The sequence below is a fragment of the Actinobaculum suis genome (genome assembly GCF_900102025.1).
Classification (GTDB): Bacteria; Actinomycetota; Actinomycetes; order Actinomycetales; family Actinomycetaceae; genus Actinobaculum; species Actinobaculum suis.
The window spans coordinates 115,344-158,819 of sequence record NZ_FNAU01000004.1; the positions used below are offsets into that span (position 1 = coordinate 115,344).

Annotated in this window: 35 protein-coding genes and 1 tRNA gene (1 of these 36 cut by a window edge); 16 read left to right on the plus strand and 20 right to left on the minus strand. The window is 58.2% G+C overall.

Translation table 11 applies throughout. The features are described from left to right. Positions 1-1,009 carry the 3' portion of a transcription-repair coupling factor gene (gene mfd, locus BLT47_RS03485; RefSeq protein ID WP_074661643.1) on the plus strand. Its footprint begins 2,720 nt before the window's first position, so the window shows 1,009 of its 3,729 coding nt (coding positions 2,721-3,729); its start codon lies beyond the left edge, outside the window; it ends in the stop codon at positions 1,007-1,009. Positions 1,010-1,039: 30 nt separating this feature from the next. Here mfd and BLT47_RS03490 read toward each other — a convergent pair whose 3' ends face one another. From BLT47_RS03490 to BLT47_RS03510, 5 genes are all read right to left on the minus strand, one after another. After that, positions 1,040-1,771 carry an amino acid ABC transporter ATP-binding protein gene (locus BLT47_RS03490; RefSeq protein WP_074661646.1) on the minus strand — a complete coding sequence of 244 codons (732 nt, stop codon included), beginning with the start codon at positions 1,769-1,771 and terminating at the stop codon, positions 1,040-1,042. Then, entirely contained in the window at positions 1,764-2,438 is a 675-nt protein-coding gene (locus tag BLT47_RS03495) for an amino acid ABC transporter permease (RefSeq protein ID WP_074661650.1), read from the minus strand. The genes BLT47_RS03490 and BLT47_RS03495 overlap by 8 nt, the downstream gene beginning before the upstream one ends. Positions 2,439-2,656: 218 nt before the next feature. Further along, positions 2,657-3,478 (minus strand): transporter substrate-binding domain-containing protein, encoded by an 822-nt coding sequence (locus BLT47_RS03500; RefSeq protein ID WP_049618982.1) that lies wholly within the window; start codon positions 3,476-3,478, stop codon positions 2,657-2,659. A gap of 167 nt (positions 3,479-3,645) precedes the next feature. Next, positions 3,646-4,515, minus strand: coding sequence for a transporter substrate-binding domain-containing protein (locus BLT47_RS03505; protein WP_074661655.1), 870 nt, complete (start codon positions 4,513-4,515; stop codon positions 3,646-3,648). Between the two features lie 125 nt (positions 4,516-4,640). After that, entirely contained in the window at positions 4,641-5,918 is a 1,278-nt protein-coding gene (locus tag BLT47_RS03510; RefSeq protein ID WP_083330032.1) for a trans-sulfuration enzyme family protein, read from the minus strand. A 1,149-nt stretch (positions 5,919-7,067) separates the two neighbouring features. On the opposite strand from BLT47_RS03510, the gene eno reads away from it, so the two are divergent. The 5 genes from eno (at position 7,068) to BLT47_RS03535 (ending at position 13,140) form a co-directional block, all read left to right on the plus strand. After that, complete coding sequence (gene eno, locus BLT47_RS03515; protein ID WP_049618981.1) at positions 7,068-8,348, plus strand: phosphopyruvate hydratase; 1,281 nt, start codon at positions 7,068-7,070, stop codon at positions 8,346-8,348. A gap of 304 nt (positions 8,349-8,652) precedes the next feature. Further along, a complete protein-coding gene (locus BLT47_RS03520) occupies positions 8,653-10,080 on the plus strand; it encodes an MFS transporter (protein ID WP_143021756.1) in 1,428 nt (475 codons plus the stop codon). A 410-nt stretch (positions 10,081-10,490) separates the two neighbouring features. Continuing rightward, entirely contained in the window at positions 10,491-11,450 is a 960-nt protein-coding gene (locus tag BLT47_RS08915; protein WP_256332511.1) for an FtsB family cell division protein, read from the plus strand. Between the two features lie 156 nt (positions 11,451-11,606). Then, entirely contained in the window at positions 11,607-12,161 is a 555-nt protein-coding gene (locus tag BLT47_RS03530; protein ID WP_082159936.1) for a DUF501 domain-containing protein, read from the plus strand. Positions 12,162-12,168: 7 nt separating this feature from the next. Then, positions 12,169-13,140 (plus strand): Ppx/GppA phosphatase family protein, encoded by a 972-nt coding sequence (locus BLT47_RS03535; protein ID WP_320753515.1) that lies wholly within the window; start codon positions 12,169-12,171, stop codon positions 13,138-13,140. Between the two features lie 528 nt (positions 13,141-13,668). On the opposite strand, the gene nhaA is transcribed toward BLT47_RS03535, so the two are convergent. After that, positions 13,669-15,009 (minus strand): Na+/H+ antiporter NhaA, encoded by a 1,341-nt coding sequence (gene nhaA, locus BLT47_RS03540; RefSeq protein ID WP_083330033.1) that lies wholly within the window; start codon positions 15,007-15,009, stop codon positions 13,669-13,671. Between the two features lie 381 nt (positions 15,010-15,390). Between nhaA and BLT47_RS03545 the strand changes: the two genes are divergently transcribed. After that, positions 15,391-15,467 (plus strand) — tRNA-Leu (locus BLT47_RS03545). A gap of 132 nt (positions 15,468-15,599) precedes the next feature. On the opposite strand, the gene BLT47_RS03550 is transcribed toward BLT47_RS03545, so the two are convergent. Together BLT47_RS03550 and BLT47_RS03555 are read right to left on the minus strand one after the other, a co-directional pair. Continuing rightward, positions 15,600-16,517, minus strand: coding sequence for an ABC transporter permease (locus tag BLT47_RS03550; protein WP_074661665.1), 918 nt, complete (start codon positions 16,515-16,517; stop codon positions 15,600-15,602). After that, positions 16,514-17,560, minus strand: coding sequence for an ABC transporter ATP-binding protein (locus BLT47_RS03555; protein WP_049618977.1), 1,047 nt, complete (start codon positions 17,558-17,560; stop codon positions 16,514-16,516). The genes BLT47_RS03550 and BLT47_RS03555 overlap by 4 nt, the downstream gene beginning before the upstream one ends. Positions 17,561-17,883: 323 nt before the next feature. Between BLT47_RS03555 and BLT47_RS03560 the strand changes: the two genes are divergently transcribed. Further along, entirely contained in the window at positions 17,884-18,771 is an 888-nt protein-coding gene (locus tag BLT47_RS03560; RefSeq protein ID WP_049618976.1) for a Bax inhibitor-1/YccA family protein, read from the plus strand. A 248-nt stretch (positions 18,772-19,019) separates the two neighbouring features. Here BLT47_RS03560 and BLT47_RS03565 read toward each other — a convergent pair whose 3' ends face one another. The 3 genes from BLT47_RS03565 to BLT47_RS03575 all read right to left on the minus strand — a co-directional run bounded on the left by BLT47_RS03565 (position 19,020) and on the right by BLT47_RS03575 (position 20,747). Continuing rightward, positions 19,020-19,427 carry an FKBP-type peptidyl-prolyl cis-trans isomerase gene (locus BLT47_RS03565; protein WP_065415552.1) on the minus strand — a complete coding sequence of 136 codons (408 nt, stop codon included), beginning with the start codon at positions 19,425-19,427 and terminating at the stop codon, positions 19,020-19,022. Positions 19,428-19,569: 142 nt separating this feature from the next. After that, on the minus strand, positions 19,570-20,256 hold the full coding sequence (gene msrA, locus BLT47_RS03570; RefSeq protein WP_074661668.1) for a peptide-methionine (S)-S-oxide reductase MsrA: 687 nt from the start codon (positions 20,254-20,256) through the stop codon (positions 19,570-19,572). 2 nt (positions 20,257-20,258) lie between these two features. After that, positions 20,259-20,747 (minus strand): GreA/GreB family elongation factor, encoded by a 489-nt coding sequence (locus BLT47_RS03575; RefSeq protein WP_065415550.1) that lies wholly within the window; start codon positions 20,745-20,747, stop codon positions 20,259-20,261. 480 nt (positions 20,748-21,227) lie between these two features. Here BLT47_RS03575 and mca point away from each other — a divergent pair, with 480 nt between their 5' ends. Beyond that, positions 21,228-22,115, plus strand: coding sequence for a mycothiol conjugate amidase Mca (gene mca, locus BLT47_RS03580; protein ID WP_049618973.1), 888 nt, complete (start codon positions 21,228-21,230; stop codon positions 22,113-22,115). A gap of 216 nt (positions 22,116-22,331) precedes the next feature. Here the strand turns inward: mca and trhA are convergent, their stop codons facing one another. After that, on the minus strand, positions 22,332-23,036 hold the full coding sequence (gene trhA, locus BLT47_RS03585; protein WP_049618972.1) for a PAQR family membrane homeostasis protein TrhA: 705 nt from the start codon (positions 23,034-23,036) through the stop codon (positions 22,332-22,334). A 323-nt stretch (positions 23,037-23,359) separates the two neighbouring features. Between trhA and uppS the strand changes: the two genes are divergently transcribed. Further along, entirely contained in the window at positions 23,360-24,121 is a 762-nt protein-coding gene (gene uppS / locus BLT47_RS03595; RefSeq protein WP_065415548.1) for a polyprenyl diphosphate synthase, read from the plus strand. Positions 24,122-24,156: 35 nt separating this feature from the next. On the opposite strand, the gene BLT47_RS03600 is transcribed toward uppS, so the two are convergent. From BLT47_RS03600 to BLT47_RS03620, 5 genes are all read right to left on the minus strand, one after another. After that, entirely contained in the window at positions 24,157-25,326 is a 1,170-nt protein-coding gene (locus tag BLT47_RS03600) for a carbohydrate kinase family protein (protein ID WP_074661676.1), read from the minus strand. After that, positions 25,323-26,057: an exodeoxyribonuclease VII small subunit gene (locus tag BLT47_RS03605; RefSeq protein WP_074661681.1), complete on the minus strand. Its 735-nt coding sequence runs from the start codon at positions 26,055-26,057 to the stop codon at positions 25,323-25,325. The genes BLT47_RS03600 and BLT47_RS03605 overlap by 4 nt, the downstream gene beginning before the upstream one ends. Further along, positions 26,057-27,301, minus strand: coding sequence for an exodeoxyribonuclease VII large subunit (gene xseA, locus BLT47_RS03610; RefSeq protein WP_049618969.1), 1,245 nt, complete (start codon positions 27,299-27,301; stop codon positions 26,057-26,059). The genes BLT47_RS03605 and xseA overlap by 1 nt, the downstream gene beginning before the upstream one ends. Before the next feature lie 101 nt (positions 27,302-27,402). Next, the gene (locus tag BLT47_RS03615) at positions 27,403-28,635 is read right to left on the minus strand and encodes a DNA recombination protein RmuC (RefSeq protein ID WP_083330034.1); all 1,233 of its coding nucleotides are present in this window, start codon (positions 28,633-28,635) and stop codon (positions 27,403-27,405) included. Between the two features lie 130 nt (positions 28,636-28,765). Further along, entirely contained in the window at positions 28,766-29,959 is a 1,194-nt protein-coding gene (locus tag BLT47_RS03620) for a patatin-like phospholipase family protein (protein ID WP_074661686.1), read from the minus strand. Between the two features lie 119 nt (positions 29,960-30,078). Between BLT47_RS03620 and ychF the strand changes: the two genes are divergently transcribed. From ychF to BLT47_RS03635, 3 genes are all read left to right on the plus strand, one after another. Then, positions 30,079-31,176 (plus strand): redox-regulated ATPase YchF, encoded by a 1,098-nt coding sequence (ychF, locus tag BLT47_RS03625; RefSeq protein WP_065415543.1) that lies wholly within the window; start codon positions 30,079-30,081, stop codon positions 31,174-31,176. A gap of 675 nt (positions 31,177-31,851) precedes the next feature. Further along, the gene (locus BLT47_RS03630) at positions 31,852-33,315 is read left to right on the plus strand and encodes an alpha/beta hydrolase (protein WP_074661690.1); all 1,464 of its coding nucleotides are present in this window, start codon (positions 31,852-31,854) and stop codon (positions 33,313-33,315) included. 485 nt (positions 33,316-33,800) lie between these two features. Further along, positions 33,801-36,689, plus strand: coding sequence for a cation-translocating P-type ATPase (locus BLT47_RS03635; RefSeq protein WP_074661754.1), 2,889 nt, complete (start codon positions 33,801-33,803; stop codon positions 36,687-36,689). A gap of 261 nt (positions 36,690-36,950) precedes the next feature. Here the strand turns inward: BLT47_RS03635 and BLT47_RS03640 are convergent, their stop codons facing one another. Genes BLT47_RS03640 through BLT47_RS03650 form a run of 3 tightly spaced genes read right to left on the minus strand, consistent with a single transcriptional unit; the run spans position 36,951 to position 39,617 of the window. Next, a complete protein-coding gene (locus BLT47_RS03640) occupies positions 36,951-37,823 on the minus strand; it encodes a MetQ/NlpA family ABC transporter substrate-binding protein (protein ID WP_074661694.1) in 873 nt (290 codons plus the stop codon). 35 nt (positions 37,824-37,858) lie between these two features. Beyond that, a complete protein-coding gene (locus BLT47_RS03645) occupies positions 37,859-38,542 on the minus strand; it encodes a methionine ABC transporter permease (protein ID WP_049618964.1) in 684 nt (227 codons plus the stop codon). Beyond that, positions 38,523-39,617, minus strand: a complete 1,095-nt coding sequence (locus BLT47_RS03650) for a methionine ABC transporter ATP-binding protein (RefSeq protein ID WP_074661699.1) — start codon at positions 39,615-39,617, stop codon at positions 38,523-38,525. The genes BLT47_RS03645 and BLT47_RS03650 overlap by 20 nt, the downstream gene beginning before the upstream one ends. 105 nt (positions 39,618-39,722) lie before the next feature. Between BLT47_RS03650 and BLT47_RS09295 the strand changes: the two genes are divergently transcribed. The 3 genes from BLT47_RS09295 (at position 39,723) to BLT47_RS03660 (ending at position 43,021) form a co-directional block, all read left to right on the plus strand. Further along, positions 39,723-39,899 (plus strand): hypothetical protein, encoded by a 177-nt coding sequence (locus BLT47_RS09295; protein WP_176764476.1) that lies wholly within the window; start codon positions 39,723-39,725, stop codon positions 39,897-39,899. A gap of 631 nt (positions 39,900-40,530) precedes the next feature. After that, positions 40,531-42,321 (plus strand): CTP synthase, encoded by a 1,791-nt coding sequence (locus tag BLT47_RS03655; protein ID WP_074661758.1) that lies wholly within the window; start codon positions 40,531-40,533, stop codon positions 42,319-42,321. A 106-nt stretch (positions 42,322-42,427) separates the two neighbouring features. Beyond that, positions 42,428-43,021: a thymidine kinase gene (locus BLT47_RS03660; protein WP_074661702.1), complete on the plus strand. Its 594-nt coding sequence runs from the start codon at positions 42,428-42,430 to the stop codon at positions 43,019-43,021. The last annotated feature ends 455 nt before the right edge of the window (positions 43,022-43,476 follow it).

Consider the following 43,476-nt stretch of genomic DNA (forward strand, 5'->3'; position numbering starts at 1 on the left):
GGCGAAAATCCGCGATTTGGTGCCCGAGGCACGCATTGCGATCGCCCACGGGCAAATGGGGGAACGCCAGCTTGAGGAAGTAATCCAGCAGTTCTGGGAACACGAAATCGACGTGCTTTTGTGTACGACGATTGTGGAAACCGGGCTGGATATTGCTAATGCGAACACCCTGATTGTAGATAACGCCGATAAAATGGGGCTTTCGCAGTTGCATCAGTTGCGCGGGCGGGTGGGCCGCGGCCGGGAACGCGCCTATGCGTATTTCTTGTACTCCCCGGACCATACGCTCACCGAAACCGCTTTGGAACGTTTGCGCACCATTGCGTCCAACACCGATTTGGGTGCGGGGATGCAGGTGGCGATGAAAGATCTGGAGATTCGCGGGGCCGGCAATATGCTCGGCGGGCAACAGTCGGGGCATATTGAAGGGGTCGGTTTCGATTTGTACGTGCGCATGGTTTCGGAAGCCGTGGCACGTATTCGCGGGGAAGCCATACCGGAAGACGACGCCGCTGCCGAAGTGCGCATCGAGCTCCCGGTGGAAGCCTATCTGGCGGAAGACTATGTGCCTTCGGAACGTTTGCGCTTGGAAATTTACGGCAAGATCGCCAATGCTCGCGATGATGCCCAGCGGGCGGAAGTTCGCGAAGAAATGATCGACCGGTACGGGGAACTACCCGAAGCCGCCGAAAGACTATTTACCTTGGCACGTTTGCGCGAGTTGGCACGGCGGGCCGGGCTTACCGAAATTACGGTAGCGGGGCGAAACCTGCGGTTCGCTCCCGTGCAGTTACCGGATTCGAAACAGGCGCGTTTGCGCAGGCTCCATCCGCGGGCCCTGCTCAAACCCGCAATTCGCACCCTCTTAGTGCCAATTCCGGATGCGGGTGGAAAGAAGCTCGGGCAAAGCCACCTTCTAGAAGGCGATGCTCTTATCGAATGGGTGGCAGATTTTATCCACAGCATCTTCCTCGCCAGCATCGGCAGTGCACCCGGAGTCAACGACTAGGCGCACTACCAAGGCCTAGGGCGCTGGGTCTTAGCCGCCGTAGACGGCGAGGAATTGTTTGATCCGCGGATCGGCGGAATCGAAGAATCCGGCAGGATCGCCGTCGTAATAGATTTTCCCGTTGAGCAAGAACACGGCGCGATCTGCCACGCGGCGCGCGAAGTTCATATCGTGGGTGACGATAACCATGGACTGGTTTTGCTCCGCGATTTCGCGTAGCACCCGGGAAACTTCTGCCGCCAGTTCCGGATCGAGGGCAGAGGTAGGCTCATCGCACAGCAAATAATCCGGGTTGAGCGCTAAGGCCCGGGCAATAGCCACTCGTTGCTGCTGGCCACCCGAAAGTTGGGCCGGGTAGCGTTCCCCATAGCCGGCTAGCCCCACCCGGCCCAGGAGATCTTCCGCCACTTGGGTTGCTTCCGCTTCGGGGGTGCCATGCAAACGCGGGGAAATCGTCACGTTTTCCAAAACGGTTTTATGCGGGAACAGGTTGAACTGCTGGAACACCATCGTGGTTTTCGCACGAATAGCCGCGATTTGCGCGCGGCTCGCCTTTACTGGGAAGGTGAGCGCGGCGCCGTCGATATCGAGTTTTCCCGCATCCGGCCACTCTAAGAGGTTCACGCACCGCAACAGCGTGGATTTTCCGGAACCGGAAGGCCCCATAATCACCGTGGTTTCTCCGCTTCGGATCTCCAGGCTTACCCCGGCTAGAGCAGTGGTCTTCCCAAAAGTTTTCTGAATGTCTTGGAGATTAATCATTGGTCCTCACTACATAGCGCGATGTGGCCTTTTCAAGCCGGCCCTGGATCCACGTCAAAACCGTGGAAATGACGAGGTAAATGAAGGCTACCTCAACGTACATAATGAGCGGCTCATAGGTACGGGCAGTGATCTGCTGGGCTACCTGGGTTAGATCCGCCAAGGTGATAACCGAAACTAGGGAAGTGCCCTTTACCAGGTCAATGAACTGGTTCATCAAAGTGGGCAGAGCCACCCGCCACAGTTGTGGATAGATGATGTGCCGCAAAGTCTGCCACCGGCTCAGCCGCAAAGAACGAGCCGCTTCCCACTGGCCTTCCGGTACCGAAAGCTGGGCACCGCGAATTGCCTCACCCACATAAGCCCCGGTATTGAGGGACAAAGTAGCTACCCCGGCCGTCCACGGAGAAAGGTAGAGGCCGATAGAAGGCAAACCGAAGAACACGATGAACAGTTGCACCAAAAGCGGGGTGCCGCGGAATATCCACACATAAAACCAGCCGATGGCACGGAAGATCCACAGCTTAGAGAGCCGCAGTTGGGCGGTGATAATACCGAGTACCAAAGCTATCGCGATTGAAATAAGCGAGAGCGGAATGGTGACGGTAACGGTTGCCGAGATGAGTGCGGGGAAAGATTCCACCCACAGCTCGATTGCGCGTTCCATTTTCTACCTTTCGCCGGGAACAAGTTTTGCGGGGCCGCAGTGCTGGGCCGCGGCGAGTACCGCAGTGCCAAACCGTTGGCCGGCACCGCCAGTGCCAGGCCGTGGCCAGTACCGCAGTGCCAAACCGTTGGCCGGCACCGCCAGTGCCGGGCCGCGGTCAGTACGGCAGTGTCGCGCCACGGCCGCAGGTGCGGCCCGGGCCCAGCCGCCGTCGCTACTTAGTTGTTGGCCGCCGGAATATTTTGCGGCGTGTACTTGGCAATGATCTCGTCAAGCGTGCCGTCGTTCTTGATCTGGGTGAGCGCCTCGTTGATTTGGCCGAGCAGCTCTTCGTTACCCTTATTGAGCATGATGGCAGTATCATCTCCAGGTGCACTGGTGATTTCTATCAGACGCAGTTTCGAATCCGGGTGCTTTTCCAAATAGTAAGCCAGCGTGATATCTCCATTGGCAGTGCAATCTGCCCGTCCCTGCTCCACCAGCTGAATCGAATCCGCGAAACCGGAGGTCGGCGTAATCTCTGCCCCTACTGCTCGCACGTTATCGGCATAGTTTGAAGAAGCACTTTGCGCGCATTTCTTCCCAGCTAGGTCAGATTCGGTGTGAATATCAGAATCTTCGCGAACGGCTGCGAAGGCATGCGTAGTGTAATACGGCTGCGTGAAATCATATTTCAGCTTACGTTCCTCGGTGGGGGCCAAATTATTGATCACGATCTCGTAGTTTTTATTATCCAGCCCCGCGATTAGCGACTCCCACGGTGACTCCACATATACCGGGGTACGGCCCAAGTGCGCGGCTACTGCGTCGGCGATCTCCTTTTCAAAACCAACGAGGTCCCCGCTCTCATCGTGATAGCCGTAAGGTGCGAAAGTACCTTCCAAACCAATACGCAAAGTATTACTACTGGCATCGCCGTTTTGATCACCGGAAGCTCCGGTGCCCGCCGCGCCCTGGCCTGAGTTGCCCGAGCAGGCCGTCAAAGCGAGGAGGGCGGCGCCGGCCGCGGCCAAAATCTGCGTTATCTTCCTAGTTTTCATGATGTTTCCTTTACTGATTCTTGTTTCCGGGCGCGAAGCTGCTGGCGAAGCTGAAGCCGTTGGCGAAGCTGAAGCCGCTACTAGCTTTCCGCGCCGGTCTGAATTTGTTTTTCAGCCTTAGCTGGGTTTTCGTTTGCGGTACCGGCAGTTTGCGGCAGCGGGCCGGTTTAGTTTGAGCTAGCGGTCTCGTTTTGTTCCTTGGCAGTGGCCTGCCAATCGGCCGGGGTGTACTTGGCGAGAATCACATCGAAGGTGCCATCCGCAAGGCGATTGGCGATTACCTCGTTGATCTTCTCCCGCAATTCTGGATTCCCCTGCTTGAGCATTACCGCGGTATCGTCATGCGGAACGCTCGGAAGAGGTACTAGCCGCAAGCCCGAATCCGGATGCTGCTGGAGGTAGTAAGCCAAAGTAATACCGGCATGCACGGTGCATTCGGCCCGGCCCTGGCGTACGAGCTCTATCGAACTTGCCAGATCCGTAGCTGGCACCACGGTGCCGCCACTATCCCGCACAATACCCGCGAAATTAGAAGAAGCGGTTTGGGAACAGTTCTTCCCCGCTAGGTCGGTTTCCGCGTGTATATCAGATCCTTCCGGCACGGCTACCCACGTATCCATGGCATAGTAGATGTCCGAAAAGTCGTATTTTTGTTTCCTTTCCGCGGTGGGAACCAGGTTGTTTATAACGACGTCGTAATTATTGGTATCCAGGCCGGCAATGAGAGAATCCCACGGCGATTCGATAAATACGGCTTGCAACCCCAAATCATGCGCAATTACATCGCCTATTTCTTTCTCGAAGCCCACCAATTCTCCATTTTCATCATGGAAACCGAAGGGCGCGAAGTTACCATCCAACCCGATTCGCAATTCTCCTTCCCGTACCGTCAAACCGGCCGGGGAGGCTTCGCTGCTGGTGGCATTAGTGCCACTATCACTGGCCCCTGCTCCGCTGCCCGCCTGCTGCGAACAGCCGGTTAAGGGGAAGAACGCGGCGGCGAGTGCGAGGCCGCCAGCCAAAAAATGTTTCCGCATGTTGTTTTACTCCTTTACGTGTGGAACCCGCGCTACGTGTGGAACCTGCGCTACGTGTGGAACCTTCTACCCGTGCTACGTGTGGAATCCGCGCTACGCCTGTTTCCGGCGGAGCCGCAGCCTGGCTATGCCTGCTTCCGAGCGGCTAGCGCGGTATCGAGGGCGTTGCGCAAGTCCGCCTGCAAATCCGCGATATCTTCAATGCCCACGGAAACCCGGATTAGCTGGTCGGAAATTCCGGCGGCTTCCCGTTCGGCAGGCGTGAGGTCTTCGTGGATTTGCGTGGCGGGATGAGCGATCAGGGTTTCCACCGAGCCGAGGGAAACCGCGTAAGCGATCAGTTCTAACCCGCGCGCAAAATCTTCGTGGCGCAGGCCGGGAGCCAATTCGAAACCGAATACCGAACCAGCACCGGCCGCTTGTGCAGCTTGGATTTCGGCTTCCTGCTTCGAATACCAGCCGGGCACCAATACTCGGCTCACGGCCGGGTGGGAGCTGAGCAGTTCACGCAAAACCGCCGCATTTTCCTGTTGCTTATCCAGGCGCACAGCAAGGGTCTTCAGGCCGCGCAAAATCGAATATGAATCGAAGGGGGAGAGCACATTCCCGAGCGCCTTGGTGGCCCGCTTGTACTTTTCGTAAGCGGCGGCGTCGTTGAGCACAATAAACCCGGCGAGTACATCGGAATGCCCACCGAGGAACTTGGTGGCCGAATAAACCACTACGTCTGCGCCCAGTTCGAGGGGCCGCTGCCACAGCGCGGTGCTAAACGTGTTATCTACTACTAGCTGCGCGCCGACCGCGTGCGCGAGTTTCGCGGCGTGGGCAATATCGGTGACGCGGAAAGTGGGATTGGTAGGTGTTTCAATAAAGACGAGCGTGGTGTTTTCCGGAAGCGCCTCGAGGTTATTGAGATCGCTTTCAAAACTGGCGGTAATGCCGCGGGCAGCGAAGAACTCTTGCACGTACAAGAAAGTGCCGCCGTAAACCGCGGAGGTCAAAACCACGTGGTCGCCGGGTTTGAGCTGGGAGAACACTGTGGAAATTGCGCCCATACCGGTGGCCGTGCCGATCGCGTAGGCCGCCCCTTCCAGGCTTGCCACGGCTCGTTCCGCGCTTTCCCGGGTGGGATTATTGGATCGCTGGTACGCATAGGGGGCCTCGCTGCCATCGGCCGGGAGCCGGTAGCTGGAGCTGAGGTAAATCGGTTCGGCAATTGCCCCGAACTCGTCTTTGTGTGCGGTATGTACCAGCCGGGTGGCGACGCCGCGGCGGGTAGCTGCACTGTTGTGGGTGGCGGCGCTGTTGTGGGTGGCGACGCCGTCGCTTGCTGGCCCGGATGCGGAATTGCCGTTCGCGGTAACTCCGGTGGCAGCAGCAGAAGCAGCAGAATTGGTAGACATAGAGGTACTCCTTGTAGTTGTTCGTAGAATTTTGGTCTAAAAGGAAATTACAGTGGGCCGAAAAATATGGTCAGAAATAGAAATTGACACCCAGAAATAATGAAACCAACCAAAATGACACCGTAATTAGTATCGCGAGGTTGCTACAGAATGGGTTACGCAGAAAGTGGCGTGGCCCGGGCAAATTGCTTAGAGAAGTAACCCGAAACTGCGTGGCCACGGAAATCCAACTGTGGATAACTGTGGATATCTGGTAAGCAGCGCCAGGTTTTTGTGCGCGGCCGGTTTGTTTCCGCTGCCGGTTTCGTGCCGCGGGGGTTCCCTCGGCAGAAAATGCGAACCGGTGCCTAAAAGTTTCTAGGTAAATCGTGCGCTAGGTAAACAGTGCGCGCGGAGAAAACTGAACCAGGCCGGTGTACCGGGTAGCACGCCGGGCTAGACCGCACGGGATCTCAAACGAAAATGCCAATGCAAATTGGTGTAGCGGGAACCGAAAATGCGTACACGGACTATCGGTCACGGACTTGTCGGTCACGCACTACCAATCATCTGGTAACTCTGGATGCGGAGATCTGGGGCGTAAAAACTAGCCACGCATCATACACATACACATCGCGCAGAGGCGCATGGCGAACATGCGCGCGGAGCCAGAAGCAGGCTGGGCGGACATGATAAAGCGCGACGTGATAAACATGAAAGAAACCATATAGTCTCAATGCGGCTTTCTGCAAATCTCTCAGAATGTGAGAAACGCCGAGTAGCTATGTTTGCAAAAATACGCAAGCTGCGGAATATGCCCGATTTGGCCCAAGTGCCTGATTTAGCTGGCGTAATCGGGTGAAGGCGCGTACCGGCAGTGTTTGTAGGCGGTGATGCAGGAAGGTGTTGTAGGAAGGTGTTGCAGGAAGGTGTTGCAGGAAGCCGTGCGGCTTTAAATGTGCGCAGCGTCTCGTGGGGGAATGTGCGCAGTTCCTCATAGGGGAGGGCACAGAAGTCCCGAAATGTGGCTAGCTCTGGCCGAAATCACTAGTAGGAAACGATTTCAAAGGCAATAAACGGCCCGGTTGGGGCGCGAATGGGAGATAATAGCCAAAGCGGAATGATCCGCTAGCCCGAAGATATGGGCTCGCCAACACGTAAGGAGTACCTGTGGCATTCATTGAGGCGGTTAACGCTCGTGAAATTCTCGATTCGCGCGGCAACCCGACGGTTGAAGTTGAAGTAGTTCTGGACGATGGCACCTATAAGCGTGCCTCGGTTCCGTCGGGCGCATCCACCGGTGCCTTCGAGGCCGTAGAAAAGCGCGACGGCGATGATTCGCGCTACGGTGGGAAGGGCGTTGAGCAGGCGGTTGAGGCCGTGAATGAAACGCTCGCGCCGGAAGTTATTGGTATGGACGCTTCTGATCAGCGGGAGCTGGACGCTCTTATGCTCGATCTGGACGGCACGGAAAACAAGGGCAAGCTGGGCGCTAACGCGATCCTGGGTGTTTCCCTGGCTGCTGCACATGCGGCCGCGGAATCCGCAGGGCTGGCTCTCTACCAGTACCTGGGTGGCCCGAACGCTCACATCCTGCCGGTTCCCTGCATGAACATCCTCAACGGTGGTTCGCACGCCGATTCGAATGTGGATATTCAGGAATTCATGATCATGGCTATCGGTGCGCCTACCTTCAAGGAATCGGTGCGCTGGAGCGCCGAGGTTTACCACGCGCTCAAGTCCGTGCTCAAGGGGCGCGGTTTGGCCACCGGCCTGGGCGATGAAGGTGGCTTTGCGCCGAACCTGGATTCGAATGCGGAAGCTTTGGATCTGATCATTGAAGCCATCGAAAAGGCCGGTTACAAGCCGGGCGAAGATATTGCTCTGGGTCTGGATGTGGCCGCTACCGAGTTCTTCAAGGATGGCAAGTACCACTTCGAAGGTGAACAGCTCACCGGTGCGGAAATGGTTTCCTACTACGAAGATCTCATCCAGAAGTACCCGCTCGTTTCTATCGAAGATCCGCTCTCCGAAGACGAATGGGCTGACTGGACCCGGATGGAATCCGAAGTGGGGGACAAGGTGCAGATCGTGGGCGACGACCTCTTCGTCACCAACCCGAAGCGCCTGGCCCGCGGCATCGAGGAGAAGGCAGCTAATGCCCTGCTCGTGAAGGTAAACCAGATCGGCACCTTGACCGAAACCTTCGACGCCGTTGACCTTGCCCACCGCAATGGTTTCCGGACCATGGTTTCGCACCGCTCGGGTGAAACCGAAGACACCACGATTGCCGATCTTTCGGTGGCTGTCGGCTCTGGCCAGATCAAGTCTGGGGCGCCGGCTCGCGGTGAACGCGTCAACAAGTACAACCAGCTGATGCGCATTGAAGACGAACTGGGCGATGCCGCGGTTTACGCGGGCCGCTCCGCCTTCCCGCGCTTCCAGGCATAGGTAGTAGCAATATACGGGCACGGTAGCCCGAAAGGAGGGGGCGGGTCGCCAGATAAGCGACCCGCCCCTCCTACATGCCCGAACATTTGTGTTGCGCATACCGAACATTTGTGTTGCGCCACAAGGTCCAGCAGTACTGTTTGGCAGAAGCCACTAACTTCGCGTGGCTAATTTATGCTCAATGGCGATTAAGGGATTTGGCCGCGGGATACACTCCCGGCCAACCCCTGGTAATGTGCCAATCGGCAGGTTTTGGATATTGAGGTAGCGGCCGGGTGTGCTTTCTTAAGTTTGAAATCAGAATGTGTGGGGAAACGGAGCGGTACGCATGGCCGGATACTCGGAATTATTTAGACGCGCCGATTATGCGTGGTGGGTTTTCGGTGATTCCACGCTCGCGCTGAGCTCCAGCTTGGCGATTGCCAACTCGATGCTTCTCGTTGACGTCTCCGGCGAGCCCGCGCTCGCCGGGTTGCTCGTGGGAGTTATTAACTCGTGCGGCCTGCTCGCGGCATTTTTGGGCGGTGGCCTGGCGGATCGGCGGAGCCGGCGCAAAATAATCGGCTGGTGCATGAACTTTGCGGCCGTGGCCGAGCTGGTGCTGGCAGGGGTGCTCATCGGCATGGAGTTCCTGCACCTTGGCGCTAACGAAGGGCCGGCCCCGGTAGGGGCGCTCGTGGCCTTCGTAGTGCTACTGCTGTGCACCACCTTCGCGGTTGATTTTTCCAGCCCGGCGGAAGATGCCGCGCTGAAAAACATCGTGACTCCCGCGGAATTCCCCCGCGCCATGAGCCTGGCAACCGGGCGTTCGAATGTGCTAAGCATCGCGGGATCGCCGCTGGCCGGGGCGCTCTACGCGTTACATCCGGCCGCTGTGTATTTTGTGCGGTCCGGCGGATTCGCCGGCATGGTGCTAGCACTCCGGAATATCAAACGACATCTGGGGCCGCGCGAAGTGCCACCCGCACGCGAAGATTTGCCCACACCACAAGAGCCATCCGCACACGAAGATTCGGCCGAGTTTGGCCCCGACGTTGCCGATGATCTGCCACCGGATTCGAAGAATGCGCGGGAATCGGTTCCGGGGCGCGGCACAAATCCGCGCGCGCCCCGGAGCCGGCACGGATTTGGCGGATTTGTGTTTTTGAGTTCAAACCCGGTGCTCCGCCGAATCGCGATTGCGGCGCCACTGATTAATCTGGCACTCTTCTTGGCCATGCAAACCACGGTTTTCGCAGGCCGGAGCGGCGGGCAATCCACGCTTACCATCGGCATAATTTATGCAGGTTTTGCCATTGGGGGATTAGCAGGCAGTTTCGTAGCGCCCAAGATTACGGATACGTTCCCGATAGGCCGGGTGGTGCTCTGGGGTTTGAACGGCATGGCCCTGGCGCTCTTGGCATTTTCCTTTGCGGTTGGTAATCCGTGGGCAATGTTCGCCTTGGGCGCGGTAGCGATGCTCCCTTCCGCCGCGGTGAATGGCGGGCTTTTCGGGTACGTTTTTGCGGTTACCCCGGAATCCTTGCAGGGCCGGGTACAGGCCGCTTTCCTAGTGATAGCTGGCCTGGGCAACGTGCTCGCAGCCCCGCTCGCGGGCGGGATCGTGGCCGTAGGATCTGCGTGGTTGCTCAGCGTGGCGGTGCTCCTTACCTCGTTTGCCGCCATAGCCCTCCTCGCTTCCTCCCCGGATTTGCGCGGCCTGGCACGCCTAGAAGACGTATACGAAAGCTGACCACACACTGAAGCTCGCCGCCCGTCCCCGTGCAGGTCTTTTTCGCGTACGGCGCGAGCTGCGTTGATTCTTTTTCGCGCACGGCGCCAGCTGCGTAGATTCTCTTAGCGCACGGCGCCAGCTGCGCAGAGCCTTGTCACGTATAGCGCTAGCTGCGTAGAACCTTGTCGCGCATAGCGCCAGCCGCGCACTTTCTCACGTGTGGCGCGCGGCGAGCACGGTGGGTAAGTATCGCGGCAGTGCTTAGACTGGAGTGTATGAGTTCACGGCGTCCTCCCATACCCCCAGCGCGGCGCGGCCGGCCCCGGGGTGAAAGCGGCGACGCCGAAAACCGGCGGAGCTTACGGGGGTTTTTCCGCGGCGGTAACAAGCGGACTGAAAAAACTTCGAATAGTCGTGAGCAGCGCCCCTTGGCCGCCCCGGTCGCACCTTCGCCTTTGGCAAGTGGCACCCCAAACCGGCTGGGTACTTCCCAAACCGCGCCTTCACCCACGGGTTCTTCACCGGCCGCTTCCGCACCGCCAGGCGCGGCACCGCAGCGAGCCGGGCAGGGCCGGCGTCGGCGGACTGTGGCACGGCAAGTCCGCAACCGGAAAGCAGAAGCGCAAGCTACCCTGGGTGGAAGCACCCAAACCGGCAACCGCGCAGAAAGGCGCTCCGAAACGCGCGGCGCACGCCCGGGTAAGGCACGGCGCGGGCAAAGTACCGCACGCACCGGCCGCGGTAGCCCCAAGAAACCGCAGGGGAAACGCGGGCTTACTTTCGAAAGTGGAAACGGGCCGCGCACAATCTCCCTCCGCCTGATCGCGGTATTCCTATTCGCCGTCCTAGCCCTGATTATTATTACGCCTACTTTTACGCGATATTTGGGGCAGCAGGAGCAATTACGCCAGGTTCGGGCTGAATATGAGGATCTGCAGCAGCGTTCTGCCGATTTGGAAGCACAGCTCGCGCAATGGCAAGATGACGATTACGTGCGCCAGCAAGCTCGGCTCCGGCTCGGCTATGTGGTTCCTGGCGAACGCCTTTACGTCACGCCCGGTTTTTCGGAAGCTACGGCTCAGGAACGGCAGGAAGAAAAGGTGGCGGAAGCCAATCGCACCCGGCGTTCCAAGACCCCGTGGTATATCACCTGGTGGGAGTCTACACAGATTGCTGGGTATGCGAGCGACGGCGAGGTAGATAACCCGAATGACACCCCGCTCCTCGAACCCGCCCCGGCCGCGGAAACTTCCGCTCCCGAAGGAGAAGTCGAAGCCGGAGCAAAGAACGGGGCCGAACCTGCCGGAGCGGGCGAAGCCGGAGCAGAAGGCGAACCCGCACCCGCGGGTGAAGACGCGGCCGCGGAACCTCCCGCCCCGGAAGGATAAGACAATCAGGCGCCCAAACGCCCGGTACCGAGTTAGGCGCCAAAGCGATCCGGTACCGAGCTTGGCACTGAAACGACCCGGCGCCGAGTTTGGCGCCAAAACTATCGGCACCGAGTTAGGTACCAAAACTACCTGCACCGAATAAGGAAAGAGAGAATGCAGTACACGCAAGACGGCGCGGAAATAACTCCGGCCCTGTTGACTTCCATTGCCGCTAATGCGAGCCCCGTGCGCGCGGGTGACCTGGAGGCGATCGCCACGCAACTGGGAAGGGAGCCGCGCGGCGTCGTCGGTATTGGGGCGCGGTGCGCCTGCGGAAAACCGGCGGTGACGATCACTTTGCCGCGCCTGGCTGACGGTTCGCCTTTCCCCACCCTGTTCTATTTGAGCTTGCCGTATGTGGTGCGGGAAATGTCGCGCCTGGAAGCCGATGGCCGGATGGCCGAAATGACCGCCGAACTTACCGAAGATACCGAGCTTGCTACCGCCTACCAGCGCGCCCACGAATCGTATATTGCGCGGCGCGAGGTTTTGGGGCAGGTTCCCGAAATTTCTAATGTTTCTGCCGGGGGAATGCCCACGCGCGTCAAATGTTTGCACGCGCTCGCGGGCTATGCCCTGGCGGTTGGGGAGGGAGTGTGCCCGATTGGGGATCGCGCCCTGGAAATGAGCGGGTGGCAGCCCGATGTGTGCCACTGTGAGGAGGACTAGCGTGCGGGTGGCGGGCATAGATTGCGGCACTAATTCGATTCGTCTCCTGATTGCGGAGGTTCCGGGTGCCGGTGGGGAAGCGTTGCACGACGTCGTCCGTACCATGGAAATCGTGTACCTGGGCCAAGGTGTTGATAAAAACGGGGTGTTTGCGAAGCCGGCATTGGAACGCACTTTGGCGGCCGTGGCAGACTATGCCCGGCAATGCGAAAAGCACGAGGTGGAATCGATTCGGTTTGCGGCAACTTCGGCTACCAGGGACGCGGCAAACCGCGATATTTTCTTGGACGGAGTGGAAAACCTACTCGGGGTACGCCCGCAGGTGCTTACCGGCGAACAAGAAGCCGAAACCTCTTTTAGCGGGGCGCTTTCCGCCCTGGAAACCACTGGGTCTTCCCCGATTTTGGCGATTGATCTAGGGGGTGGTTCCACGGAATTAGTGCTGGGCACCCGCGCCGGGAAAGTGCTGGCCGAATACTCCATGAACGTGGGTTCGGTGCGTATGCGCGAACGGCATTTGCATGAGGATCCTCCCACCCCCGCACAAGTTGCCGCCGCGCGGGCAGACGTGGAACGCGCTCTAGACGAAGCCGAAAAACATGTGGACCTGGGCGCAGCAGCCGAAGTAATCGGCCTGGCCGGCACGGTTACCTCGGTGGCAGCCAAATGGTTGGACTTGGAAACCTATGATTCGGAAAAGATCCACGGTTTGCGGATGCCGATAAGCGCCGTGCGGGACGTATGCGAATGGTATATTTATTCGCCCCGCGCCGAGCGGGAAGCTCTCGGTTTTATGGCGCCCGGGCGGGTGCCGATGATTCCGTCTGGTGCGCTGGTCTGGCAAACCGTGGTGAACCGGATTGCCCAGCGCGTAGCCGCACAGGGCCGCGAACTAGCCGCGGTGCGTATCTCCGAACACGATATTTTAGACGGCCTGGCCTTGTGGGCGGCACGCGAACCCCAAGCCCCGCGCTGCTAGGTGTGCCGTGGCTACGGCACAGAATATGCCGGTGGCCCGGAATGCTTCCTGGAAGCTCCGGGCCACCGGCACTTTGCTAGCAAACCTTGCCAGCAATAACTAGATTGTGTCTATTTGTATCGGATTATTTTGTAACGCTACAGGAAGAAGGGAACAAAGCCGGTAACGCTACCGAGGCTTTCATCCGAGCCGCCTGCCAAGCAATCCGGATTATCTGCCTCGCGTATGTACGATTCTCCACGCACCTTCTTGGAAGGGCGTTGAAACTTCCTGGACTTTTCTTGGGATTCGAAAAATCCGGAAACTCGCCATTTCCCTCTGCGCAGCCGGCTACTCGGAGTGACCACGGCTTGAAACCCGCAGCCGGCTACCCGGCGTGATTCGCAGCTTGCGGCCCGCGGCTGGGAACCCGTGGCTTGGATCCCGCAACTTGGAATCAGGCTTGTAGCTCGCGGCTTTGTGGGCCGCGGCTTGTGGCCGCGGGCCAAGCCACGTTCCGCGTGGTATCGGGGCAGCGCGCCGCCGGTCCTAGCCGCGTTCCTGCGGGTGTACTTCGTGAGTATCGTCCACAATTCCCGGATCCGGATCTGCCAGGTGCAACATATCGTGCTTGCGCCGGTAGTTGACCCGGAGCCGCGTGAGAATCGCGCCGATAATCGCGGAAATGAGGCTGCCCATAAGCACGCCTACGCGAGCATGCGCTTCGTGCGGGTCTGTGGCTGGGAAGGAAAGCGTGGCAATAAGGAGCGATACCGTGAACCCGATACCAGCGATCACTGAAATCGGGATGATATCCCCAAAGTGCAGGTCTTTATCGAGCTGGAGGCGGAAGAGTTTTACGAACAGCCAGGTGCCACCCGCAATCCCAATGAACTTGCCGAGCGGCAGGCCGAGGTAAATACCAATGGCTACCGGGTCGGTTACTAGAGCGCCCAGACCGCCCGAATCAACCACGCTCACGCCGGCCGCGAAGAAGGCGAAGACCGGTACGGCCACCCCGGAGGACCAAAAGTCCATTTTTTCGATGAAGCGGTGGGTGAGCGGCGTCGTCTCCCCCTTCTTCAAACTCGTGGGCACCAGCAAACCGAGCGCCACTGCCGCGATCGTGGCATGCACTCCGGATTGGAAAGTGCAATACCAGGCGAGGATGCCCAGGGGCCACAAATTCCACCAGCGGTTCCAACGTTTGGCGCAAAGGAAGCCGAAGGCGAGCACGGCAAGCACCGCGCCGCCGAGCCACAAGAAATTGATGCCGGAAGAGAAGAAGACGGCGATAACGATAATTCCGCCCAGGTCGTCTGCAACCGCGAGGGTCATGAGGAAGATCTTCGCGGCGGAAGGCATCCCCGTGCCACACAGGGAAAGAATGCCGAGCGCAAAGGCAATATCGGTGGCCACCGGAATTGCCCAACCTTGATAGATATGGGCGCCCGAAATGGCTTGTACCGCGCAGTAGACCAGAATCGGACCGGCCATACCGGTGATTGCGGCCAGCACCGGCAAACTCGCTTTGCGTAGCGAGTTTAGAGAACCGATAGTGAACTCTTCTTTAAGTTCGATGCCCACGGTGAAGAAGAAAATGGCGAGCACGGCGTCTGCCGCCCAGGTGGCGAGGCTGAGGTGAAGACCGAGTGCTTCCGGTCCTACCTCGGTGTTTGCGAGCGCAAAATAAGCTCCGCGCCACGGTGAGTTAGCCCAAATTAGTGCGATGAGTGCGGCAATTACCAATACCAGGCCAGCAAATGCATCATTTTCGAGAGCCTGCCGGTACCGCTTAAAAGGGTTGCGGGAGAGATGCGTGGGCTTAGTACCCGACGCGGGGGCCGCAACCGCGGCAGCGTTTTCTGACGCGTCACGATGTGAACTCATAATTCCCCTATTCGTGCGGCAAAGAGCCGCATAATCGTGCGATAAATCTGCATCCAGCCTAGCCGGAAGAAAACATTCGTGCTGCGGACAAACATCATGAGAAACACAGATAAGCGGTGAAGCATTTCGCTGCGCGCGGTGTGGCGCGGATGCGGCGGGGTGCGGCGGGACATGCGGCTTGGTGTGGTGCGGCGCGGCGTACGACGCTGTGTGGCGCGGGCGCGGCGGGACATGCGGCTTGGTGTGGTGCGGCGCGGCGTACGACGCTGTGTAGCGTGGGCGTGGCGCGCGGCATATAGAATAAATGCGTGCTGAAAATCAAAGACACCCGCTCGGTATTCCTCGCGGTGAGTGGCGATTTGCGCATACAATGAGGTCTGCGCCCCCGTAGCCCAATCGGCAGAGGCACCCGACTTAAAATCGGCTCAGTGTGGGTTCGAGTCCCACCGGGGGTACCACGAGGAAGCAAAACTGTGGGGCCAGGAAATCTCCCGGCCCCACAGCTGTTATTTGTAATATTCGCCGCAGCCTGTGCGGCTTGCCAGCAGCCCTATGCTGGCAGTCAGCAACTCTGGTTTCTTACCGGCAATCTACACATCAGATTTGCGGTATTTGGCAAAACCGATCGCGCAGGCGCCGATGGTCCAGGCGAGGAACACCAGGAAGCCCGCCCACTGCGGTAGATACTGGTCGGTTGCATCCATGACGATGTGCCGGGTCTCCTCCGGAGTGAGCGCCGCCGGGAAAGCGGCGTGTGGCATGAACTGCACCAGCTGTTCTTGCACAAATTTGACCGGAATGAGCCGCACCAAATCACCCAGCAACATTACGGCAACCGTCAGTACGATCGCCCCGGCTGAAGAACGTAAGGCATAACCCACGCCCATGGCCAGCAACGAACTACAAGCCAGTACCGGCGCATACAGCAAATACACGGAAAGCATGGGGCCGGAGGTGCTAAAGCCTACGCCAAACAAGGCCAAGCAAAGCAGCGTAGCCAGCAGTACCACGATTCCGACGACCAGTGCATAAAGCCAAATCGCTAAACCGCGGCCCAAAAACTCACGAATCCGCGAAGCGTCCGCCAGTGCCGTGATACGCATCGTGCCCACCGAATATTCATTCGTCACGCTCAAAGCCCCGAAAGCCAGGAAGAAGAGCATCGCTAGGCCCATCATGCCCACGAGGGCAACGTAACTAGTGGTGATCTGCAGTTTCGAAGGGGAAAGTATCGCCCCCATCTCGTCGAGCGTCGCAAAGCTAAAGGTAATAATGGCTGCGAACAGTACAGTTACGACGACGCCGCACACCGTGACCCAGCGAATCGAACCGGTATGTGTGATCTTGTACCAGGAAGAAAGGAAACTTCGCCAGAAAGTAACCCGATAGGCCGGATCGGCGAACCGGGAAAGCCGGTGCGATGCGGGCGCCGGTTGTGATGCGGGCGCCGGTTGCGAAGCTGAAGAACTGAATGGTTGCGGCGCAGCTGCCGCGGAAGGCGTATTCATCGGATACCTCCGGTGCCGGGGAACGAATCTGGATGCGGATAATTAGGGCCGGCCGGGCCGCCTTGTGCGGCCGGGTCGGCCGGTGTTGCCGGGCCCGGTTGCCACGGACCGTACGCGCCGGGCTTCACGCCGGCCTGGTAATCTACGGCCTCGCCCGTGATCTCCATGAAGATGTCCTCCAAGGAACGATGCGTGGTGTTTAGCTCGTGCACTTCCACCCCGGCCGAACCAAGAATATGGCCCAATTGTTGGGCATTCCCACCTCGAACTGCCACGCGGCCCGCACCAGAAACATCGCTCGCCACGCGTTCGTAACTGATATCGGCGTCGTGCAAGGTTTTCTCAATCGCGGAAAGTACTGGCCCGCCAATAAACACAATGGTGTTGGCAGCGCTTTCCGTGAAGCTTTCGATAGAACCGGAAGCGATGAGGCGGCCGCGCCCGATAATAATAAGGTCGTCTGCGGTGAGAGCCATTTCGCTCATGAGGTGCGAGGAAACCAGAATTGTGCGGCCTTCACTCGCGAGTTGTTTCATCAGCTGGCGCACCCAGCGCACACCCTCCGGATCTAGCCCGTTAACCGGTTCGTCAAAAAGTAATACTTCCGGATCTCCCAGGAGCGCCGCCGCGATTCCCACGCGTTGGCCCATACCCAAAGAAAAACCGCGCAGCTTTCGCTTGGCCACCGCCGTAAGGCCGGTTAGTGCGAGCACTTCATCCACACGAGCCGCAGGAATACCGTGCGTGATGGCGATCGAACGCAGATGCTGCTGCGCGGTTCTTCCCGGATGGAAAGCCCGTCCGTCCAACAAAGCACCCACGGTGGTGAGCGGGGAAGTAAGTTGCCAATAGGGCACACCCCCGATGGTGGCACGGCCCGAAGTAGGCCGATCCAGGCCTAAGATACAACGCATTGTGGTGGACTTGCCGGATCCGTTCGGCCCTAAAAAGCCCGTTACCCGGCCGGGTGTAAGAGTGAAACTGAGATTATCCACCGCGAGCGTTGGGCCATAACGTTTCGTCAGCGATTCAACCTGAATCATCGCGCTCCTTTCTTGGCGCAGTGTGTGGTAAAGTACGATGCCGCACCTCACGCTCATAGAGTACATAATTACGGGTGACCGAAAAAGTGCGATTCAGCATTCGGTGCTATTCGGCGTTTCATGGGTGTTTCTGGATATGGTGGTCACCCTGAACATCGTCATGCATCTCATCATGCGTCTCACAGTGAAATCCCAGACTTCCTCGTGAAAATGTGTGGGTGTAAATACCGGGGCTGGTGTGCCCGGGGGTGACAATCCCGCGGTGACCTGGCCGAGCTGAGGTAGTAGTCCTCATCCCGGGAGGTATCGATCAAGGAGTTCGAGTGTCTAATCCGGTTATGAGCAATAACCCGTATTTCAAGCCGGGTGCGTCAACGCCTAACCAGACGTATTACGGCGGGGGAACACGCACCGCTCAACAAAATCCCTATGTAGCAGCGGATCAATATCCGTACGCTGAAGCAAAACCACAGGATTCGGCGCAGGCCACGGCCCAAGCTTGGGCTATGCCGGCCACCAGCCGTCCAGTTGCGGAAGCCATGACCTACGACGACGCTATGGTGAAGACCGCCATTCTCCTCGGTGTGGCAATCGTCTCCGGGGTGGCGACGGCGCTCTTCATTCCGCCGAATGTTGTTATCGGCGTAGCCGTGGTGGCTTCCATTGCCGCCTTTGTGGTGGGCATGATTACGGCTTTCCGGCCCATGGTTGGTCCGGCTATGGCAATCGCTTATTCCGCTTTGGAAGGTGTGGCGCTGGGCGGTATTACCGGTCTGATCGATCGGATCTACCCGGGCGTGGCATTCCAAGCGATCTTGGGCACGGCGATTGTTGTGGGAGTGGCCGTGTTCTTGCATATGTCCGGAAGGGTACGCACGTCTTCCAAGGGACGGCGCGTAGTTCTTACCGTGCTCGTTGCCTACATTATTTTTGGTCTGATCAACCTAGTTTTGATGCTCACGGGCCTTACCGGCTCTTTGCGGATGCTTTCCTTTGGCGGATTGAAGCTGGGACTGATCTTGGGCGTGGTAATGATCGCCATCGGCGGTTACATGCTCATTGGGGATCTGGAAACCGCGAAGTATGCGGTAGCTAATCGTGCGCCGAAGCAGTTTGCGTGGACGGTTGGCTTGGGCATCGTAATGACGATCCTGTGGATCTACCTGGAGGTTCTCCGCCTAGCCGCGATTTTTGCTTCAGATGAGAGCTAGCAGTAAGAGAACTAACAGTAATGGTGGCGATAGGAGCCACCAGCGCAAGTAGCGAAGTTTCCACACGGAGCTTCCATGCGGAGCAATGCGAATAGCACAGCCTCCATAGCTAGGCAATACGATAAGGGTGGGTGCGAACCACGAGGAAATCCTCGGTTCGCACCCACCCTTTAGCTTTGTGCATAACTACGCGAGCAAGCACTGTTTGTAACGCGGGCAAGCGCTGGCCAGATTGGCGCGCGCTCGCGCTAGAACTGCTTGCGAATATCGACCACGAAGACGAGCACGTCATCTCCACCAATCCCGGCCTGCGGGATGCCACGGCGGCCATAGCCGAGCGCGGGCGGGATGGCGAGCAGGAGCCGCGATCCTACGTTTTTCCCCACGATGCCCCGGTCCCAGCCGGCAATAACTTGGCCCACGCCAATCCCAAAGGTGGCGGGAGTGCCGCGATCATAAGAAGAATCGAAAAGCTTGCCGCCCCAGATCACACCGTGGTAGTCACATTCGATTTGCGAGCCGGCGCGAACCATCGGGCCGTCTCCTTCCACCAGGGTTTTCACTACCAAACCCTGCGGGGCTTCGCCTTCCGGCCATTCGAAATCTGGTCGGTCTCCGAAACCTCCAGAAACCTGCGGCATTGCGGATTCTGCCATGTTTTGTCCTTTCGTATATAGCGCGCCTAGCAAGAAAACTAGCCGGCCTGTGTTTAACACCCAGCAGGAGACTAGCCGGCGTGCGTATCGCGTGCAGAGCAAACGGCCGGCCTGCAGAGATACTACCGCGCGCGGCCAGCAGCTAGTTACCGGCCGCCAGCGGGCCAGCTCCCGGGAGCGGGCAGGGTAGGCCCGTCCGGGCATGGCAACGGTATCCGTGCGGGACCTTAAAAAGATAGGCCTGGTGTTCTTCTTGAGCCAGATAGAACGGCCCGGCCTCGCTGGCTGACCGCAATTCGGTGGTGATTTCACCTTTGCCCGCGGCGGTGAGCACCTCTTGATACGCGTGCAACATAGAACTAGCCAGGGCGGCTTGCTCCGGCGTCGTCGTAAAAATCGCGGAACGGTACTGGGTTCCCACATCATTGCCCTGTCGGTTCGCGGTGGTCGGATCATGCGACTCGAAGAAAAGCTGCAACAGTTCGGCGAGCGGCAAAGAATCCTCGCTATAAACCACTCGCACGGTTTCCGCATGCCCGGTACGGCCGGTGCATACCTCCGCATAAGTGGGATTGGGCGTAAAACCGCCCATGAACCCCACCGCGGTGCTCACCGCGCCCGCTTTCCAATACAGTTCCTCAGCACTCCAGTAGCAACCCGAGGCCAAATAGATGAGGCCCTGCCCGGGCGCCGGCGCCGTGAGCGGGAGAGTACCCAAAACCGGATGGGGCGCCGGATGCGGGTTCACCGGTTCTGCCCGGCCCGGTAAAGCCTCGGCGGCATTACGGGGCATAGCGGAGAGGGCATCGAGGCTCGGAAAGTCGAACATGTTTAGCCTTCGTAGGGTTGGATTTTCAGGATTTCTACCGTGACCGCACGCCCGCGCCGGTTGCGGAACGTGGCGCTTTGCCCTTCTTTGAGACCCAAAATCGCTTGTCCCAAGGGCGCGGTTTCCGGGTACACCTCAATATCTACCAGGTCGGAAGCTTCCCGCGAACCGAGGAGGAAGGTTTCTTCCACCCCACCAATCTTCGCGGTTACCACACACCCGGAGGCGACGACGTCGCCCGTGGGCGGTTCAGATACTTGGGCGGTATCCAGCAGTTGTTGGAGCTCTTGGATCCGGCCTTCCAGTTTGCCCTGCTCTTCGCGGGCTGCCTGGTAGGCGCCGTTTTCAGACAGATCACCTTCGGCGCGGGCCACTTCGATCTTCTTGGTAATGTCCGCGCGCCGGGTAGTCATCATCTCTTCCAGTTCGGCCTTGAGATGATCGTATGTGGCAGGCGAAAGCCAAGTGCCATTTTGTTGTTCTTGTGCCATATTTTTCCTCTCGCGGCTCGCGCCGCAGTTTTCTGCCGCGGCTGGGGCCGCGGCAACGTCAGATTATATTGTGGGCGGAGCTGGTTACGCGCTTACGTTAGGCACGCCAGAAACGCACGGAATGTGCACGGTTTTGCAACCGGAGGGCGAACTAAGAGAGGGCCGCGGCGGTAGCTCGAAAGTGCAGATTCACGGTGCAGATTCACAGTGTAAGCCTGTGCGGAGTGGCAAGCCTGTGCGAAGTGCGAAAAAGGCGTCCCGGGAAACCCGCTGACGCCACAGAGCTCTTTCATGCGAAAGCCGGCAAACGACCCTCACATATAAAAATTCATGCCCGAACCGCGGGCATGAGCTCCCGTGCATTCTAACAGCGCCAGGAATCTTTAGCCAGGATTTGCAAAAATGTTGAGGTGCGGGAAGGGTAGTTGTTCTAGCAAGGAAAAGCCCTAGGATAGTCAACAGTTCAAATAGGGGAGGGGCATGGCGGAAGAAAAACGGCTCATGTGTGTACATGCACACCCGGATGATGAATCGTCGAAGGGTGCGGCAACGATGGCGAAATACGCGCAAACAGGGCGTGTACGAGTTGTAACCATGACCGGTGGGGAGCGGGGAAGCGTCCTCAATCCGCACTTTGACCGGTCGATTCTTTCCCGGAAAACTATGGCGGAGTTGCGCCGCGAAGAAATGGCGCAGGCCGCCCGAGCATTGGGCATCGAGCAGGTTTTCCTCGGATTCGTGGATTCGGGTTTGCCGGCCGGCTACCCGCACGGGGATGTAGAACTGCCGGAAGGGTGTTTTGCAAATGCTAACGAGCGGGAAGTGCTGCGGGCTTTAGTAGCCCAGATTCGGGCTTTCCGCCCGCACGTGCTTACTACTTATGACGAAAACGGCGGGTACCCGCATCCCGATCACGAACGCACCCATGAGGCTTCGGTGAAAGCAGTGCGCGTAGCGGCCAGCCAAACCTGGCCGGATTTAGGAGAGCCGTGGGCGGTACAAAAGGTTTATTATGACGTCAGTTTTTCCGCGGAACGTATCCGGCGGATCCATAACGCTATGCTCGCGGCCGGTATGGAATCGCCTTTCGCGGAACGGCTTGCCGCGCTATCGCAACGCCAACCTTTGCATGAGCCCACTACGCGGATCAATGTGGCCGCTTACTTCCCGCAGCGCGACGCCGCTTTGCGTGCCCATGCTTCGCAAATCGATCCGGAAGGTTTCTTCTTCGCCGCGCCGCGCGATATCGAAGCCCGCGTGTGGCCCTATGAGGAGTTCTACCTGGCATTTTCTCGGGTGGGGCAGCCAGCCGAAGGAAGCATTGAAACGGATCTATTTGCCAGAATCCCCGGATTAGCCGCCGAATAGGCGCCCCGCCGCCAGCGCCCTAGGTGGCTTCCGGGGTGCCGGGCGCGGGCCAGCCGCGGAAACCGGGCCGCGGTGGGCCGCGTTGAGAACCGGGCGTTGCTTGCCGGCGTCGGAAACCGGGCCGCGGTGGGCCGCGTTGAGAACCGGGCGCTGCTTGCCGGCGTCGGAAACCGGGCCGCACGCCGGCGCGCAGCCCTTACAGGACTACGAAAGCCCTTATAGGATTACGAAGAAGACGGCGATGGTGTGCAAGGTGTAACCGATAACGGTACCCAGGTGGAAGAACTCGTGGAATCCCCAATACCGGGGGCACGGGTTGGGCCAGCGGAAAGCGTAGGCCATAGCGCCAATGGTGTAGGCGATTCCGCCCAATAAAATGAGCCAGATTGTGGCCGTGCTCCCATTGCGCACCATTTCTGGGAAGAACCAGACGGCCACCCAGCCCAGTGCAATGTAAAGCGGTACATACACCCACCGCGGGGCGCTCGGCCAAAAGTGGGAGATGAGGATACCCAGAATTGCGCCAGCCCACACGATTGTCAAACAGAGGCGGGCATGGGCCGGGCTCATAAGCCCGATCGTTAGTGGCGTGTAGGTGCCGGCGATGAGCAAGAAAATATTGGAGTGGTCCATGCGGCGCAGTACGCGATGCACGCGAGGCGACCAATTCCCCAAATGGTATAGGGCTGAATGCCCGAAGAGGATCACGGCGCAGGCCATAAAAATCGCGCAGGCTACTTTTTGGCCTGCTCCATCGGCGAGGCAGATCTGCACAATACCGACGGCAATCGCCGCCGGGGCCATAATCGCGTGTTGCCACCCGCGCAGCTTCGGTTTCGGGAGGTTAGCGAGCTGTTTCTTGCGTTCGCGATATCGGGTGAGCGGTGCGGTGTGTTGCGATGGCCGGGTGTTGGTGTTCATACCTTTCAGTCTAGAGCGCTCCGGCCTCCGGGCGGAAGAAAGGTGGGCATAGTTTCAAATCCAGCTCTTCGCCGTGTGCTTTGGGCGGAAGGCTGCTGCGCACTTGGGCGGGTGGGCCGCCGCGTGTTTCGTGGGTAGCCGCCGCGCACTTGGGCGGGTAAGCCGCCGCGCGGCAAAGTGTGGTGTTGGTGCACACGCCTGGACCGTGGCCCCACCGGGTGGAAACCTGGCCGATAATAGGGGAGTACCGGGCGGTTGGAAAAAGAAGACTGGGTGGCCGGAATGAAAAGACCGGTGGTCGGAAAGAGAAGCGGGAGCTTAGCGTGGGGCTAAAAAATTTTGCATATCGCCTCTATGACTGGAATTTGCGCCGGGAGCTTGCTGGTAAGGAGCTGCCGCGGCACGTGGCGATCATGTTGGATGGCAACCGCCGGTGGGCGAAGCAGATCGGTAAAGGCCCGACCTTTGGGCATGCGCGCGGGGCATCGAAGATCGGGGATTTTCTGGGTTGGTGCGATGCGGTCAATATTGAAGTGGTGACCTTGTGGTTACTTTCCACCGACAATGTGCAACGCGACCCGGCCGAACTGGGCCCTTTGTTGAATATTATTGCGCGCACGGTAGAGGATTTGGCGGCGCAGCATCGCTGGTCTTTACAGATCGTGGGATCGGATAGTTTTATCCCGCAAGATATTGCTCAGCGTCTGCGCCGGGCGGAGGAGGCCAGTGAGAATAGCGGGCGTATGCGCGTGAATATCGCGGTTGGTTATGGTGGGCGGCAAGAGATTGTGGACGCCGTGCGCGCATATTTGCGGGGAGCGGCCCGTGCCGGGCACACGATTGAGCAGGCTGCCGCCGATTTTGAACTGTCCGATATTACGAATCACCTGTACACGGCCGGCCAGCCTGACCCGGATCTTGTTATCCGCACTTCTGGGGAGCAACGTATGAGCGGTTTCCTACTGTGGCAGTCTGTGCACACGGAACTGTATTTTTGCGAAGCCTACTGGCCAGATTTTCGCCGCACCGATTTTTTGCGGGCCTTGCGTGACTACACGGAACGAGATCGGCGCCGCGGTAAATGACGACGCCGTACGCCGCGCTAAGCCGTACATTCGTGTTAAATGTAGGCGTCGGTTACCGATTGGCTTACTTCTTCACGCGTGGGAAATACTCCGCGCGGTTTTTCGGTAGCCAGCTGGGCTGCCGTGGCCGCAAAAACTCCGACCGCATGAATATTCGAAAGAGAAACTTCGTCGAGGCGCTCGCGGACGCTTGCTCCCAGCAAAGACACTCGATCTAAAGCATCAATTAGGGCAGCTGTAAACTCCGCGTTGCCGCGAGTGCGGGAATCTTCCCAGTGAGAATCATCGGACTGCATCACTGTGGTAGGTGCGGGACCTGTGGCAGTGGACGGTGTGGCCACCGCCGTTGCGGTAGCTGCGGTGCCGTTGGCCACGGTGCGGTTGGCCACGGCGCGGTTGGCCATGGTGCGGTTGGCCACGGTGCCGTTGGTCAAGATTCCGTTAGTCGCGGTGTTATTGGTTGTGTTGTTGTTGGAGCGAGTTTTGTTTTGGGTGCGGGGCAGGGGCCGGATGATTACGCCGCCTTGCGCGCGCGAGTAAATAATGCATTCGCCGTTATCAAGGGGGATGGCGACGATTGCCGGGCCGAAGCTGAACCAGTATTGGGCGAGTTTGTTGTACGTACGGGTGGAGGCGGAGATTCCGTACAATTGGCGCAGGTCCGCGGCAGAAACGCACACTACGTCTGCGGCGCGGATGAGTTTTTCGGCTTGCCGGCGCGCTTTGTCGAAGTTTGTGCGTACGCCTTTACTGATTGCGGGTGAGTAGACGATTGTGGCAGATGAGCGGGCTGTGTCTACCCATTCCAGGGCGCGAGTAGCGGTCTCTTCGGTGTGCATTGCAGAGCCGCCGAGCACGAGTACTTGTGGGTCAAAGAGGGAAAGGTCGAGCCGCCGGGCTCCTTCTTTTGGAGCTTCGGGCAAGGTGAGAGCGGGTAGGCCGGATTCGCGCGCTATTTCCGGGGTGAAGCGCGGCGTGGGCGCAGTGCGTTCCCGTTTGGGCCGCAAATACAGTTCCAGCCCGACTGCATCTGCTTGGGCGCGTAGGAGTTTACCGGCCTCGTCATTGCCGAGGTCGGTTACGAAACGCACGCTCCGGCCAAAAGTGGCGAGCCCGAGGGATACCCCGAACATGGCGCCATGTGCTTGGGGCTGCTCGTTAGGAAGGCCGTCCACGTAGACGGCGCCGAGTACAAGACAACTCATTCGAAATCCTCGGGGTGGCGAACTAATGGCTGGGAATCAAATTCCGCCGGGTCATCACTGAACTCGTCGGGATCGAAATCGTCATCTTCGGTATCAGCCGCGTCCGAAGAAGAAAGCGTATCTGGCGCGGTTTGCGCAGCAAGCGTGGCCGAGGCTGTCGCGGTGGCCTGGCTGGCCCGAGCGGCTGCTAATTCTTCCGGGGTGAGTTGGACGGCAGGTACATCGGCGGCGCTAATACCATCCACCGCAGCCTGAATAGCGTTCACCCGCTCGGTACGAGAACCCGTAGTGGCACCAGGGATGGGCGTAACATCAGGATTTGCGGACTGCGCGGCACCGCCCGGCGCAACAGGAGCATTGCCGGGTACAGGAGCGGCCGGCGTAGCAGGCCGGTTCGGCGCGGCAGAACTGCTACTTTGTGCAGGTGTAGCAGAACTGTTCGGCGCAGAAGCATTTCCGGGCACTGCATCGTTTGGCTTTGCGGTTTCGGTTTGTGGGGGCAGGCCTTGTTCGGCGCGGCGAATACGTTCGGTAGCGCCGTCGAGCCACTGCTGGCACCGTTCGGCCAGGGCTTCGCCCACTTCCCACAGGCGTAAGGATTCTTCCAAAGGAATGGATCCTTGTTCGAGCCGGGAAACGATCTCTACTAGTTTGCCGCGTGCTTCTTCGTAGCTCATACGCGAAATATCAGCAGCACTGATTCCGCGCGCGGGCATTTCGGAAGTAGCCACTACGCACCGCCTTTCACATTCAGGTTGAGGCGGCCGTGGGCAAGGACCGCCGAAAGCATATCGCCCGTACTCACCTGTTCAGTGGACTTCACAACCTCTCCTGAATCGCGCAAGAGAATTGCGTATCCCCGATCGAGTGTAGCCCGCGGAGAAAGCGCGCGCAGTTGAACTAGCAGATTAGAGACGTCGCTCGCGCCAGCAGCCAGATAGCGCTTGGTGTGAGAACGCAACCAATCTCGCAAACCCGTAAGGTCAGTTTGCCGCATTTCCACCATGGTTTGCGGGCGGGCCAGTACCGGCCGGCCGCGCACCGCGTCAAGTTCTTGTTGGGCTCGGGAAAGCCGGTGCTGTACAGCGCGGCGGATCCGCGCCCGTGCCTCCGTAATTCCTGCTTGTTCTTCCCGCACATCCGGCACGATATGTTTGGCCGCATCGGTGGGGGTAGAAGCCCGGAAGTCGGCCGCTAAATCAGAGAGCGGGTTATCTCCTTCATGCCCGATTGCGGAAACGGTAGGGGTGTGCGTGGCCGCGATTTCGCGGACTAGGCGTTCATCGGAAAACGGTAGTAGGTCTTCTACCGAACCGCCCCCGCGGGCCAACACGATTACTTCCACTTGGGGTAGTGCATCTAGTTCGCGCAAGGCTGGGATCATGGCTTCTACCGCACCTTGGCCTTGCACCTGCACTTCCCGCACTTCGAAAGTCACGCCCGGCCACCGAATCGAAGCGTTGACCATCACGTCTTCTTTAGCTTTGGTATTGCGGCCCACAATCAGGCCGATAGCGCGCGGGAGGAAGGGGAGTGGTTTTTTGCGACGCGAATCGAAAAGTCCTTCCGCTGCTAAACGGTTTTTGAGTGCTTCAATGCGGGCGAGAATATCCCCCACCCCTACGGGACGGATTTCTTTAGCCCACAGGGCCAAAGAACCATTGACGGCGTAATAGTCCGGTTTTGCCCACACTACTACGCGCGATCCTGGCTGTACCCCGAGGGGAAGTAGATGGGTCATAATTTTGACCGTCATCGAATAGTTTTCTTCCAGATCGCGCAAAGTGAGGAATTGTACGCGGGCACCGGGGCGCCTTTGCAAGGTGATAACTTCGCCTTCTACCCACAACCCGGACATAGCGGCCACGTATTCGCGGATTTTGACCGCCAAGAGCCGCACTGGCCAAGGGTGTTCCGGGCTGGTCTGAGCCGCGCGTTGCGGTAAATGTGCCGGAACCGGGATTTTCGACGCCATTAACCTTCCTTCCGTACTGCTTCAGCATTCTAGCAACCGGCTTTTTACATGCACAGGACGAGTATCCGGGTCTGCACCTCTAGTCAACTATTCCCGAGCCGCTACCAGTCCTTTTCGTCGTCATTATTGTGCTCAAAATGTGCCCGTAGTTCCGGGTTTGTGATGCGGCGGACTTGGGCGGCGTCGTCATTTATTGGAGAAGGTTGGGGAAGATCCGGATCTAGAGAAGCGAAGCGGCGGGCAGTTACCAGCACGCGCGATTCCAAAGAACCAATTGCCGAATTATAGGAATCCACCGAACGGCCCAAAGCGTTACCTAAACGATTTAGATGCTGTACCACGGTGGAAAGCCGGGTGGTTAGCTCCCGGCCGAGCGCGGCAATACTCTGCGCTTCTTCGGTTACCTGCGCCGAAGCCCAAACGGCTGCCACCGCCCGCAAAAGCGCGAGCAAAGAAGAAGGAGAAACCGGTGCCACCCCGCCCGCGTAAGCATCTTCCAAAAGTGTGGGATCACGTTGCACGGCTTCTGCCAGCAAAGATTCTGCGGGCAAAAACATTACGGTCAATTGGGGAGAGGAAGGGTATTGGGCGTGATAGCAGCGTTTGCTCAAAGCTCGCACATGGGAACGCACCGCCCGGGCATGGTCTTGCAAAAGTTCTTCCTGGCGGGCCGCTTCCTCCTGGGTTACCGGGTCAATCGCCTGGGCGCGCAAAAGGGAACTGAGCGGAACTTTGGCGTCTACCGCAATATGGGCACCACCGGGCAGATGGATCACCATATCGGGGCGTTGCAAAGTATCCGCCCCGGAAGACGAATTATGGAGCGTTACCTGTTCCTCAAAATGCACGTGTGGCAACATGCCAGCCGCTTCTACAATGCGCCGCAGTTCCGCCTCACCCCACATGCCGCGCGCCGAAGTAGAGCTCAACGCCGCCCGCAAAGATGAAGTTTCCCGCGCTAAATCATTTTGGGTGCGGGCCGCCTGCACCAATTGTTGGGAGAGTTTCGCCTGCTGCGCAGACTGATTAGTTTCCAGATTGCGCACCACCTTATCCATGCGTTCCAGCTGTTCGGCGATCGGGGTGAGGGTACGTAACAGGGTGGAATCAGTTTGGGCGCGCTCAATGAGCCCATTGTTTTCCTGTTCGAGCCGTTCCGCGCGCGCCTCGGCGGCCGCCTGCATCGCCTGCACCTGCGCGAGCTCCTGGCGCGCCTGTTCCACCGCCTGGTACTCCCCGGCCGGTTTGGAGAGCCGCCCGAGCACAATCCCCAAACCTAAACCGATAGCCAAGGCCACCAAAAGCGCGACCAATACCTGTGCTGAAATCTCCATGTGCCTATTCCAGCACGCCCCTCCGACACAATTAGTTCGCGCGCGGAAAATCCCTAGCTCGCGCGCGGAAAACCCTGCACTTCGCGCGCGGAAAACCCCTAGTTAGCACCCGAGTTAGGGCGCGGAAACCCTAGTTCGCGCGCGGAAAATCGTCGAGAGCGCGGGCAGCCTTTTCCCGCCCGTACGCAATCATTTCTTTCCCCATATGAAAATCGAGAGTATCCACAATGTCCGCCGGGATTTCAATTCGCACCGAGACGGGCATCGCCGCCGCCCGGTAGCGCCCAATCGCATTTTGCATCGCCGCGATCGCGAGCTCACCCACCTGGAATAAACTCATGCCTTTCGGCAAATCCGGCAAAATCTCCTCCGGCGCTTCCACGTGGCTTTCAATTGCCCGATTGTGCCCAAAAGTTGGCGCGTCAATATCCAGTTCCCGGGCCGCCGCGCTCGCGGTACTTTCGGTTTCCGGAGTGGGGTGCGCTTGCGGGTCCCTATGGTGTATCGCCTCGGAAATCGCCGCCCGGGTAGCCGCCGTGAATCCTTTACTGTGCTGGGCCATATTTTCCCGCAGACCTTCGAGGGCCGCGCCGGCGCGATGGAAAATGTGCGAATCTGCCACGGCTCGCAAGGGCGCGGTAAGGCCGGAAGCAGCGTTGCTGGAAGTACCGTTGCCGGAAGTATCGTTGCCGGAAGTATCGGCGCCGGAAGTTGCTGCGGCGTCGTCATTATCGTCCCTGGAAACCTTCGCTTCCAGGTACTGTTCGTGCGGATCGTGCAGTACCGGGCCGCGCAAATTAACCGCTACCACCGCATCAAAATCCGTGGGCAAAACCGGTTCCACGGGAAGTGGGTTGAGAACGCCGCCGTCTACGAGAATGCGGTCTCCCACACGCACCGGCCAAAAAATGCCGGGCAGGGAGAAAGAAGCGCGGATAGCCGGCTGGAGCGGACCTTTTTGGAACCAGACCTCGCGCCCGGTGAGTAGGTCTACGCATACCACGGTGAAGGGTGCGCGTAAGTCTTCGATGCGCGGGTTACCAACGACGCCGGCGATCGCGGCCGTGATTTTTTCGCCGCGCAAGAGCCCGGGCCCGCCCAGTGACCAGTCGTAATATTTACGCACTTCGCGTTTGGTCAGACCGGTGATCCATTCTTTGAGTTCGGGAAGTTTTCTTGCCGCCCAGGCCCCGCCGACGACGGCGCCGATGGAAGAGCCACTTACCGCCACGATTTCATGCCCGCGCGCTTCGAGCTCCTCAATCACCCCGATATGAGCCCAGCCGCGAGCTCCACCCGAACCTAAAACCAAAGCTACTTTCATAATTCAGCACCTAACTCGTCCAAGTGATCCGTGTTTTACCAGCTGGTTCGCGTCTACTTGTGGCTTCCCTCAAAACTATAGCGAGCACGGGGCCGGGCGGGAACAGCTAGGATGGGCCTGTGGCTTTGACAATTGGTATTGCTGGACTGCCCAATGTGGGCAAATCGACTCTATTTAATGCTTTGACGCGGGCGGGCGTGCTCGCCGCGAACTATCCCTTCGCCACCATTGAACCGAATATTGGTGTGGTGCCGCTCCCCGATAACCGCCTGCAAGTGCTGGCGGATATGTTCGGGGCTAAGAAGATCATTCCCGCCACGGTTTCTTTCGTGGATATTGCGGGGATTGTGCGCGGAGCCTCGGAAGGGGAGGGCCTGGGCAACCAGTTCTTGGCTAATATTCGGGAAGCTGATGCGATTTGTTTGGTGACCCGCGTGTTCGCAGACCCAGACGTCACGCACGTGGAAGGCCGCGTGGATCCCAAGGACGATATTGAGATCATTACCACGGAGCTGATTCTCGCGGACTTGCAGACCCTGGAGCGCACTATTCCCCGGTTGCGGAAAGAAGTGACGGGGAAGAAGACGCCGCCGGAAACCCTGGCCGCAGCAGAAAAAGCCGAAGATTTGTTGCAGCGCGGTGAACTGCTTTCTAATCATGCTGCTGAATTTGATCCGGATGTGCTCAAGAGTTTCCAGCTCATGACGTCCAAGAAATTCATTTACGTGTTCAATGCGGATGATGCCAGTTTGGCTGATACCGAGTTGCGGGCAGAATTGGAAGAGTTTGTGGCACCCGCGCAAGCAATTTTCTTGGATGCTGAATTCGAATCCGAACTTATTGAGCTGGACGACGCCGAAGCAAAGGAAATGTTGGAAGCTACCGGGCAAACAGAATCAGGCTTGGACCAACTCGCCCGCGTGGGCTTTGACACGCTCGGCCTGCAAACGTTCCTCACCGTCGGGGAGAAAGAAGCCCGGGCGTGGACGATTCACAAGGGTGATACGGCTCCGCAAGCCGCCGGGGTAATCCACTCCGATTTCGAGAAGGGGTTCATTAAGGCCGATGTGATCAGCTTCGATGAGCTCGTGGCTGAAGGTTCGATCGCGCAGGCACGAGAACACGGCAAGCTTCGCCAAGAAGGCAAGGAGTACGTGATGCAAGACGGCGACGTCGTCGAATTCCGTACCGGTATTGCGGCGGGAAGCAAGCGCTAAAAACCGCGGGCAAGGTGGAAGAAGAAGCGCAAAACAAAACCTGCGGCCGCGCGGCCGGACCATTGGAAAGGCGCGCGGCCGTGCCGCTAAAACGCGGCGGGGCCATAGGAAAGTAGCGCGGCGGTACCGCTAAAGCAGTGCGGCGGTATTTCAGAAAGCCGCACGGTGAGACCGTGGAAATACGTCTGGGGTCGTAGTACTCGGGAATGAGAAAAACAGGCGCGGCGGGCCAGCGGGGCCAGATAAAGTAACGCCCGGTAGAAATGCCGGGCGGGATGGAAGCTCGGTAGAGGGAGTTCCTCGTCTACCCTCACCACTCATCTCAAAAATTTGCCCGCGGGAACACCAAGCCCGGGCGCGTGCCGCACGAGTGGTGGGGATAGTGCGGCTCGACCACAAGGAGATCCCTTCGTGACACACACATCGATCCCCTCCCGCGCGCATACATCGCGCGCGCGTACTTCCCGCATCCGTACCTTCCCCGGGCGTCACTTTCGGTTGGCAATGGGTGCGGCGCTGGCATTAGCTTGCGCTTTGGCCGGATGTAATGCTCCCGGTAAAACGCCGGACACAAGCGCGGCGGGTGCCAGTCAGAGTAGTGCAGCGCCTGCCGCGGCCGGGCAGCACCCGGCGAACAATAGCGGGACTGGCAGTAATACAAGCGCTCGGAGCCGGGTGGCGAGTACCGAGCTTTCTGCTTCCTGGCAGGAAAAGAATTTCGCGGATTTTTATACGCAAGATATTTCTTGGCGGCCGTGCACGGAAGCAGACGGCCTGAGTGAAGAACTTGCCGCACTGGCAACGCAAAGCGGCACAGACGTCAGCACATTCCAGTGCGGCACCGTGAAGGCGCCGTTGAACTGGGCCGATCCTGGCGATACACGAACGGTTGAGCTAGCCGTCTCGAAGATTCCTACCCGCGGTGGACAGGAAAAGCCCAAGGTAATGTTCACCAACCCGGGTGGGCCAGGGATTGGCGGCGTGCAGCATTCCATGGTGATGGCTACCTCACCGGCCTTTGCGTCCGTGTTGGAAGACTATGAACTGTGGGGATTTGATCCGCGCGGGATCGGTAATTCGACGGCCGTGCGATGCGAAAGTGATTCGAAGCTGGCAGCTGTGCAATTAGCTGAATGCGCCGAATCGAGCCCGCTGGCACATTTCATGGGGACTTCCTATGTGGCTCGCGATCTGGAAATGTTACGCGCGATTAGCGGCGCACCAGAACTAAACTATTTGGGCTATTCCTATGGGACCGTGCTGGGAGCCACCTACGCTACTTTGTTCCCCGAAAAAGCTGGGCGCATGGTTTTGGATTCGGCGCAAGCCTCCGCCTGGGCTGGTTTGCGGGCACTGTACGATCAAAAATTGGCCGTGGCGAGCGCGGTGGGCAAACTTGCAGATTCTTGTGGGCAACTAACCACCTTGGAAGGGGAAGCAGTGACTTGCCCCTTTACTTCCGAGCGGGAAATGTTGGACTTCAAGAAATCTTTGGAGGCGACCCCGCTCGTGGCCAGCGATGGAACTGCCATGCACGGTGCGGAACTACAGTCATACCTGACCAGCGCCCTGTATGGAGATCGCGCCAGCGCTTTAGACCTATTGGGCAAGGCCCGGCAAGGCGATGTGGCGGCTCGCGATGAAGTGGTTGCCAAGGCGGCCGAGCCCGGATCAGAAATCGATACCGCGGGGCAACTGGTGGTGTGCCCTTCGGCGGAAAAGACGCCGGATGTAGCCGGTTTGCTGGCTTATATGGAAGAGAACGAGATTCCCGAGTTCTACGGTGGCAAGCCGGCGCGCGATAAGATCCTGGGCGAACTGACGGAATTCGAATGTGCGGTACTACCCGAAACCGGCACGGATATTACCGATACTTTCGACGCTTCCCAGGTTTCGAATCCCGTGCTGGTGATCGGTATTACCGGGGACCATGCCACCCCGTATAAATACGCGGAAGAATTACGTACCCAATTAGGCCAGGCCCGCTTGCTTACGGTGGCGGGTAGCGGGCATGGGGCCAGCTATTCCGATCTTTCGACGTGCGCGGATACTGTTGCTACGAATTATTTGCGCCGCGGTGAACTGCCAGCCGAAGGAACTGTGTGCCCGGCCGATCAGCCGAGCAGCGCGCAAGGATAGCGTTGAATCGCGTAAGCATAGTACTGAATAAGGTGCAGATAATATTATCTATGTATTAAGAATATTCGCTCCGGCAGTGCAGCCTTGCTTGCAAGATCGCACCCTCGGATAGGAAACAGGAACGGGAGTTTCGAACGGTCTGTGCCGGGACTGTTCGAAACTCCCGTTCCTGTTTTACGGGTTGCGGTTCCGGTTTTAGGGATTTCCGTTCTGGTTATACGGACTGCGGCTGCGGGCGGCGGCAGATTTGCTGGGGCAGCGGCAAATTTGCTGGGGGCAGCGGCAAATTTTATGCAATAACCTGTGCGGAGCTTGGGACCAGTGTGGAACACTGCGGGACCGAAGGCGGATAGAGTGGGATAGCTGGCCGCATCGAAGGCGGATAGAGTGGGATAGCTGGCCGCATCGAAGGCCTTTAGGCGCGGTGCCTGCAGGGCCTTCGCGTGCTCCCGGCAAGCTATACCTATCCAAAGGAGCACCAAGAATTGCAAGATGTTTCGCTACTCTCGGCCCAGGAGGTAACCTCCCAGTTCGCTGTAGATCCGGGCACGGGACTGAGTACTACGGAAGCTCAGGCTCGCCTCACCCGCTACGGAAACAATGAATTGGTGGGAAAAGAACCCGAACCGGCCTGGAAGCGTTTTGTAAGGCAACTCAAAGATCCGCTGATTTATTTACTATTCGGCGCGATCGTAATTTCCCTTCTGGCCTGGGGGCTGGAAGGCGCCAGCGGCCTACCGATCGACGCCCTGGTAATAGCGGTGATTATTATCGCCAACGCAGTTATCGGCTTTGTGGAAGAAAATAAGGCGGAAGATGCCGTGGCCGCGCTGGCCACGATGGCAGCCGCCCGGGCCACAGTTCTCCGCGACGGCAAACTACAAGAAATCTCTGCTTCGCAAATCGTGCCGGGGGATATTCTTTCTCTTTCCGAAGGCACCGCGGTGGGAGCAGATGGCCGCTTGCTGAGCGCCACCGCCTTGCATATCCAGGAGGCCTCCCTCACCGGGGAATCTATGGCCGTGCAGAAAAATCCCCAAACCTTGGAAGAAGAAGCCGGTATTGGTGACCGTCTCAATATGGTTTACAAGGGGACTGCGGTTACTTCCGGCGTGGGCCGGGCCGTAGTAACGGCCACCGGGATGGATACCGAAGTGGGAAGAATCGCCACGCTTTTGGACGAAACCGAAAGCGCTCCCACCCCGCTCGAAAAAGAAATCGCCCGGATTTCGAAAACTTTGGGCCTGCTCGTGATTGTTATTGCGCTCGCGGTGATGGCCGCGCTGTGGATTATCAACGGCGTGAGCTCTTTACACGAAGCGGTTGATATTTTGCTGCTCGGAGTTTCTTTGGCAGTGGCGGCCGTACCGGAAGGGTTGCCGGCCATTTTGTCTTTGGTGTTGGCAATTGGCGTGCAAGCCATGGCCCGCCGCAAAGCCATTATGAAGGACTTGCATTCGGTAGAAACTCTGGGCTCTACCTCGGTGATTTGCTCCGATAAAACCGGCACGCTCACGCGCAATGAGATGACGATCCGGAAGATCGTTACCGCTTCTGGCACGGTGGAACTTACCGGTACCGGTTATGAACCGGTAGGGGAAGCAAAAATTACGCAAGGGGATCCGCTCCCTACCCAGCAGGAAGCAAAACAGGTGATTATTGGCGGAATGGCTGCCAATAATGCCCAGCTCACCGAAAATGAACTGGGGGATTGGGAGATCTTGGGAGACCCCACCGAAGCTGCTTTCCTGGTAGCCGGCCCCAAATTGGGACTGAACCGGGAAATAGAGCCCGCCGCGGTGGAACGGATTGCGGAAGTACCCTTCAATTCGGCCCGCAAACTTATGTCTGTGCTTGTAAAAATCGACGAATCGCTACACGTTCCCGGAGCAATCCAAAAGCCAGATGAAGAGCCTACGAGCACGCCGGGCCCGCGCTACGTGTTGTATGCCAAGGGTGCGCCCGATGTTTTGCTGACGCATTGCACCGCCGAATATGTGGGTGGGGAAACGCAGAGCCGCCCGCTCACGCCCGCGGCGTCGAAAAAGATTTTGACCCGCGTGGAAGCGCTTTCCGCCCGCGGCTATCGCACCTTAGGGGTGGCTTTGCGGCCCGCGCAGGCAGCGGAAGCGGAAGACTTTGGGGAGGTTTCGGAAACGGAACTGACCTATATAGGCACGGTGGCAATTATTGATCCGCCGCGGCCGGAAGCTAAAGAAGCGATTCGGCAGGCACACGGGGCAGGAATCCGCACCGTGATGATTACCGGGGATCACCCCGTTACCGCGCAAACCATTGCCGAAGAACTCGGGATGAGCATGCCGCGCGAAGAAGCCGAGAAGGTACCGGCGGTGCTTACCGGCCAGCAGATTAGCCGGATGAGCCAGGAAGAACTGGACCGGGAAGTGCTCCGCACTGATGTGTATGCGCGGGTGGCGCCGGAACATAAATTGCAGATCGTGGAGTCTTTGCAAAAGCAGGGGCAGATTGTGGCGATGACGGGCGACGGCGTGAATGATGCGCCGGCCCTAAAAACTGCCGATATTGGGATCGCCATGGGAATCACCGGTACGGAAGTTACCAAAGAAGCGGCGAAAATGATCCTCGCGGACGATAACTACGCCACGATTGTGGCGGCCGTGCGCCAAGGCCGCAATATTTTTGACAATATTCGCAAATTCATGCGCTACTTGCTCAGCTCGAATATGGGCGAAGTATTCACCGTCTTCTTGGGGGTGGTGTGCGGCGGGCTGATCGGCCTCCACGATCCGCAAAACCCGGCCGCCACCGTAGTACCGCTCCTCGCCACCCAGATTTTGTGGATCAATTTGGTTACAGATTCCGGGCCGGCACTTGCTATGGGGGTAGATCCCGAGGTCGACGACGTTATGAAACGCAAGCCGCGCCCGCTCGGGGCGCCGGTGATTGATCGGGCCATGTGGGAACAGATTATTCTGATCGGCCTGGTAATGGGCCTGACTTCGCTGGCCGTCTACGACCTGTGCCTCCCCGAAGGATTTATTGGAGGCTTCGAACACTTAGCAGCCCCGGGCGAAGAATTCGCGGCGGCCCGCACTACCGTATTTACCGCCCTGGTGTTCATGCAGTTGACGAATGCGCTCAATTCGCGTTCTGCCACTATCACTGCTTTCAAACACATGTTCTCTAACCACTGGCTGTGGGGAGCGATCGTGCTGGCCATCGTTTTGCAAATTGCCGTGGTGGAATGGGCTCCCTTACAGAGCGCCTTCGGCACGGTTTCCTTAGCTCCGCAACATTGGGGCTTAGCCATTGGAGCGGGCCTTGTGGTACTGGCCGTGGAAGAGCTTTGCAAATTCGGCCGCCGTGTCTACGCTCGGCGCCAAGCCAAATAGCGGGCAGCGCCGCGATTCTGGCACGCTGCCGCAGCCGCGAGCCCGCGGCAAGCGTACAGCGCCCCGAATCGCCCGGCACAGGGACGCAAATAGGCCGGTTTCAAGGCGCTGCGTTAAACCTCGCATTCAAAATGCGTAAACGGGCCTAGATGCAAAAGCGGGCCGCGGGGTGGGAGACAATTAGCCTCCCACCCCGCGGCCCGCTAGATTCAGCCAGCTCCGGCTGCCCGCCAGTTTTACTTGTCCGCGAGCAAATCTCTTCTACTTGCCTGCGAGCAGGTCTTCGTCCCAGCCGGCCTTCACGAAGTGGCTATCGAATTCGGTCTGGAACAGCTCGTTGGTTTCATCCGTCTGGAAGGCCTTGATTACCTTGCGGTAGGTTTCCACCTTCGCCGGATCTTCCAGATCGGAAGTACGCGCGGCCACAATATTCCAGTAGCGCCGGTCGTCAAGCGTGGTGTCTTCGTAGATCACCTTGTCAGAACCCAACCCGAAATCGAGTGCGAAGGCATCATTTACGATCCCAGCCGTCACATCCGGCAAGGAAGAAGCAATAATATTCGCCTTGAGTTCCTTGATCTCCACCTGCTTATTGAAGCTCGCAATGTCTGCAACGGTTGGCAAATCGCTAGCTTCCGGCTTGAGATTCAAAATCCCTGCCGATTGAAGCACGCGCAAGGCCCGGCCACCATTAGTCGGATCATCCGGAATCGCTACCGTATCGCCATCCTTGAGTTCATCTACAGACTTGATCTTCTCCGAATACAGATTCAACGGCACGATAAAGGTGTAGCCGATGTTTGTAATCTTGTAGTTGTTCTGCTTGATGTCATTTTCGAAGAAGGTCTCATGCTGGAAACCATTGAGATCAATTTCGCCAGAGTTGAGCGCATTGTTCGGCGTCGTATAGTCAGCGAACTGCACGAATTGCACATCGATACCTTCGCTTTCCAGCTTCTGCGTAGCCGGCTTCCACAAATCCTCGTAGACGGTACCCACAACCCCTAGCTTGACCGTAGTGCGGGCGTCCTTTCCGGCGTCGGCCGAACTACTCGAGCTGCCACCCGAACCCCCGCACCCCGTCAAGGCGAGGACAAAAGCGGTAGCGGCAACAAGTGCTTTCCTAATTTTCATGAGTTTCATTTTCCTTTCGTGTCCAATAAAAAGTTTTAGTTCCAAGTGTTCTTGCGGGCTATCCGATTGCCGATTATCTGCACGATCGAAACCATCAGGATCAAAACCAGTACGGTTACCCAAGTGACGTCGAGCATGTTGCGGTCGTGCCCGTATTGAATGGCGAAATTACCGAGCCCGCCGGCGCCCACGGCTCCGGCCATGGCGGTTAGCCCAATGAGTGAAATCGTGGTGATCGTGGTAGCGCGAGCGAGCGGCGCGATGGATTCTTTGAGATAAACGTTCCAGATAATATCCGGCGCGCTTTTCCCCATGGCCTGTGCAGCTTCTACCAGCCCCGGATCAACCTGCGAAAGGGCGCTTTCTACCTGGCGGGTGAAGAACGGCGTGCAGCCGAATACCAGGGGCACAATCGCTCCTTCCACGCCGATAGCCGTACCCATAATCAGGCGCGAAAGTGGCATCACGGCCGTAAGCAAAACGATGAAGGGAATCGAGCGGAAAATATTCGTTACCTTATCGGTGAATTGGTAGAGGGGCGCATTTTGCAAAATACCGCCCGGTTTGGTTACCACGAGCACGATGCCAAAAATTAGCCCGAGCAGGAAAGAAATAACCCCTGACCATACCGTCATTACAATCGTGTCAATAATGGCCTGATAAAACTCGGGCAGGCGGGCCATCACATTCGGAATAATGCTAACGAGGAAGTCGTGCATCTTTAAGCACCTCCGTACCGATATTGTTTTCGCGCAAATAAGCCAAAGCCGTGCTGATGGAACGATCCGGGCCGGAAACTATGGCCACGATCCCACCCACCGGGCTACCCGCCACAATCTCCACATCCGCAAAAATAATGTTCAAATTTATTCCGAATCGCCGGGAAACCCCGGAAACAATAGGTTCGGAAACATTGCTAGTACGGTAACGCAGCCGCACAATCAGCTCGCCGTCGCTAATCTGCGTGACCGGCGAACCTTCCGCAATCAGCCGTTCTGCCTTCGTGAGCTGCGAAGTGGAACGAATGAAATTCTGGGTCACCTCTTCTTGCGGATCGGTGAAAACCTGCAGGATATCGCCCTGCTCAATCACCTTTCCGCTTTCCATTACGGCCACTTTGTTGCAGATCTGTTTCACCACGGCCATTTCGTGTGTGATCACCAGGATCGTGAGCCCAAGTTTTCTTTGCAAACTAGCTAGGAGATCCAAAATCTGTTGCGTGGTTTGCGGGTCCAGCGCAGAGGTAGCCTCATCACACAGCAGTACTTCTGGGTCGTTGGCCAGGGCCCGGGCGATCGCCACCCGTTGCTTTTGCCCGCCGGATAGTTCTCCGGGATGTGCCCCGGCTTTTTCCCCGATGCCTACCAGGTCTAAAAGGTGGGCTACCTTTTCCCGAATTTCTTGTTTGCGCAGGCCCGAGCCGCGTAGCGGATAGGCCACGTTTTCGGCCACGGTACGGGAAGGGAGCAGATTGAAATGCTGAAAAATCATGCCGATCTTGGTGCGTTCGTGGCGCAATTCGCGGGCACTAAGCTGCGTGAGATCTTTCCCGCCCACCAGCACTTTCCCGTGTTCTGGCCGTTCGAGCAGATTCACGCACCGCACCAGAGTCGATTTCCCCGCCCCGGAAAACCCGATAATGCCGAAAATATCGCCCCGATTAATACGCAAGCTCACATCGTTGACCGCGACCGTGCGCGAATCACCATCCACGAATGTTTTCGTAATGTTTTCCAGCTCGATGAGCGCCGGCTCGCTGGGGGCAGACCTTTCCGCTGCCTGGGGTGAACTCATTCCCGTTTTCCCTTCTTATAGAGGATTCTCATAGAGGATGATACGGCCCGGCGCATTTTCTGTGCCGGTTCCTGTTTAGCTAGTGCTACCTGCGGGTTTCTATTTATGTTCAGGTTTGACGCCGCTACGGGTTTCCTCGCCGCTACGGGCTACCTAGCCGCTGCGGGGGCTTACCGCTGCGGGTACCTTTTCATGTTCGACGCCGTCGCCATGCTTGCCACCGCTAGCACCTTGCCGGTGCGGGAATTTTTCCAAAGCGGCGTGCTGCTGGCTGGTGCGTGACCGAAATGACGCTTTGCCCTGGCTGCATCGCCTTTTGGTAATACTTACGCACTTTTTGGTAATACTTACTGCCCTGCCGGTAAGGCTTACTGCCGGCGAAATCCGCGATAGCTAAAACGAAAAGAGCGGGAAGCTTTTCGCATCCCGCTCACAAATTCTGCGTGAAGTCACATTCGGCTGTGTTTCACGGAAGCGGGATGAGCACACATGAGCATGCCCGGCATCATCATCGCAGAGGCGAGGGCCAGGGGCATTGCGAGAGGCAACGTGTGCTGCATAAGAGTTCCTTCGTGAAACAAATGAATCGTATTTGAAGACATTCTGACTGCTCGGCTAAAAATTTGCAAGTTCCATCCAAACCGGCGTGGAGATTCGGCGCTAAAAAGACATAGTGAATAAAAGGACAAAGTGAGCCGGGTGGAAAAGCATAGTGATCCGGCCCGAAAGGGCATAGTGATTCGGCTCTAAAATAAGGTCGAGATGCGGCCCCAAAGCGCGGAAATTAGGGGCGAAAAGAGCGCGGAGAAGCGGCCCGTTTGGGCGGCGGCGTCGTACCTGTTTGCACAAGTCGTAGTACCCGCTTGCGCAAGCAGGTAGAGCGGGCTTAAGCTGGAGGTCCGTGAAGAAAACTTTGGGCGCGGCAGGCGCGAATCCACGGCAGCAGTCTCAGCATTCGCAGCAGACGAAACAGATCTTTATTACCGGCGGGGTCGTCTCTTCTTTGGGGAAGGGAATTACCGCGGCGAGCCTGGGCAATTTGTTGCGGGCCCGCGGCGTTAAGGTCGTAATGCAAAAACTCGACCCCTACATCAACGTGGATCCGGGAACGATGAATCCGTTCCAGCACGGTGAAGTTTTTGTCACTGAGGACGGCGCCGAAACGGACCTTGATATTGGGCACTACGAACGCTTTTTGGGCGTTAACCTCACCAAAGACGCTAATAGCACCACCGGTAAGGTCTACCAGGAAGTGCTACGGCGCGAACGTGCCGGCGAATATTTAGGCGAATGCGTGCAAGTAATCCCGCATATCACCAATGAGATTATTGCCCGTATGCGTGCCCAAGCGGGCACTCCGGAAACTGAAACCGGCGCCTCGGAAACCGGAGCCGCGGAAACCGAAACCAGCGCGAATGCGCAAGCCGTTCCCGCTAATGTGGTAGCGAGCGCGTCCGCGAGTAGTGCCCCAGATGTAATCATTACGGAAATTGGCGGTACCGTGGGCGATATTGAATCGCAGCCTTTCCTGGAAGCGGCCCGCCAAGTGCGCCATCTGATTGGCCGGGAAAACTGCATGTTTATTCATGTCTCCCTGGTGCCTTATCTGGCGGCCGCGGGCGAACAAAAAACCAAACCTACGCAGCATTCGGTGGCGGCCCTGCGCTCTTTGGGTATTCAGCCCGATGCCATCGTGCTCCGTTCGGCCACTGGCCTGGGCGCGGGCATTAAAAAGAAGATCGCGCTCATGTGCGATATTGACGAAGCGGCGGTTATTTCTTGCCCGAATGCCGATTCGATTTACGAGGTGCCGAGCGTATTGCGGACCGAAGGCCTCGATTCTTATGCAGTGGAGCGGCTGGGTTTGCGCACGCAGGAATTCGTTTGGGAAAAGTGGGAGAAGTTGCTTGCCGCGATCGCGCAGGCCGAACATCGCGAACCGCTCGAAGTGGCGCTGGTGGGCAAATATACGGACTTGCACGATGCGTATCTTTCCGTGGTCGAAGCGCTACACGCGGCCGGTTTCGCACACGGGCGGCGTGTGCGGGTGCGCTGGGTGGAGTCGGCTTCGTGTACGACGCCGGAAGGTGCCCGCCAGGCTCTAGCTGGGGTACAGGCCGCGGTGATTCCGGGCGGATTCGGGGACCGCGGTATCGAAGGAATTATTGGGGCGCTGCAATTCTTGCGGGAAAATCAAATCCCGGCCCTCGGGATTTGCCTCGGCCTGCAGTGCATGGTGGTGGAAGCCGCCCGCAACTTGGCCGGGCTGGAAGGTGCTAATTCCACCGAATTTGCTCCTGCCACCCCACATCCGGTGGTTGCTACCATGGCGGAACAAGCCCGCTTTATTGGCGGGGAAGGAGACCTGGGCGGAACCATGCGGCTCGGTGCTTTCCCGGCCGTGCTTGCGGAAGGGAGCCTCGCGGCTGAACTTTATGGCACGCGGGAAGTTTCCGAACGGCACCGCCACCGCTACGAAGTGAACTCGGCCTACCGCGAAAAGTTAGAGGCGGCCGGGCTGCACATTTCGGGAACCTCGCCGGATAATTCTCTGGTCGAGTTCGTGGAACTGCCCCGGCAAATCCACCCGTATTATGTGGGCACCCAGGCGCATCCAGAATTTAAGAGCCGCCCGGATGCCCCGCACCCGCTTTTTACCGGCCTGATTGCGGCCGGTCTGGAACGGGCAGCAGCCGCGCGGTAAGCCGCGGCGCGCCGGTGGGTTTTATCCGTTTATAGTTAAGGCCCGCGGGGGAGCATATCCACCCGCGGGCCGAGGTTACCGCGGCACGTAGTGGAGGAGGAAAGCTGTGGCAAAACTGTATTTCCGATACGGAGCAATGAATTCCGGGAAGAGCACTGCCCTCTTACAAATCGCGCATAACTACGAAGAGCGCGGAATGCGGGTGCTGCTAATTAAGTCCGCGATAGACACCAAGGCCGATGACCGCATTTCCTCCCGCATCGGAACCGAACGCCAGGTGGATTACGTGGTAGCGCCTACTGAAAACCTGTACCGCATAGTCGTCGTCGAAAATGAAAAAGCGCCGCTTGCCTGCGTGCTTATTGATGAGGCACAATTCTTGGATCCGCGGCAAGTTGACGAACTCATGGGCGTAGTGCTCAAAGCAGATATACCAGTAATTTGTTACGGTTTGCGTTCCGATTTTCAAACGCGCGGGTTCCCCGGCTCGGATAGGCTTTTGCAGGTCGCGCATTCGATCGAGGAATTGAAAACGATTTGCCGGTGCCAGCGTAAAGCGATTTTCAATGGTCGTACCGTGAATGGTGTTTTCGTTTCGGAAGGGGAACAAGTAGCGATCGACGGCGAGGTTGGCTACGAATCCCTGTGCGGAAAGTGCTATCTGGAAAAGGTGGGAGATTTTACCGGCACCTCGCGCTAACCCGGAAGAAAGTGGCTGCCCGGTAGGCGATCTGCATCTGCCCAGCAGGAGAATTACCTGGCCGCGCGTCTCGCAATAAAACATTACCGCCCGAAATGTGATCTGCGCCCGGAAACTTTTTATTCACAAAAGCTTCACCCCGAATTTATGTGAACTCATTAGCGTAACTGTCCGTCAAGAACGAAGTAGGTAAGTACCTCAACGAGGTACAGCGCATACAGCAGCGTTACCGAGACAGACGCGAAGGGTGGGGCAGCCGTGGATTCAGCGCAAAACCTTCCACCGGAGAAACGCCAGCCGCTAGGCAAACAGCCGCTAGGCAAGCAGCCGCTAGGCAAGCAGCCGCTAGGCAAGCAGCCGCTGGACCTGACCCCCTGTTGGTGGACATAGGCTAGCCCCGGCGTTCAGCCGGAGAAAGGTAGTCTTCTACCATGTCCCGTAAAACATATTCCGCG

Excerpts from the sequence above, each read along its gene's own strand:
- BLT47_RS03490 (WP_074661646.1), bottom strand. The coding sequence starts at position 1,771 with ATGATTAATCTCCAAGACATTCAGAAAACTTTTGGGAAGACCACTGCT.
- BLT47_RS03495 (WP_074661650.1), bottom strand. The coding sequence starts at position 2,438 with ATGGAACGCGCAATCGAGCTGTGGGTGGAATCTTTCCCCGCACTCATC.
- BLT47_RS03500 (WP_049618982.1), bottom strand. The coding sequence starts at position 3,478 with ATGAAAACTAGGAAGATAACGCAGATTTTGGCCGCGGCCGGCGCCGCC.
- BLT47_RS03505 (WP_074661655.1), bottom strand. The coding sequence starts at position 4,515 with ATGCGGAAACATTTTTTGGCTGGCGGCCTCGCACTCGCCGCCGCGTTC.
- BLT47_RS03510 (WP_083330032.1), bottom strand. The coding sequence starts at position 5,918 with ATGTCTACCAATTCTGCTGCTTCTGCTGCTGCCACCGGAGTTACCGCG.
- BLT47_RS03530 (WP_082159936.1), top strand. The coding sequence starts at position 11,607 with ATGCAGTACACGCAAGACGGCGCGGAAATAACTCCGGCCCTGTTGACT.
- nhaA (WP_083330033.1), bottom strand. The coding sequence starts at position 15,009 with ATGAGTTCACATCGTGACGCGTCAGAAAACGCTGCCGCGGTTGCGGCC.
- BLT47_RS03550 (WP_074661665.1), bottom strand. The coding sequence starts at position 16,517 with ATGAATACGCCTTCCGCGGCAGCTGCGCCGCAACCATTCAGTTCTTCA.
- BLT47_RS03555 (WP_049618977.1), bottom strand. The coding sequence starts at position 17,560 with ATGATTCAGGTTGAATCGCTGACGAAACGTTATGGCCCAACGCTCGCG.
- BLT47_RS03565 (WP_065415552.1), bottom strand. The coding sequence starts at position 19,427 with ATGGCAGAATCCGCAATGCCGCAGGTTTCTGGAGGTTTCGGAGACCGA.
- msrA (WP_074661668.1), bottom strand. The coding sequence starts at position 20,256 with ATGTTCGACTTTCCGAGCCTCGATGCCCTCTCCGCTATGCCCCGTAAT.
- BLT47_RS03575 (WP_065415550.1), bottom strand. The coding sequence starts at position 20,747 with ATGGCACAAGAACAACAAAATGGCACTTGGCTTTCGCCTGCCACATAC.
- mca (WP_049618973.1), top strand. The coding sequence starts at position 21,228 with ATGGCGGAAGAAAAACGGCTCATGTGTGTACATGCACACCCGGATGAT.
- trhA (WP_049618972.1), bottom strand. The coding sequence starts at position 23,036 with ATGAACACCAACACCCGGCCATCGCAACACACCGCACCGCTCACCCGA.
- BLT47_RS03600 (WP_074661676.1), bottom strand. The coding sequence starts at position 25,326 with ATGAGTTGTCTTGTACTCGGCGCCGTCTACGTGGACGGCCTTCCTAAC.
- xseA (WP_049618969.1), bottom strand. The coding sequence starts at position 27,301 with ATGGCGTCGAAAATCCCGGTTCCGGCACATTTACCGCAACGCGCGGCT.
- BLT47_RS03615 (WP_083330034.1), bottom strand. The coding sequence starts at position 28,635 with ATGGAGATTTCAGCACAGGTATTGGTCGCGCTTTTGGTGGCCTTGGCT.
- BLT47_RS03620 (WP_074661686.1), bottom strand. The coding sequence starts at position 29,959 with ATGAAAGTAGCTTTGGTTTTAGGTTCGGGTGGAGCTCGCGGCTGGGCT.
- BLT47_RS03640 (WP_074661694.1), bottom strand. The coding sequence starts at position 37,823 with ATGAAAATTAGGAAAGCACTTGTTGCCGCTACCGCTTTTGTCCTCGCC.
- BLT47_RS03645 (WP_049618964.1), bottom strand. The coding sequence starts at position 38,542 with ATGCACGACTTCCTCGTTAGCATTATTCCGAATGTGATGGCCCGCCTG.
- BLT47_RS03650 (WP_074661699.1), bottom strand. The coding sequence starts at position 39,617 with ATGAGTTCACCCCAGGCAGCGGAAAGGTCTGCCCCCAGCGAGCCGGCG.
- BLT47_RS09295 (WP_176764476.1), top strand. The coding sequence starts at position 39,723 with ATGTTCAGGTTTGACGCCGCTACGGGTTTCCTCGCCGCTACGGGCTAC.